At 66.6% G+C, this 57671-nt stretch carries 50 protein-coding genes and 2 pseudogenes (2 of these 52 only partly in view); 39 read left to right on the top strand and 13 right to left on the bottom strand.

Annotation, left to right across the window (positions count from 1 at the left end):
- Positions 1–92, bottom strand: partial view of a bifunctional isocitrate dehydrogenase kinase/phosphatase gene (gene aceK / locus OEJ36_RS15335; protein ID WP_263402215.1) — the 5' end (the start) only. The gene continues 1639 nt to the left of window position 1, outside the view; the window shows 92 of its 1731 coding nt (coding positions 1–92); the start codon lies at positions 90–92; the stop codon falls past the left edge of the window.
- A gap of 114 nt (positions 93–206) precedes the next feature.
- Positions 207–1121: a LysR family transcriptional regulator gene (locus OEJ36_RS15340; RefSeq protein ID WP_263402216.1), complete on the bottom strand. Its 915-nt coding sequence runs from the start codon at positions 1119–1121 to the stop codon at positions 207–209.
- 106 nt (positions 1122–1227) lie between these two features.
- On the opposite strand from OEJ36_RS15340, the gene OEJ36_RS15345 reads away from it, so the two are divergent.
- A complete protein-coding gene (locus tag OEJ36_RS15345; protein ID WP_263402217.1) occupies positions 1228–2970 on the top strand; it encodes an amidohydrolase in 1743 nt (580 codons plus the stop codon).
- A gap of 102 nt (positions 2971–3072) precedes the next feature.
- Complete coding sequence (locus OEJ36_RS15350) at positions 3073–3816, top strand: TorF family putative porin (RefSeq protein ID WP_263402218.1); 744 nt, start codon at positions 3073–3075, stop codon at positions 3814–3816.
- A 216-nt stretch (positions 3817–4032) separates the two neighbouring features.
- Here OEJ36_RS15350 and OEJ36_RS15355 read toward each other — a convergent pair.
- Positions 4033–4948 (bottom strand): annotated as a pseudogene (locus OEJ36_RS15355) (LysR family transcriptional regulator).
- A 107-nt stretch (positions 4949–5055) separates the two neighbouring features.
- Here OEJ36_RS15355 and OEJ36_RS15360 point away from each other — a divergent pair.
- Together OEJ36_RS15360 and OEJ36_RS15365 are read left to right on the top strand one after the other, a co-directional pair.
- Entirely contained in the window at positions 5056–6798 is a 1743-nt protein-coding gene (locus OEJ36_RS15360; protein ID WP_263402219.1) for an amidohydrolase, read from the top strand.
- Between the two features lie 249 nt (positions 6799–7047).
- Entirely contained in the window at positions 7048–7956 is a 909-nt protein-coding gene (locus OEJ36_RS15365) for a DMT family transporter (protein ID WP_184488996.1), read from the top strand.
- Between the two features lie 732 nt (positions 7957–8688).
- Here OEJ36_RS15365 and OEJ36_RS15370 read toward each other — a convergent pair.
- Positions 8689–9774, bottom strand: coding sequence for a polyamine ABC transporter substrate-binding protein (locus tag OEJ36_RS15370; RefSeq protein ID WP_263402220.1), 1086 nt, complete (start codon positions 9772–9774; stop codon positions 8689–8691).
- Positions 9775–10021: 247 nt separating this feature from the next.
- Here OEJ36_RS15370 and OEJ36_RS15375 point away from each other — a divergent pair, with 247 nt between their 5' ends.
- Entirely contained in the window at positions 10022–11686 is a 1665-nt protein-coding gene (locus OEJ36_RS15375) for an MFS transporter (RefSeq protein WP_263402221.1), read from the top strand.
- Positions 11687–11801: 115 nt separating this feature from the next.
- On the opposite strand, the gene cysK is transcribed toward OEJ36_RS15375, so the two are convergent.
- Positions 11802–12776, bottom strand: coding sequence for a cysteine synthase A (cysK, locus tag OEJ36_RS15380; RefSeq protein ID WP_263402222.1), 975 nt, complete (start codon positions 12774–12776; stop codon positions 11802–11804).
- Between the two features lie 130 nt (positions 12777–12906).
- Here cysK and OEJ36_RS15385 point away from each other — a divergent pair, with 130 nt between their 5' ends.
- The 6 genes from OEJ36_RS15385 to OEJ36_RS15410 all read left to right on the top strand — a co-directional run bounded on the left by OEJ36_RS15385 (position 12907) and on the right by OEJ36_RS15410 (position 17961).
- Entirely contained in the window at positions 12907–13986 is a 1080-nt protein-coding gene (locus tag OEJ36_RS15385) for a DUF748 domain-containing protein (protein WP_263402223.1), read from the top strand.
- Positions 13987–14271: 285 nt separating this feature from the next.
- Positions 14272–15117, top strand: a complete 846-nt coding sequence (locus tag OEJ36_RS15390) for an AAA family ATPase (protein WP_021220273.1) — start codon at positions 14272–14274, stop codon at positions 15115–15117.
- A gap of 7 nt (positions 15118–15124) precedes the next feature.
- Positions 15125–15559, top strand: coding sequence for a hypothetical protein (locus OEJ36_RS15395; protein ID WP_263402224.1), 435 nt, complete (start codon positions 15125–15127; stop codon positions 15557–15559).
- The gene (locus tag OEJ36_RS15400) at positions 15552–15947 is read left to right on the top strand and encodes a GFA family protein (RefSeq protein WP_021220274.1); all 396 of its coding nucleotides are present in this window, start codon (positions 15552–15554) and stop codon (positions 15945–15947) included. Before OEJ36_RS15395 ends, OEJ36_RS15400 begins: the two co-directional genes overlap by 8 nt.
- A 25-nt stretch (positions 15948–15972) precedes the next feature.
- Positions 15973–17151 carry a vWA domain-containing protein gene (locus OEJ36_RS15405; protein ID WP_263402225.1) on the top strand — a complete coding sequence of 393 codons (1179 nt, stop codon included), beginning with the start codon at positions 15973–15975 and terminating at the stop codon, positions 17149–17151.
- Positions 17152–17487: 336 nt separating this feature from the next.
- Entirely contained in the window at positions 17488–17961 is a 474-nt protein-coding gene (locus tag OEJ36_RS15410; RefSeq protein WP_263402226.1) for a hypothetical protein, read from the top strand.
- 77 nt (positions 17962–18038) lie between these two features.
- On the opposite strand, the gene OEJ36_RS15415 is transcribed toward OEJ36_RS15410, so the two are convergent.
- Positions 18039–18395 carry a hypothetical protein gene (locus tag OEJ36_RS15415; RefSeq protein ID WP_263402227.1) on the bottom strand — a complete coding sequence of 119 codons (357 nt, stop codon included), beginning with the start codon at positions 18393–18395 and terminating at the stop codon, positions 18039–18041.
- 242 nt (positions 18396–18637) lie between these two features.
- On the opposite strand from OEJ36_RS15415, the gene OEJ36_RS15420 reads away from it, so the two are divergent.
- From OEJ36_RS15420 to OEJ36_RS15430, 3 genes are all read left to right on the top strand, one after another.
- Entirely contained in the window at positions 18638–19579 is a 942-nt protein-coding gene (locus OEJ36_RS15420) for a hypothetical protein (RefSeq protein ID WP_263402228.1), read from the top strand.
- Between the two features lie 316 nt (positions 19580–19895).
- The gene (locus OEJ36_RS15425) at positions 19896–20405 is read left to right on the top strand and encodes a Bro-N domain-containing protein (protein ID WP_263402229.1); all 510 of its coding nucleotides are present in this window, start codon (positions 19896–19898) and stop codon (positions 20403–20405) included.
- Positions 20406–20654: 249 nt separating this feature from the next.
- On the top strand, positions 20655–21257 hold the full coding sequence (locus OEJ36_RS15430; RefSeq protein WP_263402230.1) for a hypothetical protein: 603 nt from the start codon (positions 20655–20657) through the stop codon (positions 21255–21257).
- Between the two features lie 84 nt (positions 21258–21341).
- Here OEJ36_RS15430 and OEJ36_RS15435 read toward each other — a convergent pair whose 3' ends face one another.
- Positions 21342–22247: a LysR substrate-binding domain-containing protein gene (locus tag OEJ36_RS15435; protein WP_263402231.1), complete on the bottom strand. Its 906-nt coding sequence runs from the start codon at positions 22245–22247 to the stop codon at positions 21342–21344.
- A 155-nt stretch (positions 22248–22402) separates the two neighbouring features.
- Between OEJ36_RS15435 and ycaC the strand changes: the two genes are divergently transcribed.
- The 4 genes from ycaC (at position 22403) to OEJ36_RS15455 (ending at position 25718) form a co-directional block, all read left to right on the top strand.
- Complete coding sequence (gene ycaC, locus OEJ36_RS15440) at positions 22403–23032, top strand: isochorismate family cysteine hydrolase YcaC (RefSeq protein ID WP_263401530.1); 630 nt, start codon at positions 22403–22405, stop codon at positions 23030–23032.
- A 177-nt stretch (positions 23033–23209) separates the two neighbouring features.
- Positions 23210–23947: a substrate-binding periplasmic protein gene (locus OEJ36_RS15445; protein ID WP_263402232.1), complete on the top strand. Its 738-nt coding sequence runs from the start codon at positions 23210–23212 to the stop codon at positions 23945–23947.
- 59 nt (positions 23948–24006) lie between these two features.
- A complete protein-coding gene (locus tag OEJ36_RS15450; RefSeq protein ID WP_263402233.1) occupies positions 24007–24510 on the top strand; it encodes a GNAT family N-acetyltransferase in 504 nt (167 codons plus the stop codon).
- Positions 24511–25049: 539 nt separating this feature from the next.
- A complete protein-coding gene (locus OEJ36_RS15455; protein WP_263402234.1) occupies positions 25050–25718 on the top strand; it encodes a TIGR04211 family SH3 domain-containing protein in 669 nt (222 codons plus the stop codon).
- A gap of 36 nt (positions 25719–25754) precedes the next feature.
- Here OEJ36_RS15455 and bchE read toward each other — a convergent pair whose 3' ends face one another.
- The 3 genes from bchE to OEJ36_RS15470 form a co-directional block, all read right to left on the bottom strand.
- Complete coding sequence (gene bchE, locus OEJ36_RS15460) at positions 25755–27290, bottom strand: magnesium-protoporphyrin IX monomethyl ester anaerobic oxidative cyclase (protein ID WP_263402235.1); 1536 nt, start codon at positions 27288–27290, stop codon at positions 25755–25757.
- 154 nt (positions 27291–27444) lie between these two features.
- The gene (gene cysS, locus OEJ36_RS15465; RefSeq protein ID WP_263402236.1) at positions 27445–28830 is read right to left on the bottom strand and encodes a cysteine--tRNA ligase; all 1386 of its coding nucleotides are present in this window, start codon (positions 28828–28830) and stop codon (positions 27445–27447) included.
- A complete protein-coding gene (locus tag OEJ36_RS15470) occupies positions 28830–30497 on the bottom strand; it encodes a glutamine--tRNA ligase/YqeY domain fusion protein (protein WP_263402237.1) in 1668 nt (555 codons plus the stop codon). The genes cysS and OEJ36_RS15470 overlap by 1 nt, the downstream gene beginning before the upstream one ends.
- 121 nt (positions 30498–30618) lie before the next feature.
- On the opposite strand from OEJ36_RS15470, the gene OEJ36_RS15475 reads away from it, so the two are divergent.
- The 3 genes from OEJ36_RS15475 to OEJ36_RS15485 all read left to right on the top strand — a co-directional run bounded on the left by OEJ36_RS15475 (position 30619) and on the right by OEJ36_RS15485 (position 33273).
- Complete coding sequence (locus tag OEJ36_RS15475; protein WP_263402238.1) at positions 30619–31113, top strand: peptidylprolyl isomerase; 495 nt, start codon at positions 30619–30621, stop codon at positions 31111–31113.
- Positions 31110–31832, top strand: coding sequence for a UDP-2,3-diacylglucosamine diphosphatase (gene lpxH / locus OEJ36_RS15480; protein WP_263402239.1), 723 nt, complete (start codon positions 31110–31112; stop codon positions 31830–31832). The genes OEJ36_RS15475 and lpxH overlap by 4 nt, the downstream gene beginning before the upstream one ends.
- A 103-nt stretch (positions 31833–31935) precedes the next feature.
- Complete coding sequence (locus OEJ36_RS15485) at positions 31936–33273, top strand: SPFH domain-containing protein (protein ID WP_263402240.1); 1338 nt, start codon at positions 31936–31938, stop codon at positions 33271–33273.
- Between the two features lie 62 nt (positions 33274–33335).
- Here OEJ36_RS15485 and OEJ36_RS15490 read toward each other — a convergent pair whose 3' ends face one another.
- Positions 33336–33944 carry a tRNA-(ms[2]io[6]A)-hydroxylase gene (locus OEJ36_RS15490; RefSeq protein ID WP_263402241.1) on the bottom strand — a complete coding sequence of 203 codons (609 nt, stop codon included), beginning with the start codon at positions 33942–33944 and terminating at the stop codon, positions 33336–33338.
- A 216-nt stretch (positions 33945–34160) separates the two neighbouring features.
- On the opposite strand from OEJ36_RS15490, the gene OEJ36_RS15495 reads away from it, so the two are divergent.
- Entirely contained in the window at positions 34161–35024 is an 864-nt protein-coding gene (locus OEJ36_RS15495) for a universal stress protein (protein ID WP_263402242.1), read from the top strand.
- Positions 35025–35097: 73 nt separating this feature from the next.
- On the opposite strand, the gene OEJ36_RS15500 is transcribed toward OEJ36_RS15495, so the two are convergent.
- The gene (locus OEJ36_RS15500) at positions 35098–35574 is read right to left on the bottom strand and encodes a DUF1289 domain-containing protein (protein WP_043246700.1); all 477 of its coding nucleotides are present in this window, start codon (positions 35572–35574) and stop codon (positions 35098–35100) included.
- Between the two features lie 400 nt (positions 35575–35974).
- On the opposite strand from OEJ36_RS15500, the gene acnB reads away from it, so the two are divergent.
- From acnB to cobA, 17 genes and pseudogenes are all read left to right on the top strand, one after another.
- Positions 35975–38575: a bifunctional aconitate hydratase 2/2-methylisocitrate dehydratase gene (gene acnB / locus OEJ36_RS15505; protein ID WP_263402243.1), complete on the top strand. Its 2601-nt coding sequence runs from the start codon at positions 35975–35977 to the stop codon at positions 38573–38575.
- 206 nt (positions 38576–38781) lie between these two features.
- Positions 38782–38994, top strand: a complete 213-nt coding sequence (locus OEJ36_RS15510) for a YgdI/YgdR family lipoprotein (RefSeq protein ID WP_263402244.1) — start codon at positions 38782–38784, stop codon at positions 38992–38994.
- 192 nt (positions 38995–39186) lie between these two features.
- Positions 39187–40401, top strand: a complete 1215-nt coding sequence (locus OEJ36_RS15515; RefSeq protein ID WP_263402245.1) for a CmpA/NrtA family ABC transporter substrate-binding protein — start codon at positions 39187–39189, stop codon at positions 40399–40401.
- Positions 40402–40416: 15 nt separating this feature from the next.
- Entirely contained in the window at positions 40417–40995 is a 579-nt protein-coding gene (locus OEJ36_RS15520) for an ANTAR domain-containing response regulator (RefSeq protein WP_043247199.1), read from the top strand.
- Between the two features lie 152 nt (positions 40996–41147).
- Positions 41148–42503, top strand: coding sequence for a pyridoxal phosphate-dependent decarboxylase family protein (locus tag OEJ36_RS15525; RefSeq protein ID WP_263402246.1), 1356 nt, complete (start codon positions 41148–41150; stop codon positions 42501–42503).
- 193 nt (positions 42504–42696) lie between these two features.
- Positions 42697–43800, top strand: coding sequence for a polysaccharide lyase family 7 protein (locus OEJ36_RS15530; protein WP_263402247.1), 1104 nt, complete (start codon positions 42697–42699; stop codon positions 43798–43800).
- A 270-nt stretch (positions 43801–44070) separates the two neighbouring features.
- Positions 44071–45300 carry an alanine transaminase gene (gene alaC / locus OEJ36_RS15535; protein WP_263402248.1) on the top strand — a complete coding sequence of 410 codons (1230 nt, stop codon included), beginning with the start codon at positions 44071–44073 and terminating at the stop codon, positions 45298–45300.
- A gap of 84 nt (positions 45301–45384) precedes the next feature.
- Positions 45385–46275, top strand: coding sequence for an alpha/beta hydrolase (locus tag OEJ36_RS15540; protein ID WP_263402249.1), 891 nt, complete (start codon positions 45385–45387; stop codon positions 46273–46275).
- 13 nt (positions 46276–46288) lie between these two features.
- Positions 46289–46978, top strand: a complete 690-nt coding sequence (locus OEJ36_RS15545; protein WP_263402250.1) for a helix-turn-helix transcriptional regulator — start codon at positions 46289–46291, stop codon at positions 46976–46978.
- 87 nt (positions 46979–47065) lie between these two features.
- Positions 47066–47434 (top strand): VOC family protein, encoded by a 369-nt coding sequence (locus OEJ36_RS15550; RefSeq protein ID WP_263402251.1) that lies wholly within the window; start codon positions 47066–47068, stop codon positions 47432–47434.
- A gap of 190 nt (positions 47435–47624) precedes the next feature.
- Positions 47625–48311 carry a polysaccharide lyase family 7 protein gene (locus OEJ36_RS15555; protein ID WP_263402252.1) on the top strand — a complete coding sequence of 229 codons (687 nt, stop codon included), beginning with the start codon at positions 47625–47627 and terminating at the stop codon, positions 48309–48311.
- A 105-nt stretch (positions 48312–48416) separates the two neighbouring features.
- Positions 48417–48860, top strand: a complete 444-nt coding sequence (locus OEJ36_RS15560) for a thioesterase family protein (RefSeq protein ID WP_021220305.1) — start codon at positions 48417–48419, stop codon at positions 48858–48860.
- Between the two features lie 473 nt (positions 48861–49333).
- Entirely contained in the window at positions 49334–50545 is a 1212-nt protein-coding gene (locus OEJ36_RS15565; protein ID WP_184489315.1) for an MFS transporter, read from the top strand.
- Between the two features lie 5 nt (positions 50546–50550).
- Positions 50551–52221 carry a bifunctional protein-serine/threonine kinase/phosphatase gene (locus OEJ36_RS15570; RefSeq protein ID WP_263402253.1) on the top strand — a complete coding sequence of 557 codons (1671 nt, stop codon included), beginning with the start codon at positions 50551–50553 and terminating at the stop codon, positions 52219–52221.
- 263 nt (positions 52222–52484) lie between these two features.
- Positions 52485–53684 (top strand): annotated as a pseudogene (locus OEJ36_RS15575) (NAD(P)/FAD-dependent oxidoreductase); the annotation flags it as partial.
- A gap of 113 nt (positions 53685–53797) precedes the next feature.
- On the top strand, positions 53798–56512 hold the full coding sequence (locus OEJ36_RS15580) for a nitrate reductase (protein ID WP_263402254.1): 2715 nt from the start codon (positions 53798–53800) through the stop codon (positions 56510–56512).
- Positions 56513–56522: 10 nt separating this feature from the next.
- The gene (gene cobA, locus OEJ36_RS15585; RefSeq protein ID WP_263402255.1) at positions 56523–57260 is read left to right on the top strand and encodes a uroporphyrinogen-III C-methyltransferase; all 738 of its coding nucleotides are present in this window, start codon (positions 56523–56525) and stop codon (positions 57258–57260) included.
- 182 nt (positions 57261–57442) lie between these two features.
- Here cobA and OEJ36_RS15590 read toward each other — a convergent pair whose 3' ends face one another.
- Positions 57443–57671 carry the 3' end of an OmpA family protein gene (locus tag OEJ36_RS15590; protein ID WP_184489310.1) on the bottom strand. 818 nt of this gene lie beyond the right edge of the window, so 229 of the gene's 1047 nt are visible here — the last part of the coding sequence; the start codon falls outside the window, past its right edge; the stop codon is at positions 57443–57445.

Here is a 57671-nt window from a genome sequence, read left to right on the forward strand (position 1 = left end):
CCGTCGGTGATCTGACGGAAATGTTCACGGTAGTCGTCGAAACCATCGAGGATCAGTCGCGCGATATCTGCGGCCGGCCATTGCTGCGCCATGGGGAACACTCAGCTGGGAATTCGGAAGACGGAGCTTAGCCACAGCCCGCGCCGAAAAAAAGCTCCCGCTGCATCGGCCCCGGCCGGACCGCTTGCGACCGGCTGGTCATGGGCTCAGGCCAGGCCCCGTGTAGCGAGGAACGCCGCCAGGTAATCGATGAACGCCAGCACCTTGCCGGTAGCCCGGCGATGGCTGGGGTAGACGGCGAGTATCTGGTCGCCGAAGGCGTCCGGGTCGATCTCGTGGTCGGGCAGCAGGCGCACCAGGCGGCCGTCGGCGATGTAGGGGGCCGCGCTCCACAACGGGGTGTGCAGCACGCCGACACCGGCCAGGGCATTGGCCAGCAGCAGGTCGTAGTTGTCGCTCTCCAGCCGCGGCGCGGCGGGCTGGGCCAGGCGCGTGCGCTGGCCGTCGCACTCCACCCACCAGTACTGCCGACTCAGCGCCGGGTGGCGGTAGGCCAGCCAGTCGTGGCGCTCGAGATCATCGAGCGTCGGCATGCCCTTGCGTGCCAGGTAGGCGGGGCTGGCGCAGAGGGCCAGGCGGTTGCGCCCGACCACCCGGGCGATGAGCCCCGGCAGGTCGCTTTGCCCTTCGCGCAGGGCCAGGTCGTAGCCGGCCTCCACCAGGTCGACGAAGGCGTCGCAGAGGTCCACCCGCAGGCTGATCTGCGGGTAGGCCTCGAGGAAGCCGGCGCAGACGTCATCGAGAAAGGCGCGGCTGAAGGCCAGGGGCGCGGTCATCCGCAGGCTGCCCTGCAGGCCGTGCTGCAGCTGGCCGATTTCTTCGCCGACGTCGTGCAGGCGCTGCAGCAGCTGGCGCGCGGTGTCCAGGTAGAGGCGCCCTGCTTCGGTGAGGACGATGCGCCGGGTGCTGCGCTCGAACAGGCGTGCGCCCAGCTCGGCCTCCAGGTGGCTGACGGCCTTGGTCAGGGCCGAGGGGGTCTTGCCCAGTTGCTCGGCGGCACGGCTGAAGCTGCCCTGTTCGGCGGTGGCGACGAACATGGCGATGGCACCGAGCTTGTCCATGGTTTTTCCATTCAGGCAAAAGGGTTTTGCACGCTGCCGGCGTTCTGCCAGCCCAGGGGAGCCGCTAGTCTCGCTGGCAGACCGATAAAAACAAAGGGGGGAGCCCGTGAAAAACTTCGTTCCACGACTACTGGCCGCTGCGGTGGCTTTTTCCTCGATGGAAGCCATGGCCGGCGCCGATATGGTGCTGTTCAACGGCAAGGTGTTCACCGCCGACAAGGCCCGGCCCATGGTGCAGGCCATCGCCGTTGAGAACGGCAAGGTGCTGGCGGTGGGCAGCGATGCCGAGATCCAGGCCCTGGCGGACGCCTCCACCCAACGCATCGACCTGGCCGGCAAGGCGCTGATGCCGGGCCTGATCGACACCCACTCCCACGCCATCTTCGGCGGCCTGGAGATGTCCACCGCCAACATGGGCGATGAGCAGGTGAGCCTGGAAGAACTGGAAAAACGCCTGCGCGGCTGGCGCGACGACGGCACCGCGCGCCACGGCGACACCCTCTACGTGGGCGGCATGACCTCCGCCTACTGGGCCCAGGCCGACGCCATGGGCCAGCGCTTCGACCAGGGCGAATGGGCCGGCGTGCCCATCGTCTTCGTCGGCAGCGACCACCACACCGCCTGGGCCAACGCCGCCATGCGCAAGCGCGCCGGCATCGACGCCAAGCTGGTCGCCGCCCTGCCCGAGGCCGAGCGCGACACCATCGGCCTGGGCAAGGACGGCGCGCCCAACGGCTTCCTGGTGGACGCCGGCTGGGACCGCGTCGCCGCCGTGCTGCCGCCCATCGACCCGGCCCTGCTGCTGCGCGCCGGCAAGAATGCGGTGCGCACCAACAACAGCCTGGGCATCACCGCCTGGATGGACCCGGCCGCCAATGGCGCCCCCGGCGAACCGCTGTTCAACCTCAAGCCCACGGAGAAGTCCGTCGGCGTGCTGCCGGTGTACAAGGCGCTGGCCGAGAAGGGCAAGCTGACCGCCCACGTCGCCGCGCTGCTGGTGGCCCACCCGAAGAGCCGCCCCGCCGACCTGGACACCCTGGAGAAGGTGCGCCAGCAGTTCCAGGGCATCGACAACCTGAGCCTGCCGGGGATCAAGATCTTCGCCGACGGCGTGCTGGAGTACCCGGCGCAGAGCGCAGCGCTGATCGACCCGTATAGCAACAGCCACAAGCAGGGCGAGCTGCTGATCGACCCGGCGCACTTCGGCGAGCTGGTCAGCGCGGCGGACGCCCGTGGCTGGCTGGTGCACATCCACGCCATCGGTGACCGCGCGGTGCGCGAGGCACTCAACGGCATCGAGCAGGCGCGCAAGGACCGGCAGAGCGGCGTGGTGCATTCCATCACCCACCTGCAGCTGGTCAACCCCAAGGAGTTCGCGCGCTTCAAGCCGCTCAACGTGATCGCCTCCATGCAGCTGCTGTGGGCCGCCGGCGACGACTACACGCTGGACATGGTCAAGCCCTACGTCAGCGCCTTCGCCTTCCGCTACCAGTACCCGGCGCATTCGCTGCTGCAACAGGGCGCGACCATCGCCGGCGCCAGCGACTGGCCGGTGTCCTCGCCCAACCCCTGGGCGGCCATGGCCCAGGCGGTGACCCGCGAGGGCGAGAAAGGCGTGCTCAACGCCGAGGAGCGCCTGGACCGCGAGACCATGTTCTACGCCTACACCCTCAACGCCGCCCGGACCATCGGCCAGGAGAAGAGCATCGGCTCGCTGGCCGCCGGCAAGCAGGCCGACTTCATCGTCCTCGACCGCGACGTGTTCAAGGTGGACGCCAAGGCCCTGGCCGAAACCCAGGTGCTCAAGACCTACTTCGGCGGCCGCGAGATCTACGCCCCCGCCCCATAACAACAACTGCACCACCGGTGATGCCTGGCCCCCGCTGCATGGGGGTCGGGCGGAGCCTTGCCCTTCATCTGCCCATAACAACCACAAGATCGGGAATCCACCATGAAGCGTTCCACCACCCTCCTCCTCGCCGGCCTCGCGCTGACCCCGCTGTGCAGCCAGGCCGCGCTGCCGATCACCGACGACTTCGCCGTGCAGATCGACCTCAACCTGGCCAGCGACTACCGCACCCGCGGCATCTCCCAGACCCAGGGCGACCCCGCCGCCCAGGCCGGCGCCACGCTGCTGCACTCCAGCGGCCTGTATGCGGGGGCCTGGACCTCCAACGTCGACTTCGGCTTCGGCCTCAAGACCCGGCAGGAAGTGGACTACTACGCCGGCTGGTACTGGCAGGCCACGGACGATGTGAGCCTGGACCTGGGCGTGATCAAGTACGCCTACCCGAAGGAGAGCCAGTTCAACCAGAGCGAGGTGTACGCCATCCTCAGCGCCTACGGCTTCAAGGCCGCGGCCTATTACTCGGACGACGCGCCGAACATCATCGGCGAGGACCAGGACACCCTCTACACCTGGGTCGGCTACGAGACCCAGCTGCCCCTGGAGGTGGGCCTGGAGTTGCGCTACGGGCGCATGGACTTCAAGGACCCGCTGTTCTGGTCGCGCAGCGGCACCGGCAGCGAGTCGTACCGCGAGTGGGAAGCCAAGCTGACCCGTGACTTCCTCGGCGTCACCTGGGGCCTCGCCTACGTCGACACCAACCTCTCGGAAAGCCAGTGCGCCAGCAACTACGGCTTCACCGACACCTGCAGCGCGACGGTGGTGGCGAGCGTCAGCAAGTCGTTCTGATGGCCCGGTGCGTTGCCCCCAGGCAACGCACACCGGTCCGCCTGTAGGGGCGAATTCATTCGCCCAAGGCGCGCGCAGCGTGCCCGCGATAGACCGCATGGGTTTCGCTGCGCTCTACCCATCCTACGAGGCAGCCCCACCACCCGGAGCGCACGCCACACACCTCGTGGGAGCGAATTCATTCGCGATGGATCGACACCGATCCACCACCCGCCCTCAGCCGATGCCCCGCTCCTGCATATAGCCTTCGAGCATGTCGATGAACGCCCGGACCTTGCGCGTACGCCGGCGGTGGGAGAGGTAGAGCACGTGCACCCAGGGGCCGAAGACATCGGGCTCCAGCAGGTATTCGGGCATCACCCGCAGCAGTTGGCCGCTGGCCAGATAAGGCTTGGCGCTCCAGCGCGGGAGCGGCTGCAGGCCGTGGCCGCGCAGCAGGCAGGCGAGCAGGAAGTCGTAGTTGTCGCTGGCCAGGTGCGCCACCGGGTGGGCCAGGCGGATGCGCTCCTCGCCCAGGCGCAGCCACCAGAAGTGCCGGTTGAGCATGGGGTGCTGGAAGATCAGCCAGTCGTGCTGCTGGAAGTTCTCCAGGGTCACCCCCCATGCCCTTGCGCTCCAGGTAGGCCGGGGTGCAGCACAGGTAGACGCTGTTATCGGCCAGGGGCCTGGCGATCAACCCCGGCAGGTCGGTGGGGCCGTCGCGCAGGGCCAGGTCATAGCCGCCGTCGATGAGGTCGACGAAGGCGTCGTTGAGGTCCACCTCCAGACGCACCTGGGGATGGGCGTCCATGTAGCGGCAGCAGACCTCATTGAGAAAGGCCGGGCCGAAGGACGGCGGCGCGGTGAGGCGCAGGGTGCCGCGCAACTCGTGCTGCAGCTGGTCCACTTCCTCGCCGGCCAGTTGCAGTTGCATCAGTGCCTGGCGCGCACCTTCCAGGTAGATGTGCCCGGCTTCGGTCAGCGCCATGCGCCGGGTGGTGCGTTCGAACAGGCGCACCCCCAACTCGGATTCCAGGTGGCCCACCGCCTTGGTCAGCGCCGAGGGCGTCTTGCCCAGTTGCTCGGCCGCGCGGCTGAAGCTGCCGTGCTCGGCGGTGGCGATAAACATCGAGAGGGCACTGAGCTTGTCCATCGACCTGTTCCGATCCGGCATAGAAGTTGTGCGCGAACATAGCATTCTGCCGCCGCCCCGGCTTGGTTAGGCTCAGCGCCATACCAACAAAAACCGGAACCCAGCCGATGAAGCGCCTCGCCCCCACCCTCCTCGCCACCGCCCTGATCTGTGCCTCCATGGAAAGCATGGCGGCGGTGGACCTGATCCTGCACAACGCCAAGGTCTACACCGCCGAGCCCGGCCAGCCCCTGCAGCAGGCCGTGGCCGTGGAGGACGGCAAGATCCGCGCGGTGGGCAGCGACGCCGACATGCTGCGGCTGAAGGAAGCCGGCACCCGCGTGGTCGACCTGGGCGGCAAGGTGCTGATGCCCGGCTTCGTCGACTCCCACTCCCATGCGGTCATGGGCGGCCTGGAGCTGGCGTCGGCTACCGTCGACACCCAGCTCCTGCCCATGGACGAGCTGGAGCGGCGCCTGCGCCAGTGGCGCGACGACGGCAAGGCACGCCAGGGCGATATCCTCAGCGTCGGCGGCCTGCCCTCGGCCTACTGGAGCCAGGTGGCGGAGTTCGAGCGGCGCTTCAACCAGGGCGAATGGAAGGACGTGCCCATCGCCTTCATCGGCTGGGACCAGCACACCGGCTGGGTCAACCAGGCCATGCTGAAACGCGCCGGCATCGACGCCAATACCGTGAAAGCCCTCAAGGGCGAGCAGCTGGCCACCGTCGGCCACCACGAAGACAAGCGCCCCAACGGCTTCCTCGCCGACGCCGGCCTCGACCCGGTGCTGGCGCAATACCCGACGGCGACCCCCGAGCAATTGCTGGAGGCCGGCCGCGCGGCCCTGCGCTACAACCTCAGCCTGGGCATCACCGCCTGGATGGACCCGGCGGCCAACGCAGCCCCCGGCGAGCCGCTGTTCGACTTCAAGCCCACCGCCCAGACCCTCGGCATCCTGCCGGTGTACAAGGCCATGGCCGAGAAAGGCGAACTGACCGCTCACGTCGCCGCGCTGCTGGTGGCCCATCCGAAGAGCCGCCCCGCCGACCTGGACACCCTCGACCAGGTGCGCCGGCAGTTCCAGGGCGTGCCCAACCTGAGCCTGCCGGGCATCAAGATCTTCGCCGACGGCGTACCCGAATACCCGGCGCAGACCGCCGCCCTGCTGGAGCCCTACAAGAACTCCAGGAAGTACGGCGAGCTGCTGATCGACCCGGCGCACTTCGGCGAGCTGGTCAGCGCGGCGGATGCCCGGGGCTGGCTGGTGCACGTGCACGCCATCGGTGACCGCGCGGTGCGCGAGTCCCTCAACGGCATCGAGCAGGCACGCAAGGACCGGCACAGCGGCATCCCCCACTCCATCACCCACCTGCAGATGGTCAACCCCAAGGAGTTCGCCCGCTTCAAGCCGCTCGACGTGATCGCCTCCATGCAGCTCTACTGGGCCAGCGCCGACGACGCCACCCTGGACCTGGTGCAGCCCTACATCAGCGCCATGGCATTCCAGTACCAGTACCCGGCCCGCTCGCTGCTGAAGAACGGCGCCACCATCGCCGGCGCCAGCGACTGGCCGGTGACCACGCCGCAACCCTGGAAGGCGATCTACCAGGCCGTCAGCCGCAAGGGGCCCAAGGGCGTGCTCAACCCGAGCGAGGAGATCGACCGGGAAACCATGTTCCAGGCCTACACCCTCAACGCGGCGCGCACCATCGGCCTGGACCGGCAGATCGGCTCGCTGGCCCCCGGCAAGCAGGCCGACCTGATCCTGCTGGACCGCGACGTGTTCCAGGTGGAGCCCGAGGCCCTGCGCGACACTCAGGTGCTGAAGACCTGGTTCGGCGGCAAGGAAGTCTTCGAAGCCGCCCTGTAACGGCCCCGCCCCGACGCCCTTGTGGGAGCGGAGTCATCCGCGATGCCCCGCCCCACAACGCCGGGTTTCACCCGACCTACAACCGCCCCGCCCTTCGGGGCGAATTCATTCGCCCAACGAACCACCCTCCCCGCACAACGCCCAGCCCAGACGCCTTGCCAAACTGTGCCGCCGATTTGATCGCAAGTTGTCGATTGCACCGCTACCGGGGCGGCGTAAGCTGTGCCGCTCCTGCCTCGGAGCCACTCAATGAAACCCGCCGATCTCGTCCGCCTGCTGAGCCTCGCCGCCATCTGGGGCGCCAGCTTCCTGTTCATGCGCGTGCTGGTGCCGGTGATCGGCGCGCTGCCGACGGCGTTCTTCCGCGTGGCCATTTCGGCCATCGGCCTGGTGGCGATCCTGGCGCTGCTGCGGGTGACCTGGGACTTCCGCGGCAAGCTGGGCAAGATCCTGCTGATAGGCGTGGTCAGCTCGGGCATCCCCGCGGCCATGTACGCCCTGGCCGCCGAGGTGCTGCCGGCCGGCTACTCGGCCATCTTCAACGCCACCACGCCGCTGATGGGCGTGCTGATCGGCGGGCTGTTCTTCGGCGAGAAGCTGACCCTGCCCAAGGCCGCCGGCGTGCTGCTGGGCCTGGCCGGCGTGGCGGTGCTGACCGGTGCCGGGCCGGTGGCCTTCGACGCCGACCTGCTGCGCGGGGCCCTGGCCTGCCTGATGGCGACCACCTGCTACGGCTTCGCCGGCTTCTTCACCCAACGCTGGATCAACGATGCCGGCGGGCTCGACAGCGGCCTCTCGGCCTTCGGCGCCCAGGCCGGCGCCACCCTGTGCCTGTTGCCGATCTTCCTCGCCAGCAGCCACGCCATGCCCCTGGCGCCCCTCGCCGAACCCGGCATCTGGCTGGCCCTGGCCGGGCTGGGGCTGCTGTGCACCTCGTTCGCCTACGTCATCTACTTCCGCCTGATCGCCAACGTCGGCCCGGTGAAGACCATGACGGTGACCTTCCTCATCCCGCTGTTCGGGGTGTTCTGGGGGGCGCTGCTGCTGGACGAGTCGTTGTCCTGGGCGCACCTGCAGGGCGGCGTGCTGATCGCCCTGGCGCTTTGGCTGGTGCTGCGCCCGGCGGTGGCGGCGGTGAAGGTGGAGCAGGCGTCGTAGGTGGGTGCGGATTGGGGCGCCGTTGGCGAATACATTCGCTCTGTCTGCGTTAGCTGTTGTGGTTTTAAAGCAGGCTCTCAGGCACGTTGCGTTCCGGGCGCCCAAGAGCCTCTGCCACCTCCACTGCCTCCTCCACCGCATGGGTTTCGCTCCGCTCTACCCATCCTACGAAAGTCCGTGCGCACCACGTGGTGATGCGCTGGACGAAGAAAGTTGGAGCAGCCACCAACGCCCCTCCAGGAGGCCGAACGCAGTCGTTGCGCCGGGGGACGAGCGGCATGGATGCCGCGAGAGGCGCGCCAGGCCATGGATGGCCCATCGCGCCGGCCCCCAGACGCCGCTTGCGGCGAACGCACTTCAGTGCGGCCCGAAGGGCGAGCGTAGCGAGTAACGGCGATGGAGTGAGGGAACCCGACGCAGTCGGGCCGGATGATGGGGCAAGCCCTTTTGGTTCCTTTTAAGGCGATTGTTAAAAGGGACTTGCCCGGGAGGGCGAAACCAGAAGCATCACCAGAACTCGGCAATCAGCTGGGCTCAGATCCTCGAGCAACACTTAGCCAATCAATTCGCCCCTACGCGGGTTGCACCCGCCCTACGCGTTGCCAGCCCTGTAGGTCGGGTGAAACCCTGCGTTGCGGTGTTGGGCCATCGCGGATGAATCCGCTCCCACAAGAACAATGCCCCCAAGAAAAACGCCCCGGCAAGCCGGGGCGTTTTCGTTTCAGCGAGGGGTCATTTGCCGGTCTTGACGGTGTTCCAGGTGCGGGTACGCACGCGGTCGATCTTCTGCGGCATGGATTCCAGGGCGAACAGCTTGGCCATGACGTCGGCCGGCGGGTAGATCGCCGGATCGGCCTTGATGTCGGCTTCCACCAGCGGTTCGGCGGCGTTGTTGCCGTTGGCGTAGTGCACGTAGTTGCTGACGCCGGCGATCACCTCGGGGCGCAGCAGGTAGTTCATGAAGGCGTAGCCGGCCTTCTCGTCGGGGGCGTCCACCGGCATGGCGACCATGTCGAACCACATCGGCGAGCCTTCCTTGGGCGTGGAGTACTTGATCTCGACGCCGTTGCCGGCCTCCTTGGCGCGGGTGGCGGCCTGGAGGATGTCGCCGGAGAAGCCGACCGCCACGCAGATTTCGCCGTTGGCCAGGTCACCCACGTATTTGGACGAGTGGAAGTAGCGCACGTAGGGGCGGACCTTGAGCAGCGCGGCCTCGGCGGTCTTGTAGTCTTCCGGCTTCTTGGTGTGGTGCGGCAGGCCCAGGTAGTTGAGGGTGATGGGCAGCAGCTCGGGGCCGTTGTCGAGGATGGCGACGCCGCACTTGGCGAGCTTCTCCATGTTCTCGGGCTTGAAGATCAGGTCCCAGGAATCCAGCGGGGCGTTGTCGCCGAGCACTTCCTTGACCTTGGCCGGGTTGTAGCCGATGCCGGTGCTGCCCCAGAGGTAGGGGAAGCCGTGCTCGTTGCCCGGGTCGTTGACTTCCAGGGCCTTGAGCAGCGCCGGGTTGAGGTTCTTCCAGTTGGGCAGCTGGCTCTTGTCGAGCTTCTTCAGCGCGCCGGCCTCGATCTGCTTGGCCATGTAGTGGTTGGACGGGACGACGATGTCGTAGCCGGATTTGCCGGTCATCAACTTGCCGTCGAGGGTTTCGTTGCTGTCGTAGACGTCGTAGGTCGCCTGGATCCCGGTCTCCTTGCTGAACGTGGCGACGGTGTCCGGCGCGATGTAGTCGGTCCAGTTGTAGATCTTCACCGTTTCGGCGGCCTGTGCGGCACCGGACACGGCGAGGGTCAGGAGCAGAGGCGCGAAGGAACTTCTCATTGTCTTTGTTTCCTGGCTGCGGATTGGAGTCGGGGCTCGGCAAGCGTAGTCGATACTGCCGTTGCGCCAGCTTTACCCCGGTGGCCAGGCGAGACAATTGCACAAAAGTCCCAGCGGACCCGCGAGGAAGAATGCCACTGGCGAAAACCGCCGATCCGGCCTTTTTCCGCCGGGACGCTGACTACACTTGCGCGGTAACCAGGGACCGGCGCCCATGGCCCGGTCCGGCCTCGCAAGGAACCACCCCATGCTCCAGTCCGTATCGCCGAAGAACGACCTGCCGCGCACACCCGAATCCGAGGAAGCCCCCAAGAGCGGCCTGTTCAGCCCCTTCACCATCACCGCGTTCCGCATCATCTGGATCGCCAACCTGTTCGCCAACCTGGGTACCTGGGCGCAATCGGTGGCCGCCGCCTGGGTGGTGACCGAAGCCCACGCCAGCCCGCCGACGGTGGCGATGATCCAGGTCGCCGCCGCGCTGCCGCTGGTGCTGCTGTCGATCATGTCGGGCGTGCTGGCCGACAACCACGACCGGCGCAAGATCATGATGGCGGGCCTGGCCTTCGAGATGAGCGGGGCGACCTTCCTCACCGCCATGGCCTTCTTCGGCTACCTGGACCCACTGCTGCTGATCGTCTCCATCCTGTGGATCTCCATCGGGGGCTCCATCACCATCCCGGCCTGGCAGGCGGCGGTGAACGAGCAGGTGCCGGCGAAGATGGTGGGCGATGCGGTGCTGCTCAACAGCGTCAACTACAACGTCGCCCGTGCCGCCGGCCCGGCCATCGGCGGGCTGATGCTCAGCGCGGTGGGACCGGCCTGGGTCTTCCTGTTCAACTGCCTGTGCTACCTGGGGCTGATCTGGGCGATCTGGCGTTGGCGCCGCGTGCTGCCGGTGCGCACCCTGCCGCCGGAGCGGCTGATGGAGGGCGTGGTCGCCGCCCTGCGCTTCACCCAGTACTCCAGCGTCACCCGCCTGGTGATGCTGCGCTCCTTCTCCTTCGGTATCTCGGCCAGCGCCGTGTGGGCCTTGCTGCCGCTGCTCGCGCACCGCAACCCGGACGGCGACGCGGCGGTGTACGGCTACATGCTCGGCGCCCTGGGCGTGGGGGCCATCCTCGGCAGCCTGGGGGTGAACCTGGCGCGACGGCGCATCGGCACCAGCCGCCTGATCAGCTTCGGCGGCCTGCTGCTGGGCCTGGTGCTGCTGGCGCTGGGCTCGCTGGACAGCCTGTGGGTGATCTTCCCGGCGCTGATCCTGGGCGGCGGTTGCTGGATCGCCGCGGTGGCCAGCTACAACTCGGCGGTGCAGATACTGGTGCCGGACTGGGTCAAGGCGCGCGCCCTGGCGCTGTACCAGACGGCGCTCTACGGCGGCCTGGCGCTGGGTTCGTTCCTCTGGGGCCACCTGGCGGAAACCATGGGGGTGAAGGGCGCACTGTTCGCCGCCGGCTGCCTGATGATCGCCTGCGCCTTCCTGCTCTATCAGTCGCGCCTGCCGGAGCTGGACGCCACCAGCATCGCCCACGCGGTGACCACCCTGCCCGGCCAGCCGACCTTCGTCTTCAACCCCGGCCGTGGCTCGGTGCTGGTGACCATCGAATACCGCATCCCGGTGGAACGCACCCGCGACTTCGTCCGCGCCATGCAGATACTCCGCCGCCTGCGCCTGCGCAACGGCGCCGACCGCTGGGCGCTGTACCGCGACACCAGCGACCAGGAGAACTGGCAGGAAATCCTCCTGGTGGACAACTGGCTGCAACACCTGCGCATGCTCGACCGGCTGACCATCGCCGACAAGGCGATCATCGACAACGTGACCATGCTCCACGAAGGCGAAGAGCCGCCACGGGTGAGGCATGGGGTCAGTTATGAGTCGGGGAGTTATGAAGCGAAGGCAGCTGGAAGCTAGAAGCGGGAAGCCTGTAGGTCGGGTGAAACCCGGCGCATCGGTGCCGGGATTTCGCGAATGAATTCGCTCCCACAAGGACGCATGCCCCCGTGTGCCGGGGGCATGCCGATAGGCCTTACTGCTGCAGTTCCTGCTCGGTGAACAGGCCGTCGAAGAGCATGGTGGAGAGGTAGCGCTCGCCGGAGTCGGGGAGGATGACGACGAGGGTCTTGCCCTGCATCTCCGGCTTCTCGGCCAGGCGAACGGCGACGGCCATGGCGGCACCGCCGGAGATGCCGCAGAGGATGCCTTCCTCGCGCATCAGGCGCAGGGCCATGGTCTTGGATTCGTCGTCGGTGGTGAGTTCGACGCGGTCGACGATGGAGAGGTCGAGGTTCTTCGGCACGAAGCCGGCGCCGATGCCCTGGATCTTGTGCGGGCTGGGCTTGACCTCTTCACCGGCCAGGGTCTGGGTGATCACCGGCGAGGTGATCGGCTCCACGGCCACCGAGAGGATCGGCTTGTTGCACTGCTGCTTGATGTAGCGCGACACGCCGGTGATGGTGCCGCCGGTGCCGACGCCAGCCACCAGCACATCCACCGCGCCGTCGGTGTCGTTCCAGATTTCCGGGCCGGTGGTCTTCTCGTGGATGGCCGGGTTGGCCGGGTTCTCGAACTGTTGCAGCAGCAGGTACTGCTCGGGGTTGCCGGCGGCGATCTCGGTGGCCTTCTCGATGGCGCCCTTCATACCCTTGGCCGGCTCGGTGAGCACCAGCTCGGCGCCCAGGGCCTTGAGCACCTTGCGGCGCTCCAGGCTCATGGAGGACGGCATGGTGAGGATCAGCTTGTAGCCACGGGCGGCGGCGACGAAGGCCAGGCCGATGCCGGTGTTGCCGGAGGTGGGCTCGACCAGGGTCATGCCCGGGCGCAGGCGGCCTTGTTCCTCGGCGTCCCAGATCATGTTCGCGCCGATGCGGCACTTCACCGAATAGGCCGGGTTGCGCCCCTCGACCTTGGCGAGGATGGTCACGCCCTTGGGGCCGAGCCGGTTGATCATCACCAGCGGGGTGTTGCCGATGGCCTTGGAGTTGTCTGCGTAGATGCGGGTCATGGTCCTGTCCTTAGAGGTAGCGGGCAGATGGAAGGCGAACAGCCTATGCCCGTGTGCCGGTGCAGTCCAGCCGAACTCATTGCGGTGGATGGCAGTCCATGAAAGAGAATCGCCCCCGGCGGATGCCCCCATGAAACGACGCTACAGCCTGCCCCTCGGGGCCCTCCTCGCCCTCGTCCTGCTGCTGGTGGTGGCGCATTTCGCGCTGCCCTGGCTGATCCGCGACTACCTCAACGACAAGCTCGCCGACATGGGCGAGTACCGCGGCCACATCAACGATGTCGACCTGGCCTGGTGGCGCGGCGCGTACCGCATCAACGGCCTGTCCATCGTCAAGGCCGATGGCGATATCCCGGTGCCGCTGCTGGATGCCCCCGGCATCGACCTGGCGGTGAGCTGGCATTCGCTCTGGTACGAGCACGGCGTGGTGGCGCGGGTGATCTTCGAGGCGCCGGAGGTGAACTTCGTCGACGGCGGCAAGAACAAGCAGGACTCCCAGACCGGTGCCGGCACCGACTGGCGCGACCAGTTGAACAAGCTGCTGCCCATCACCCTCGACGAGGTGCGCGTGGTCAACGGCCGCATCGCCTTCCACAACTTCAGCTCCACGCCCAAGGTGGACATCGATGCCAGCGAGGTGAACGCCAGCCTCTACAACCTGACCAACGTCGCCGACGACAGCGGCGAGCGGGTGGCGCGCTTCGAGGGCCGGGCACAGTTGCTCGGCCACGCGCCGCTGGAGGTGGAGGCGCGCTTCGACCCGTTCAAGAACTTCGAGGACTTCGAGCTGCGCCTGCGTGCCCGCGACGTCGACCTGCCCCGGCTCAACGACTTCTCCCGCGCCTACGGCCGCTTCGACTTCAAGGCCGGCAGCGGCGACCTGGTGATCGAGGCCCGTGCCGACAACGCCCAGCTCAGCGGCTACATCAAGCCGCTGCTGCGCAACGTCGACGTGTTCGACTGGGAGCAGGACGTGGAGAACGACGACAAGGGCTTCCTCCGCTCCCTGTGGGAGGCCCTGGTGGGCGGCAGCGAGACGGTGCTGAAGAACCAGCAGCGCGACCAGTTCGCCACCCGCGTGGAGCTCAGCGGCAACGTGCACCGCCAGGACGTGAGCGCCTTCCAGGCCTTTCTGTCGATCCTGCGCAACGCCTTCATCGAGGCCTTCACCACCCGCTTCGAACGGCCGCCGCCGGAGAAGAACGACTGACCGTCGACGCCCATCGCGGACGAATCCGCCCCCGCAGGGCGTGGCCCCCTGTAGCCGAAGGTGACAGTCGAAGCCCTGGCAGGCCCGTGCTTGAGCCTTCACCCATCGCAGGTCGGGGTACGCCGCGCAAAGGGAATGGCTAGGCTGGAGGGAGAGTGACCGCCCATTCAGTGACTGAATGCCCCGTCTGCGTTCACAGTGCGCCGGGCCGCGCGTTATAGTCGGCCTTTCCGTAAATACCGAAGGCCCCGGCCGAGCCGGGCGTTACCGTTCGAGGATTCCCTGATGAAGTTCGAAGGCACCCAGTCCTACGTCGCCACCGACGACCTCAAGCTCGCGGTCAACGCCGCCATCACCCTGCAACGTCCGCTGCTGGTCAAGGGCGAGCCGGGCACCGGCAAGACCATGCTCGCCGAGCAACTGGCCGAGTCCTTCGGTGCCCGCCTGATCACCTGGCACATCAAGTCCACCACCAAGGCGCACCAGGGCCTGTACGAATACGACGCGGTGAGCCGCCTGCGTGATTCGCAGCTGAACTCCGAGAAGGTCCAGGACGTTCGCAACTACATCAAGAAAGGCAAGCTGTGGGAGGCGTTCGAGTCCGAAGAGCGCGTGATCCTGCTGATCGACGAGATCGACAAGGCCGACATCGAGTTCCCCAACGACCTGCTGCAAGAACTCGACAAGATGGAGTTCTACGTTTACGAGACCGACGAGACCATCAAGGCCAAGCAGCGCCCGATCATCATCATCACCTCCAACAACGAGAAGGAACTGCCGGACGCCTTCCTGCGCCGCTGCTTCTTCCACTACATCGCCTTCCCGGATCGCGAGACCCTGCAGAAGATCGTCGATGTGCACTACCCCAACATCAAGAAGGACCTGGTGGCCGAGGCGCTGGACGTGTTCTTCGACGTGCGCAAGGTGCCGGGCCTGAAGAAGAAGCCCTCCACCAGCGAACTGGTCGACTGGCTGAAGCTGCTGATGGCCGACAACATCGGCGAAGCCGTGCTGCGCGAGCGTGACCCCACCAAGGCCATCCCGCCCCTGGCCGGCGCCCTGGTGAAGAACGAGCAGGACGTGCAGCTGCTGGAACGCCTGGCGTTCATGAGCCGCCGCGCCAGCCGCTGAGGCTGCGATGGACATCGAGCGGATCAGACGCAAGCGCCAGAAGAACGTTCAGGAGCAGTCCCTGCTCCGGCGTGAAGGGCTGCGACTGACCGCCGAGTACTACCGCAACCAGCCAGACGAATTGCCTCGCGTGCTCCTGCACCACCCGCAGGCACTGGGGATCGACTGGAGCCGCACCATCATGGTCGACCTGCATATAGAGCAATACGGCAGTCATTCAGTCAGCGGCCTGCTGCTGACCCAGGACTGCCGGTTCATTGAGTTCGACCTCGATACCAATGAGGACTACTCCAAGCTGGATGCCAAAGGCCGCAACCTTTGGCATGACGTGACAGAGCAGACCTCGACCTCCCGCCATAACCGCGGGACGGGTGTCAGCGACGGTGCCTGGGCCCTGGAAGTCCAACGCCAGCTCAACGGAGAGGCCAGCGACAATGCATAACGGCAGCTGCCTGTGCGGCGCGGTGAAGTACCAGATCGACGCCCCCATCGAATCCGCCACTCATTGCCATTGCAGCCAGTGCCGCAAGGGCCACGGTGCCGCGTTCGCCACCTATGGCAACGTGCGCTGGAGCGACTTCCGCTGGACCGCGGGCGAAGACTTCGTGACCCACTATCACTCCAGCCCCGGCGTCACCCGCAGCTTCTGCCGGCAGTGCGGCGCCACCCTGCAGTGGTACAGCGACAACGCCCACCCGAACTGGGTGTCGATCGCCCTGGGCACGCTGGATTCGCCCCTGGGCGAGATCCCGCAGAAACACATCTACCCCGAATCCAAGGCCGACTGGTACGCCATAGCCGACGGCCTGCCCCAGGAACCCCGTTCCTGAGGCCAACCAGCAAGAGGGCGCAGCCATGCTGCTCAACCTGTTCAACGAAATGCGCGCGGCCAAGGTGCCGGTCTCGGTCCGCGAGCTGCTGGACCTGATCAACGCGCTGAAGCACAACGTGGTGTTCGCCGACATGGACGAGTTCTACTTCCTGTCGCGCACCATCCTGGTCAAGGACGAGCGCCATTTCGACAAGTTCGACCGGGCCTTCGGCGCCTACTTCAAGGGCCTGGAAAACCTCAACCAGCACATCGAGGCGCTGATCCCCGATGAATGGCTGCGCAAGGAATTCGAGCGCATGCTGACCGACGAGGAGCGCGCGCAGATCCAGTCCCTCGGCGGCCTGGACAAGCTCATCGAAGAGTTCAAGAAACGCCTGGAAGAGCAGAAGGAACGCCACGCCGGCGGCAACAAGTGGATCGGCACCGGCGGCACCAGCCCCTTCGGCTCCGGCGGCTTCAACCCCGAGGGCATCCGCGTTGGCGACGCCGGCAAGCGCCAGGGCAAGGCCGCCAAGGTGTGGGACCAGCGCGAGTACAAGAACCTCGACGACCAGGTGGAACTGGGCACCCGCAACATCAAGGTCGCCCTGCGCCGCCTGCGCAAGTTCGCCCGCCAGGGCGCCCAGGACGAACTCGACCTGGACGGCACCATCGACCACACCGCCCGCGACGCCGGCCTGCTCAACATCCAGATGCGCCCCGAGCGCCGCAACAGCGTGAAGCTCCTGCTGCTGCTGGATATCGGCGGCTCCATGGACGCCCACGTGAAGGTCTGCGAAGAACTCTTCTCCGCCTGCAAGACCGAGTTCAAGCACCTGGAGTACTTCTACTTCCACAACTGCATCTACGAATCGGTGTGGAAGAACAACCTGCGCCGCACCTCCGAACGCACCTCCACCCTGGACCTGCTGCACAAGTACGGCGCGGACTACAAGGTGGTGTTCGTCGGCGACGCCGCCATGGCCCCCTACGAAATCACCCAGGCCGGCGGCAGCGTCGAACACTGGAACGAAGAGCCGGGCTACGTGTGGATCAAGCGCTTCATGGAGAAGTACAAGAAGCTCATCTGGATCAACCCCTACCCCAAGGACACCTGGAACTACACCGCCTCGACCAATATCGTGCGCGAGCTGATCGAGGACCAGATGTACCCGCTGACGCTGAGCGGACTGGAAGACGGGATGAAGTTCCTGTCGAAGTGACAAGAAAACGGGCCCGGCAGGGCCCGTTTCTTTGTCTACCTCCTCAAAAGCCTGCTTGATGGGTAAAGGGTCGCATCCGCTCTACCGCCTCACAGGCCTGGCTCCAGTGCTCAAAACGCTCAGGACCCCTGTGGTAATCTCGCCGCCGCGTTGAGTCGCCTGCCGACTTGGCGTGCAGTCGCCTCCATCAACTGCCTTCATAACGGCGGTTACCAACGCTACCCGCACAGGGTAGATGGGCAAGGCGCTTGCCACTCTCTCCAGCGCCCCATTCGACGGCGCTTTTTCAATTCTTTCAATCCAATAGCGTTTGCATACTCAGGACGAGTCAATCAGATGTTGATGAAACTGGCGCCCAAAAAGCACAACCCGCGTAACTTCTATCTAAGTGTTGCGGCGGCGATCCTTGTCCTTTGTGTCGGACGCTATTTCGCGATTGAGTCCGAGCGGGAAAAAGGAACTCAACTGGCGCTGCTGGCCCAGCAACTCTCCCAGCTGAACGCCACCCTGCCAAAGAAGGTCGACGGATTGACCACGCTTGAATACGTGGGCCTCTCCTACTCCGACACGATCTTCTACCGCTACCAGGTCAACATGAAGGCAAGCACCTTGTCCGAGGAGGAAAGGGTCAACATGGAAGCAGGATTGCGTAGTGGACTGGAGCGATTGGCCTGCAAGGAAACGAAGTTCTTGGCAGCGATGCGCAAGTACAACACTCATATGGAGCATTTCTACCGGGCCAAAGATGGCGAGCTCTTTACCATCGAGATTCACGCCGATCAGTTGAACTGCCCCGAGCCCAAAAGTTAAGTGCTCCGCCACAGTCGACCGAGAAAGCGCACGCCCAAACGGTTCGAAACGCCGGGGTTTGGTGAAAGGCCAGTTCCTTAACTCTTCGGTCCGTCCTCGTAGATGACCTCGATCTCGCCGACGATATTGTCGTTGAGGGCCTCGAGGTCCTCGGCCGGGATCCACCACTCGGTATGGCGGCTGCCGCCGACCTGCTCGATCCGATACTTTTCGACGAACTCGCGCCGCACCCTGAAGCGGGTCACGTAACCCTTCTTGACGTCCGTGACGTTCCACTTGTTGATCTCGATGGCGTAGGCCTCGTTGGTCACCGGGTAGAAGATCGGCTGCCCCGGCAGCCTGGGCGGCCAGCGCTTGAACCCGCTGGCGGCAACCAGGGCAAGCTCCTTCTCGCCGCAGGGGCGGTACATCGTGATCAGGTCATCCGTGGTCATTTTTTATCCTTCCTTGAACTATGAATCGCCATTGAGGCGCGGCAGATTCTGGGGCTTTTGCTCGCCTGATGCGCCTTCATTTGGGTTGGTTGCGTAGTTTTCGACAGCTAGTATCAGAGCGCTTCAGCAAGCTTCCAACCTGCCCCGGGCTGAAGCCCGGGCTACGAGCCAAGATCATATAGTTTTAGCCAAACCAGAATCGCATGTAACTACTGATGCTAGTTAGGTATCTGGAGAACGGAATGACGGACACATCTGATGACGTCCCTTGCCGCGAGGCCAGGAAAGCTATGCGTGAGCTTTATGAATCCGCTCACTCCATGTTTATGGACAAGCTGGAAGTCTTCATAGACAAAATTGAGTTTCCTTTGTCATACGACCTCACAGACGAAATTCGAGAGGTCTCGTGGGGCTCCTCAATGATGTCATTCGCGGTAGCAACAGAGCTCAAGGAAACAATAAACCAACTTCATTGTTGGTATGGATATCTAGTAGACCTTTCACTTTGGACTGAAGTCCTTGATGCCTTTGAAGGTAACGATCGCTGGTATATCCGCCAGCAGTACGTTGAACAACTCGCCTACTACTGCATGCTTCAGCCTAGCGCTACGCGCGAGCGATTTGGGATGATCGCAACCACTGCGCTACATCAAGCAAATCTACAGCTACGCGAGGACTACAACGACCACTTGGACCAAGACGGCAAAAAATACATCACCCGACGATTTCGCGAAGAACAACTTCCAATTCTTGGGCATGACTACCGGTGCTTTCAACGCTTTTTACAAGCGCTTAGAAATCTAGACAACAAGTCATTTGAAACTGCCAGTCGGAATTTCAGAAACTTGGCCAGTCATGGTATAGCGCCCCGCTTCGAGCAGGGAGAAACAAGTTTCGTAAATCGGTCGGTTGAGCCTTGGAGCGACTTGGTTAAACAACCATGCGGCGGCTACCTACCCGTTAGTCACCCAACGAAAAAAGCCATATGGTATGGATTTGGTGGAACTCAGCCTCTAACTCTGCAGCAAGTTTTTAATGCGTCATGGAATGAATACCTTAAAGCAATAAAGCTATTCCACTCCTATCAATCATTACTCAGAGAAATTCTGACCACCATTAGGTCTCGCCCCTCAGAACTGGCAACCGCTACTTCTGAAACCTCACAACCCACGCCAGCCCCTTAAGCTCAGCCAATTGATAACGGCTTGCCGTCCTATTCCCTCCCCCCTATCCTCCCCCCGCCACGGTCAATCCCGTGGCCGGGTTTGGCGACCCGAGAGTTAGTAGGCGCGATGGCGCCGAGGTGCTTGCGAGAACGGCGAATGTTCTTGCAGGCCCCCGCACGCATGCAGTCATGCTCTGCTCTGCGTTATGGCAGATCGCGCGGGGAGACCTCCGGGTCTGCCGGTGCCTACTAGCCGGTTCGCCAACCCCGCGTGGTCTGCCACCCTCGTTTGGCGACGTGGGTGGCAGCTCTTCCGACCTAGTAGGAGCTCCGCCATGCACGACGCATCCACCCCCATCGTTTTCCAACGCCACAACCACCAGCTGCGCACCGTGATGGTCGACAACCAGCCCTGGTTCGTAGCCCACGATTTCGCTCGCCTGATCGGCGCTCTGCGCCCCTACCGCATGACCCGCCTGGTGGACCCGCACCAGCGCCGTGTCGTGGTGCTTCGCCACGCCAGCGGTGGCAGCGAGGAGGTGCTGGCCATCAGCGAGGCCGGCGCCTATCGGCTGCTGTACCGCTTCGATCACCCGGAACACAGATGCATCAGCCAATGGCTTAGCGAGGTGGTGGTGCCAACGCTATATGACCGCCACAGCAGCCCCGAAGCGGCACCCCGGCGAGCCGCAATGAGCTGGGCCAATCAGCGGATCGGCATTCTGAAATGGCAGGGGGATATCTGGATCGCCCGGCAGGATTTGCCGGTCTTCCTCGCCAGCCGGGATGACCCGGCCCTGAGCGATGAACCGAGCTGGAGGCACATGCCTTTCGGCGATTGGTGATACAGGCCGGATACCTGTAGGGGCGAATTCATTCGCCCAGGGAGCGCGGAGCGACCCCCTGTTGCAGCATGGGTTTCGTTTCGCTCTTCCCATCCTACGAAGCTGGGTAGCCCGGGCTTCAGCCCGGGGGGCTTGCTCCCGACCAGCGGATCATGCAAACGCGCACTGGTTTCACAATGCCTTCAAGGCGTTCGGCTAAGGTGCGTGCCATCCGCCCCACGGGGCTTAGCCAGCACACCGGAGGACAGCATGGACACCATCCGCGACGGTATCGATGCCTATAACCAGACCTACCTCGAGATCAACGGGGAAGACGACGAGCTCTTTACCGAAGGCCCTGCGTCGGAGGAGGAAATCGAGCAGTTGGCGTCCATCACCGGCCCGTTGCCGGCGGAGCTGCAAGGCTTCTACCGCAGCCTCGGCGCGCTGAAGAACCAGACCGAATCCGACTCCCACTGCTTCTGGATTCCCGCCCCCGCCGAGCTGGCGGACTGGCTGCAGGAGCAGGACGGTTCGGCCGGGATCATCGACGTGATCCGCGCCCATTGGGGCGGTGATCGCCCGGAGTTCGACGCGGGTCGCCACTTCAGCGCGGAGGAGATCGCGGCGCTGAATGAACGCTTCATCGGCTACGGCTGGTACAGGGTGGCGGACATCCTCGAAGGCGCCTATTTCCTGTTCTTCGACCGTGAGGGCCGCTTCGGCAGCCTCTACTACCACCAGGACGATTTCGCCGGCGCCAAGCAGGCGCTGAAGGAGATGCTGCGCGACGGCATCAAGGGCCAGCCGCTGGAGCAACTGCTGGGCGAGGCCCTGGAAGAAGTGCGCGCCAGCATGGAGGAGTTCGGCTGACGCCGACGCCCCTCCCCGCGCCCGCACCTTAGGGTGGGCCGTGCGGCGCTCCGCTTCAGCCCACCGCCCTCACCCTGCACCGCATCACGCCATGTCGCTGCCGGCGAACTCTTCGCCGAGGAAGTCGATCAGCGAGCGCACCGAGGGCAGCAGCCCGCGCCGCGAAGGGAAGATGGCGTGGACGATGCCGCACTTGGGCGAGAAGCCCGGCAGCATCTCCACCAGCGTGCCGTTGGCCAGGTCTTCACGCACCGCTACCCGTGGCAGGTGGGCGATGCCGACCCCGCCCAGCACGCCGTTGCGCAGCGCCAGCAGGTCATCGGTGACCATGCGCGGGCGATGCGGGATGGTCAGCCGCGCCCCGTCCGGGCCGAACAGTTCCCACTGGTAGTCCCGCTGCGCGCCGCCCCAGTGCAGGCTCGGCAGGCGGCCCAGTTCCTCCGGCGCGAAGCCTGCCGGCAACCGGGTGAGGAAGTCCGGCCGGCCCACCAGGCACTGGGTGCTGTCGGCCAGCACCTTCATCACCATGTCGGTGTTTTCCAGCGGCGGGAAGCGCACCCGCAGGGCGATGTCGAAACCTTCGTGGAGCAGGTCCACCCGGCGGTTGGTGCTCTCGATGAAGAGCTCCACCAGCGGGTACTTGAGCATGTAGCGGGTGAGCATCGGCCCGACCCAGGAGTTGAGCAGCGTGGTCGGGCAGGCGATGCGCACCAGGCCGCGCGGCTCGCTGCGGTTGCGCTCGATCACCTCCGCCGCCCCTTCCGCTTCCACCCGCATGGCCACGCAACGCTGGTAGTACTCCTGGCCGATCTCGGTGAGCGAGCAATGTCGGCTGGTGCGGTGGATGAGGCGTACGCCGAGGCGCTCTTCGAGCTGGGCGATGCGCCGGCTGAGCTTGGACTTGGGCATGTCCAGCGCGCGGCCGGCCGGGGCGAAGCCGCCGTGCTCCACCACTTGGGTGAAGTAGTAGAGGGTGTTGAGGTCTTCCACGCTCGTTCTCCAAATAGAACGCTAGAGGTAATTTTCGCAGTCTAGCGGATCAAGGGTGCCGAATTTAATCTTTCTCACATGCAGACAACGCCTGCAGCGAGAAGCAGAACCCAACGCCGAACCGGCACCCAGAATCGAAAAGCGAGGAACGCACCATGACCAACTTCACCTACAACCGTCTCGACAAAGACAACGCCGCCGTCCTGCTGGTGGACCACCAGGCTGGCCTGCTCTCCCTGGTTCGCGACATCGAGCCGGACAAGTTCAAGAACAACGTCCTGGCCCTGGCTGACCTCGCCAAGTTCTTCAAGCTGCCGACCATCCTCACCACCAGCTTCGAAACCGGCCCCAACGGCCCGCTGGTCCCTGAGCTGAAAGAGCTGTTCCCGGACGCGCCCTACATCGCCCGCCCCGGCCAGATCAACGCCTGGGACAACGAAGACTTCGTCAAGGCGATCAAAACCACCGGCAAGAAGCAGCTGATCATCGCCGGCGTGGTAACCGAGGTCTGCGTGGCCTTCCCGGCCCTCTCCGCCCTGGAGGAAGGCTTCGAGGTGTTCGTGGTGACCGACGCCTCCGGCACCTTCAACGAGATGACCCGCAACGCGGCGTGGAACCGCATGAGCCAGGCCGGTGCGCAGCTGATGAACTGGTTCGGCGTGGCCTGCGAACTGCACCGCGACTGGCGCAACGACGTGGAAGGCCTGGCCGCCCTGTGCTCCAACCACATCCCCGACTACCGCAACCTGATGACCAGCTACGCGGCGCTGACCGGCAACAAGTAACGCACCGGGCGCAAGCCTGAAACGAAAACGGGAGCCTCGACGGGGCTCCCGTTTTCGTGTGCGCCGAAACCGTTCGTGAAGCGCGTCATGCCCGCATCACTGGCGAACGCTACGCTTTGCGCACGGGTCATAGACATCAGGTAGGGCAACCGGCCAGCCTGGTCAGACGGGGGTCGCTTGAGGTCGATACTGTTCATCTTCTGGCTGTGCTGCTGCACCACGCTGCAGGCCGCGCAGCAGGAAATCCTGCTCTACAGCTACCAGCAGAAGCCGCCCTATGTGGTGGATGCCGGGCATCGCCAGGGGCTTTACTTCGACCTGACCGAACGCCTCGAGGCGCAGATGCCCGACTACCGCTTCGTGGTGCAGGAGATCCCGCGCCGACGCCTGGACCTGCTGCTGGAGCAAGGCCAGCTCGACGGGCTGGTGGTGGGCGCGAACCCGGACTGGTTCGCCGATGCCTCCCGCTACCAGTGGAGCCACCCCTTCATCGAGGACGGCAACCTGCTGCTGTCGCGCAGCGATGGGCAGGCGAGCCGGCTGGGCATCGGCGACCTCGAAGGCAAGCGCCTGGGGCTGGTGGGCGGGCATTCCTATCCCGAGCTGCAGGCGTTGCTGGAGAGCGGCAAGGTGGAACGGCAGAACGCCAACAGCGAGCTGGCCAACCTGGAGCGGCTGCTGCGCGGCTGGATCGACGCCACGGTGGTGGGCATCCGCACGCTGGAGCGCCACCTGAGCCAGCACCCCGAGCAGCGGGCACGCATCCACGTCGCCGAGCCGGTGCTCCACCGCTACCCGCGCCAGCTGCTGGTGCCGCCCCGCTACGAGAAGCTGCTGCCGGCGCTGGACAAGGCCATCGACGCCCTGCCGGAGGACCCGGTGTGGCAGAAGCGGCAGAAACGCTACTTCCCCTAGGCGCAGTGCGCGGCGCCTTGGGTAGAATGCCGCGCCCTCTTCCATCACGAACCGCAACCATGAGCGACGTCACCCTCGAACTGCTGCAGACCGGCCCCGAACAGGCCGAGCTGATCCGCAACCTGTACCAGTTCTACTCCTACGAGTCCTCGGATTGGGAGGAGGAAGACGTGGAGGCGGACGGACGCTTCTACATCCACGAGGAGCACCTGGCGCGCTACTGGCAGGAGCCGCAATGGAGCGCCAACCTGGTGCTGGTGGATGGCTTCATCGCCGGCTTCCTGCTGATCGAGCGCAGCGAGCTGCCGGGCATGGATGCGCTGGAACTGGCGGACCTGTTCATCCTCAAGCGCTACCGCCGGCAAGGCATCGGCCGCACCCTGGCGACCCAGGTGCTGAAGGAGGGCGACCACGACTGGCTGGTGCGCTTCTACCGCCAGGACGAAGCCGCCCAGGCCTTCTGGCACGCGGTGCTGGACGACCTGCCCAAGCCGGTGCACACCATCGACCCGGGCGACGACCCGCAGCTGCTGACCTACCTGGTGACCCGAGCGCTGCATTGAGGCCTGTCTTCCCGGGCTGAAGCCCGGGCTACGGGGTGCCCTGGGTTGGTAACGCGGCCCGGCTCGGCATCGCCGGTGGATGAAAAGAGCGTCATCCACCCTACACATCGATCAGCTCCGTAGGGCGGGTGAAACCCGCGTGGTTCATGCATCGACGATGTCGGGTTGCACCCGACCTACCTGCACCGCGCCGTAGGTTGGCGCCGAGCGCAGCGAAGCCCAACGGTGCGATGTTCGGCTTGCTGCGAAACCCATGCGGTGCAGCTACACGGGGTGCCCGGTGGGGCGTGGTCCACCCTTGTCTCGACTAACTACCCTCCTTTTTCGCTCGACCACCCGTCTCGCTTGCGGGGCCATGAGTGAACTACGCGGGGTCGCGGATTGTCAGTTCGCTGTCGGCTCGAACCGGGTGGATGGCGTGGCCATTCGCCACCCGGGCGCTGCGCAGCCATCGCCCTTTCTGAATGCGATGCTCGCCTGGCCGGCGCTTATCACGCCCGCGCTTCGGGTTCCGTTCCATAGCCAGTGAAGATTGCCCCATGCCCCTGACCCGTCATCTGCTCGCCCGTGCTCCTTCGTTCTCCTCCCGCGCCATCGGCGCCTGCCTGCTGGGTGGCCTGCTGCTGGCCGGCATGCCCGCGCAGGCCGATGAGAAAGCCGACAACACGCGCTGGGTGAGCGACAGCCTGAGCACCTATGTGCGCAGCGGCCCCACCGATGGCTACCGCATCGTCGGCACCCTGGTTTCCGGGCAGAAAGTCGAGCTGCTGAGCACCCAGGGCGACTACAGCCAGGTGCGCGGCGAGAACGGCAGCGCCGTGTGGATCCCCACCCGCGACCTGCAACCGGTGCCCGGCCAGGCCGAGCGCCTGCCGCAGCTGGAACAGAAGGTGACCGAGCTGAGCACCGAACTGGGCGGTATCGACGAGACCTGGAAAACCCGCGTGCAAGGCATGCAGGAGACCATGGACTCGCGCAAGGCGCTGATCGACGAAGCCCAGGCCGCCCGCGCGGCCCTGGACAGCGAGCTGAGCCAGGCCCGCTCCGAGCTGCGCGAAGTGCAGGCGCAACTGGGCGACGAGAACAAGCAGGTGCTGATGCGCTACATGGTCTACGGCGGCAGCATCGCCGGTGCAGGCCTGCTGCTCGGGCTGATCCTGCCGACCATGCTGCGGGTGAAACGCAAGCGCAGCGACCAGTGGGTCTGACCCGCTGAGCGACCGGGGAGCGCGCGGCTCCCCCATTCAGTTCGCAGCCCGCGCAATCACCTCCACCGCCGCCCTGCCCTTGCGCTTGTCCAGCAGGTATTCACGCCCTGCCAGCGAGGCGCCAAGGAACTCGCGAAGCGTCGGCCCCGCCTTGAGCAGCCGCGTGGCGAAGAGGAACTCCGCCAGCTCGTGGAACCACACGCGACGACCGATGCGGGTGTACCAGGCCATGGCGTGGCGGAAGTCCGCATCCGGATGCAACAGCAGGCGGCCGAGGGCCCTGGGGCGGGCCTGCATGCAGACCTCGATCGTCTTGAACCAGAGGAACACCCGCCACGCCGGCACGCGCTGCACCGCCAGCACCTGGTGCTTGTAGTCCCAGCGACGGGTGTCGGTCTGGATCACCCGGCGCTGCTCGGCCGTTTCGTAGAAGGGCGTCCAGCGGTGCGGGGTGACGTAGAGCAGCTGGATCTGGTCCGGGTCGTAGCGCAGCAGGTGGCGCAGGGAGCGCCAGTAGTCGGCGTCGGTTTCCTCCTGGAAGCCGATCACGTAGGTGGCCATGGAAACGATGCCGTGCTGGCGCAATAGACGGATCGCTTCCTGGTCCTCACGGGTGGTACCGCCCTTGCGAATCGCCTCCAGGGTGCCCTCGTCATAGCTCTCGATGCCCAGCAGGAAGCGGATCACCCCGGCCTTGCGGTACAGGTGGAGGATGTCGGCATCGCGGACGATGTCCCCGGCGCGGGTGGAGCCCACCAGCAGCAGCGGTACGTCTTCCGCGATCAAGGCTTCGAGGAAGGCCTTCCACATCTTGCGTGAGCCGGTGGGCAGCTCGTCGGCGAAGTTGATCAGCTCCACGCCCTGTTCCCGGTGCAGGCGTGCCAGCTCCCGGGCCAGGCGCACCGGGTCGCGGTGCCGCCAGCGGGTCCAGAACCCGCGCTGCCCGCAGTAGTTGCACAGGTAGGGACACCCCCGGGAGAACTGCACCACCACCGCCCGCTTGCCACCCCAGTAGGAATAGTGGGCGTGGTCGATCAGCTCCCAGCCCACGCGGTAGTCGTCGAGGTTGCGCAGCATGGCGGCGGCAGGCGTGGCGTAGGGTTCGCCCAGGTAGCGCAGGGCGATGCCGTGGACGTCCAGTGGCGGGTGCCCCTGCGCCAGGGCCTGCATCAGCGAGAGCGCGGTCTGCTCGCCCTCCCCGCGCACGATGAAGTCGACTTCCGCCACCTCCTGGAGGATTTCGTCCCAGTGGTAGCTGGGGTGCACGCCGCCGTAGACGATGACCAGCCCGGGCAGCACGCCCTTGAGGGCACGGCAGATGTCCACCACCGTCGGGTGCGCCGAGCTGGAGCCGGAGTGCCCGAGCATCACCACATCCGGCGCCGTCGCCTGGATGCGCGCCACGATCTGCGCCACGCTCAGCCCCTCGCGGTCCGCATCCAGCAGCGAGACGTGGAAGCCCGCGTCCAGCAGCGGCCCGCCGATGGCGAGCAGCCCCAGGGGCGGCAGGTGCTCGCGGGGCATGCGGCTGCCGATGGCGGTGTGGGGCGGGTTGATCAGGGTGATGTCCACGGCGACGTCCTTTTCCTCGGGGCGGGTCGCCTTTATGCACCTGCGCCGTGCTGGCTGCGTGGACCGCAGATGGAGTTGCCGTGGAGTTTCGGTGAAGGTTTCGGCGCCCAAGAAAAAGGCCGCTCGAAAGCGGCCTCGTTCATGGCGCGTACGCCTACTCGGCGAGGCGCCAGGTGGTGCCGCCCTTGCCGTCTTCCAGGACCACGCCCAGGGCGGTGATCTGGTCGCGGATGCGGTCGGACTCGGCCCAGTTCTTGTCCGCGCGCGCTTGCAGGCGCGCCTGGATCAGGGCTTCGACCTCGGCGGCGTCGACCTTGCCGGAGGCACCGGCCTGGAGGAAGGCGTCCGGGTCCAGCTGCAGCAGGCCGAGCAGGCCGCCCAGGGCCTTGAGACGGGCCGCCAGGGCTGCCGCAGCGGCCAGGTCGGTGTCGCGCAGGCGGTTGACCTCGCGGGCCATGTCGAACAGCACGGCGACGGCTTCGGGGGTGTTGAAGTCGTCATCCATGGAGGCATTGAAGCGCTCGACGAAGGCTTCGCCCTCGGCGGCGGGCGCCTCGGGCAGGCCGCGCAGGGCGGTGTAGAAGCGTTCCAGCGCGCCCTTGGCTTCCTTGAGGTTGTCTTCGGAATAGTTGATCGGGCTGCGGTAGTGGCTGGAGACCAGCAGGTAGCGCACCACCTCGGGGTGGTACTTCTCCAGCACCTCGCGGATGGTGAAGAAGTTGCCCAGGGACTTGGACATCTTCTCGCCGTCCACGCGTACCGCGCCGGCGTGCATCCAGGCCTTGGCGTAGAGCTTGCCGGTGGCCGCCTCGCTCTGGGCGATCTCGTTCTCGTGGTGGGGGAACACCAGGTCCGGGCCGCCGCCGTGGATGTCGAAGGTCTCGCCCAGGCAGCAGGTGGACATCACCGAGCACTCGATGTGCCAGCCGGGGCGACCGGGGCCCCAGGGCGATTCCCAGCTCGGCTCGCCGGGCTTGGCGCCCTTCCAGAGCACGAAGTCCAGCGGGTCTTCCTTGGATTCGTCGACCTCGATGCGCGCGCCGATCTTCAGCTCGTCGATGCGACGGCGGGACAGCTTGCCGTAGCCCTCGAACTTGCCCACGCGGTAGTAGACGTCGCCATTGCCGGGGGCATAGGCGAAGCCCTTGTCGATCAGGGTCTGGATCATCGTGTGCATGCCGGCGATGTGGCCGGTGGCGCGGGGCTCGATGTCCGGGCGCAGCACGGCGAGGCGCGCTTCGTCTTCGTGCATGGCGGCGATCATGCGGTCGACCAGGGCTTCGAACGGCTCGCCGTTCTCCTGGGCGCGACGGATGATCTTGTCGTCGATGTCGGTGATGTTGCGCACGTAGGTCACGTCGTAGCCGCGCTCACGCAGCCAGCGGGTGACCACATCGAAGGCGACCATCACGCGGGCGTGGCCGATGTGGCAGAAGTCGTACACGGTCATGCCGCACACGTACATGCGCACGCTGTTGCCTTCCAGGGGCTGGAAGGTTTCCTTGACCTTGCTGAGGGTGTTGTAGATCGACAGCGCCATCATTGCCCCCAGGAATCACGCAGGGTGACGGTGCGGTTGAACACCGGTTTGCCGGGCTGCGAGTCCTTGAGGTCGGCGACGAAGTAGCCTTCACGCTCGAACTGGAAGCGCTCCTCGGGCTGCGCATTGGCCAGGGACGGCTCGGCGCGGCAGCCGGTGAGCACCACCAGCGACTCGGGGTTGATGTTGTCGAGGAAGCTGCCGCCCTCTTCGGATTTCTCCGGGTTCGCCGAACGGAACAGGCGGTCGTACAGGCGCACTTCGCACTCGACGCTGGCCTCGGCCGGCACCCAGTGGATCACGCCCTTGACCTTGCGGCCTTCGGGGTTCTTGCCGAGGGTGTTCTCGTCATAGGAGCAACGCAGCTCGACGACGTTGCCGGCGGCATCCTTGATGGCTTCGTCGGCGCGGATCACGTAGCTGCCGCGCAGGCGCACTTCGCCACCCGGGATCAGGCGCTTGAAGCCGGCCGGCGGGACTTCTTCGAAGTCGCTGGCGTCGATGTAGATCTCGCGGGCGAAGGGCAGCGCGCGAACGCCCATGTCTTCCTTGGGGTGGCGCGGCAGTTCGAGGTTCTCGACCTGGCCTTCCGGGTAGTTGGTGATGACCACCTTGAGCGGTTTGAGCACGCACATGGCGCGGGAAGCGGTGGCGTCCAGGTGGTCACGGATGCTGAACTCCAGCATGCCGATGTCGACCACGCCACTGGCACGGTTGACGCCGACCATCTCGCAGAAGTTGCGGATCGATTCGGGGGTGTAGCCGCGACGGCGGTAGCCGGAGAGCGTCGACATGCGCGGGTCGTCCCAGCCGCTGACGTGCTTCTCGTCCACCAACTGCTTGAGCTTGCGCTTGCTGGTGATGGTGTAGTTCAGGTTCAGGCGCGAGAACTCGTACTGGCGGGGCTGCGCGGGGACCGGCAGGTTGGCCAGGAACCATTCGTAGAGCGGGCGATGGTCCTCGAACTCCAGGGTGCAGATGGAGTGGGTGATGCCTTCGATGGCGTCCGACTGCCCGTGGGTGAAGTCGTAGCTGGGGTAGATGCACCACTTGTCGCCGGTCTGATGGTGATGGGCGTGGCGGATGCGGTAGAGGATCGGGTCGCGCAGGTTGATGTTCGGCGAGGCCATGTCGATCTTGGCGCGCAGGGAGCGGGCGCCATCCGGGAACTCGCCGGCCTTCATGCGGGCGAACAGGTCCAGGTTCTCTTCCACCGAGCGCTCGCGGAACGGGCTGTTCTTGCCCGGCTCATGCAGGCTGCCGCGGTATTCACGCATCTCTTCGGCATTGAGGTCGCAGACGAACGCCTTGCCGGCCTTGATCAGCTCGATGGCCCAGGCGTGCAGCTGGTCGAAATAGTTGGAGGCGTAGCGCACCTCGCCGGACCACTGGAAGCCCAGCCATTTCACGTCGCTTTCGATGGCGTCGATGTATTCCTGGTCTTCCTTGGCCGGGTTGGTGTCGTCGAAACGCAGGTGGCAGTCACCGCCGAATTCCTTGGCCAGGCCGAAGTTCAGGCAGATCGATTTGGCATGGCCGATGTGCAGGTAGCCATTGGGCTCCGGCGGGAAGCGGGTGACGATCTTGGCGTGCGTACCGGCATCCAGGTCGGCCTGGACGATGGGGCGGAGGAAGTTGGCGGCGGCGGGGGTCTCAGGCTTGCTCATGGGATCCTTAGGTCTACGGGTGCGCGGCACAGGGTAGGCCGGTCAAATCAAAGCGCTTATCATAGCCGAAGCTGTCAACCCCCTGACAGGCCTTCGAATTCTCGACAGAGCGAATACCGAAATGATCAAGCTGCACACCAACCATGGCGTCATCACCCTGGAACTCTTCGAAGACAAAGCCCCGGAAACCGTGGCCAACTTCAAGGAGTACGTGAAGGCCGGCCACTACGATGGCACCGTCTTCCACCGCGTGATCTCCAACTTCATGATCCAGGGCGGCGGCTTCGAGCCGGGCATGAAACAGAAGACCACCCGCGCCTCCATCAAGAACGAGGCCAACAACGGCCTGTCGAACAAGGTCGGCACCGTGGCCATGGCCCGCACCATGGAGCCGCACTCGGCGTCCGCGCAGTTCTTCATCAACGTTTCCGACAACAGCTTCCTCAACCACAGCGCGCCGACTGTGCAGGGCTGGGGCTACGCGGTGTTCGGTGAAGTGACCGAAGGCATGGACGTGGTCAACAAGATCAAGGGCGTGGCCACCACCATGAAGTCCGGCCACCAGGACGTACCGGTCGACGACGTGATCATCGAGAAGGCCGAGATCGTCGAGTGATCCTGCTGATCTCCGATCTGCATCTTGAAGAGGAGCGCCCGGATATAACCCGGGCGTTTCTTCGTTTCCTGCAGACCCGCGCCAGCCAGGCCGAAGCGCTCTACATACTGGGTGACTTCTTCGAGGCCTGGATCGGCGACGACGCCATGACCCCCTTCCAACGCTCCATCGCCCAGGCCCTGCGCCAGGTGGCCGATGGCGGCACGCGCATCTTCCTGATGCACGGCAACCGCGACTTCATGATCGGCACGCGCTTCTGCCGCGAAGCCGGCTGCACCCTTCTGGCGGACCCGAGCCGCGTCGAGCTGGCCGGCCACCCGGTGCTGCTGATGCACGGCGACAGCCTGTGCACCCGCGACGAGGCCTACATGCGCATGCGGCGCATCCTGCGCAACCCCGTCGTGCTGTGGATACTGCGCCACCTACCGCTGGCCACCCGCCACAAACTGGCGCGCAAGCTGCGCAGCGAAAGCCGCATGCAGACCCGGCAGAAGGCGGTGGAAATCACCGACGTCACCCCGGAAGAAATCCCGCGCCTGCTGGCCGAACAGGGCGTACCGACGCTGATCCACGGTCATACCCACCGCCCCGCCGTGCACGAACTGCAGGTCGGCGGCCTGCCCGCGCAGCGCATCGTCCTCGGGGATTGGGATCGCCAGGGCTGGGCCCTGGAAGTCGACGAACAGGGCTTCCGCCAGGCACCTTTCGCCCTCGACTGAGCCGCGCAACGCGAACTCCTCCGCAGGCCGCGCCGGCTCTCCTTGACGGGATGGCACGCGGCCAGCAGCATCGCCGCTTTCGATTTCACGTCAAGGAGCGACCATGCCGTTCAGCGATTCCCCCTATATCAAGTACCTGATCGGCGCCGTCGCCGGCCTGGCCGCCGCCTTCGTGCTGTTCAACGGCATCTTCTTCTACAACGAAGCCGGTTTCGCCACCCACGTGCGGACCATCTTCGGCGAGGAGAAAGTGGTGGATGACGTCGGCTACGCCACCAAGTGGTTCGGCCGCGCCACGCCCTGGAAGAAGGCCCTGAGCGTGCAGTCGGTGCTCACCGAAGCGCTCAACCAGATCGACGACACCAGCGACAACGACTCCCTGGGCGCCACCATCGAGGCCTTCCCCATCGTCTTCCTCGGCAACGTCGACGCCAAGGTGGAGTCCTCCGCGCGCTTCCGCCTGCCCAGCGGCGAGCAGTTCCTCAAGATCGCCCAGGAATACCGCAACCCGGAGAACTTCATCCGCACCGCGCTGGTACCGGCGATCAAGGAAACCCTGCAGGCCACCGCCTCGCTGATGACCGCCGACGACTTCTACGCCGGCGCCCGCAGCGAGTTCGCCGCCGAGTTCGAAAACCAGCTCAATGACGGCCTCTACCTGATCAAGCGCAAGGAAGTGCGTGGCCCGCGCGGCCACGTGCCGCAGCAGACCGCCATCCTCCAGGCCGGCACCGAGCAGGGCAGCTTCGGCGATAACAACGCCAGCCAGTTCATCACCGAGAAGGTGATCGACGCCAAGGGCATGCCGGTGCGCAAGCAGCAGCAGTTCCGCAAATACGGCGTGGAAGTGGTGGAGGCGCGCATCACCAATGTCGACCCCAACCCGCAGTACAAGCAGCGCATGGTCAAGGTGCAACAGGCCCTGGCCGAGCTGGCCGTGGCCCGGCAGAACCGCCTGAAGGAAGAGGAAGAGAAGCTCCTGGTCACCGCCCGCGGTGAGAAGGAAGTGGAAGCCCGCCGCCAGGAAACCCTGCGCGACCAGATCGAGCGCACCACCCAGGCCGAGACCGAGAAGCAGCTGGCGCGTATCAACGCCGAGCGCGAAAAGGGCCGTGCCGAGATCGAGAAGCAGACCGCCGAGCTGCTGCGTGACAAGGCCAGCATCACCGCCCAGGCCACCAAGATCACCGCCGACGCCGAAGCCTATGCCCGCGAAGCGGTAATCAAGGCGGACGGCGCGCTGCAACCCAAGCTCGATGCGCTGATCGCCATCAACAAGGTGTGGGCCGAAGCCGCCGCCCAGGCGCCGGTGCCCAGCGTGATGATGGGCGCCGGGCAGAACGGCGCCAGCAGCCGCCAGGACGAGATCGGCCAGCTGATGGGCGTGCTCGCCACCAAGGCGGCCCGTGACCTGGCGCTGGACCTGAAAGTGAAGGACTGAGCCCTCCCCGGCCACAAAAAAGCGCCCCTCGGGGCGCTTTTTTCATGCGGGGTGTCTTCGGCTCACTGGGCGACCGGCACGCCACTGTGGAAGCGGAACTCCTCGTCCGTGCTCTCGATCAGCTCGCGCTCCACGTCCCGGACCTTCTCGATCACCGCATCCACGTCCGCCGCCTCGCCGTACTGGTAGGCCAGCTTCAGGTAGCCCTGGTAGTGACGCGCCTCGCTTTTCAGCAGGCCGAAGTAGAACTTGCCCAGTTCTTCGTCCAGGTGCGGCACCAGCGCCTCGAAACGCTCGCAGGAGCGCGCTTCGATGAAGGCGCCCACCACCAGGGTGTCCACCAGCTTGGCCGGCTCGTGGTTGCGCACCACCTTGCGCAAGCCGGAGGCGTAACGCGCGGCAGATACCGCGCGCAGCGGCACGCGACGCTTCTTCATGATGCGCAGGACCTGCTCGTGGTGGACCAGCTCCTCACGGGCCAGGCGCGACATGAAATTGATCAGGTCCAGGCGCGTGTTGTACTTGGCGATCAGCGCCATGGCGGTGGACGCCGCCTTGTACTCGTTGTTCTTGTGGTCGATCAGCAGGGTTTCCTGGTCCGCCAGCGCGGCCTCCACCCAGGCGGCAGGCGTGCGGCAGCCGAGGAACTCGTGGATTTCCGGGAGGTTCATGGACGGGGCGCTCCCTGGCGGGCGATGACGAGGAAGAACGGAACGGCGGGGATGGCGGACAAGGGCATGGCAATCTGGTCGGGCGGGCAATGGCGGAGCATTATACGGGGGCTGCAGGCCGCAGCCAGCTTGATGCACTGATATATGTCAAGAACGCGAAGCGTCCAGGGCAGCTACAGTGGTTCCAGCTATATGTCTTCCAGGGAGAGCACGACCATGCAAGCCATCCGCAGCATCCTCGTGGTAGTTGATCCGAACCACCCCGATGGCCTGGCGCTCAAGCGCGCCAAACTGATCGCCGGTGTGACCCAGTCGCACCTGCACCTGCTGATCTGCGACCGCAAGACGGATCACGCCGCCTACCTCGCCGACCTGACGGGCGCGCTTACCAGCGAAGGCTACAGCGTGACCAGCCAGCAGGCCTGGAACGAGAACCTGCACCAGACCGTGATCGCCGTGCAGCAGGCCGAAGGCTGCGGCCTGGTGATCAAGCAGCATGTGCCGGACAACCCGCTGAAGCGCTTCCTGCTGACGCCGGACGACTGGAAGCTGCTGCGCTACTGCCCCGGCCCGGTGCTGATGGTGAAGACCGACACGCCCTGGACCGGCGGCATCATTCTCGCGGCCGTGGACGTCGGCAACAGCGACGGCGAGCACCGTACCCTGCACGCCAGCATCATCAGCCACGGCTACGACATCGCCGGGCTGGCCAAGGGCACCCTGCACGTGATCAGCGCCCATCCCTCGCCGATGCTCTCGGCGGCGGACCCGACCTTCCAGCTCAAGGAAAGCATCGAGGCGCGCTACCGCGCCGAATGCCGCAGCTTCCAGGAGGAGTTCGACGTCAGCGACGAGCGCCTGCACGTGGAGGAAGGCCCGGCCGATGTGCTCATCCCCCACGTCGCCCACAAGCTCAAGGCGGCGGTGACGGTGATCGGCACCGTGGCCCGCACCGGTATCTCCGGCGCGCTGATCGGCAATACCGCCGAAGTGGTGCTGGACTCGCTGGAAAGCGACGTGCTGGTGCTGAAGCCGGACGAAATCATCGCCCACCTGGAGGAACTGGTCGCCCAGCGCTGACCCGCCCCATGAAAAAGCCGCCTCGATGGGCGGCTTTTTCGTGCCTGGCGTTTCGCTGCCGTGGATGAAGGGCTCAGACGCGGCTCTCCATCCCCTCCAGCAGGAAGCGCGGCGCGATGTAGCGATCGTAGTGGGCTTCCGACAAAAGGAAGAACTCCCGATCGATGGCCTCGCGCAGCTCCGGCAGCGTCCAGCCGCGGAACTCGGGCATCAGCGCCACGCCGTAGGCATCCAGGCGGTTGATCATGCGCGAGGCACGGGCGATGAGCTGGTAGGCCCAGCAGTAGGCGGACTGCTCCGGCACGAAGCGGACCTGGCGCTGCTCCAGCTGCATGCGCAGGCGATCTTCGTCGAAAACCTCGAGTTTTGCGGTCATCACCTGGACCAGGAGGATTTCCAGACGGCGCCAGACGGCGCGTTTCTCCTCGTCGTTGTAGAGGTTCCAGTTCACCACTTCATGGTGGAAGCGCTTGCAGCCACGGCATACGAGATCCCCGTAGACGGTGGAGCAGAGGCCGACGCAGGGCGTCTTGATGCGCTGATTGGACATGGCGGGAGGGTCTGGGAAAGCACGAACAGGCCGGCATCTTAGCCCTTTGTCTAGGCAGGGTCACCCCAAGAAACCCAGGGCTTTTGTCTTAACTTCGGCTCAGCTTTCCTTTAGAATTGGCCCGCCATTTTAGGCGCCAATGTCCGTTGGAAGCTGTTTTCAAAGCGTCACGAGCACAGTCCACCCGGCAGGAAAATTGGCGTTGGGCACTCCCCAGCGGGTGCCTTGCGCCAGCCCTCATCAGGCCTTCCTTCCGGCGTAAAACTTTGAAAACAGCTTCTGGATGGAACCAACGAAACCCTGGCCAGGCAGCTCACAAAGCTGCGCGGCGCACGTGTTCGCTGGATTCCTGGATGAGCGTCCCGGACAACTCCTTGGGACCACTGATGAGGGTAAAACTGTGCTTGAAGCCTATCGCAAACACGTACAAGAGCGTGCCGCCCAGGGTATCGTGCCCCAGCCGCTGAACGCCGAACAAACCGCAGGCCTGGTAGAGCTGCTGAAGAACCCGCCGGCCGGCGAAGAAGAATTCCTCGTAGACCTGATCACCAACCGCGTTCCGCCGGGCGTGGACGAAGCGGCCTATGTAAAGGCCGGTTTCCTCTCCGCCGTCGCCAAGGGTGAAGCCAAGTCCCCGCTGATCACCAAGCAGCGCGCCACCGAACTCCTCGGCACCATGCAGGGCGGCTACAACATCGCCACCCTGGTCGAGCTGCTGGATGACGCCGAGCTGGCCGCCGCCGCTGCCGAACAGCTCAAGCACACCCTGCTGATGTTCGACGCCTTCCACGACGTGGCCGAGAAAGCCAAGGCTGGCAACGCCCACGCCAAAGCCGTGCTGAAGTCCTGGGCCGCTGGCGAGTGGTTCACCAGCAAACCCGCCATCGCTGACAAGTACAGCCTGAGCGTGTTCAAGGTCACCGGCGAAACCAACACCGACGACCTGTCCCCGGCTCCCGATGCCTGGTCGCGCCCGGACATCCCGCTGCACGCCCTGGCCATGCTGAAAATGGCCCGTGACGGCATCGTCCCCGAGCAGCAAGGCGCCATCGGCCCGCTGAAGCAGATCGAAGAGATCAAGGCCAAGGGCTTCCCGGTCGCCTACGTCGGTGACGTGGTCGGTACCGGTTCCTCGCGTAAATCCGCCACCAACTCGGTGCTGTGGTTCTTCGGCGACGACATCCCCTACGTGCCGAACAAGCGCGCTGGCGGCTTCTGCTTCGGCTCCAAGATCGCCCCAATCTTCTACAACACCATGGAAGACGCCGGCGCCCTGCCGATCGAGTTCGACGTATCGAACATCAACATGGGCGACGTGATCGACGTCTACCCGCACGCCGGCAAGGTGTGCAAGCACGGCACCGACGATGTCATCACCACCTTCGAACTGAAGACCCCGGTGCTGCTCGACGAAGTCCGCGCTGGCGGCCGTATCCCGCTGATCGTCGGCCGTGGCCTGACCGAGAAAGCCCGTGCCGAACTGGGCCTGGGTTCTTCCGACCTGTTCAAGAAGCCGGAACAGCCCGCCGACAGCGGCAAGGGCTTCACCCTGGCGCAGAAGATGGTCGGCAAGGCGTGCGGCGTAGCCGGCGTTCGCCCGGGCACCTACTGCGAGCCGAAGATGACCACCGTCGGTTCCCAGGACACTACTGGCCCGATGACCCGCGACGAGCTGAAAGACCTGGCGTGCCTGGGCTTCTCCGCCGACCTGGTGATGCAGTCCTTCTGCCACACCGCCGCGTACCCGAAACCCATCGACGTCACCACCCACCACACCCTGCCGGACTTCATCCGCACCCGTGGCGGCGTGTCCCTGCGTCCTGGCGACGGCATCATCCACAGCTGGCTGAACCGCATGCTGCTGCCTGACACCGTCGGCACCGGTGGCGACTCCCACACCCGCTTCCCGATCGGCATCTCCTTCCCGGCCGGTTCCGGCCTGGTGGCCTTCGCCGCCGCCACCGGCGTCATGCCGCTGGACATGCCCGAATCCGTTCTGGTGCGTTTCAAAGGCAAGCTGCAGCCCGGTATCACCCTGCGTGACCTGGTCCATGCGATCCCCTACTACGCCATCCAGAAAGGCCTGCTGACCGTCGAGAAGAAGGGCAAGATCAACGCCTTCTCCGGCCGCATCCTGGAAATCGAAGGCCTGGACGACCTGACCGTCGAGCAAGCGTTCGAGCTGTCCGACGCCTCCGCCGAGCGTTCCGCTGCGGGCTGCACCATCAAGCTGCCGGAAAAGGCCATCGCCGAGTACCTGCAGTCCAACATCACCCTGCTGCGCTGGATGATCGGCGAAGGCTACGGCGATGCCCGCACCATGGAACGTCGCGCCCAAGCGATGGAAGCCTGGCTGGCCAACCCGCAGCTGATGGAAGCCGACAAGGACGCCGAATACGCCGAGATCATCGAGATCGACCTGGCCGACGTGAAAGAGCCGGTTCTCTGCGCTCCGAACGACCCGGACGATGCCCGCCTGCTGTCCACCGTTGCCGGCGACAAGATCGACGAAGTGTTCATCGGCTCCTGCATGACCAACATCGGCCACTTCCGCGCTGCCGGTAAGCTGCTGGACAAGGTCAAGGGCTCGATTCCGACCCGCCTGTGGCTGTCGCCGCCGACCAAGATGGACCAGCACCAGCTGACCGAGGAAGGCTACTACGGCATCTACGGCAAGGCCGGCGCGCGCATGGAAATGCCGGGCTGCTCGCTGTGCATGGGTAACCAGGCACGCGTAGCGTCGAACTCCACCGTGGTTTCGACCTCCACCCGTAACTTCCCGAACCGCCTGGGCGATGGTGCCAACGTGTACCTGGCCTCCGCCGAACTGGCGGCTGTCGCGTCCATCCTGGGCAAGCTGCCGACCGTCGAGGAGTACATGGAATACGCGAAGAGCATCGACAGCATGGCTGCCGACGTTTACCGCTACCTGTCCTTCGACCAGATCGCCGAGTACCGCGAAGCCGCTGCGAACGCCAATATCCCGGTCGTTCAAGCCTAAGCCTCACCGGCCATGAAGAAGCCCCGCCCCGTGCGGGGCTTTTTTATGGGCGCCGCTCCCACACCCGGCGTCATCCTGTAGGAGCGAATTCATTCGCGAGCTGTTCACCGCCCCCACGCATTTCCCCTCCCCCACCTTGCCAGCCCAACGCCAGCGGCTATGTTCCAAGGAGAAGCGCCCAACCGCTCATTCCAAGGAGTACCACCATGAAGAAGCACTGGATTCTCATCGCCCTCTGCCTGGTCGGCCTGGCCGGCTGCTCCAGCGAATACCTGATCAACACCACCGACGGCCAGATGCTCACCAGCGACGGCAAGCCGCAGCTGGATGAAGACACCGGCATGCTCGAGTTCGAAGACAGCGAAGGTCGCAAGCAGCAGATCCCGCAGACCCAGGTGAAACAGATCATCGAACGCTGATCCACCCTGCTCCACCCAGCCCCCGCTCCGGCGGGGGCTTTGCTTCCTGCCCCTGGCACATCGCTTGCTTTGCCCAAGGCATCAGGCCCGCTCCAACGGCGGAACGGGCCACCGGACAATGGCGTCGTCATCGGCCATCGCAGCCCGCGATCCGCCGTGGCGACGCCTTTTTGTTGATGGGAAGGCGACAGCATGAGCGACAACCGACTGCACACACGCACCGACAACCTGGCCTGGGTCGCCGGCAGCGACGCACCTGAAAAGAGCACGCTGGACCTCGGCTTCATGGCCCTCACCGACTCCGCCTCGCTGATCGTCGCCGCCACCCAGGGCTTCGCCCAGCCCTATGGGCTCACCCTCAACCTCAAGCGCCAGGCTTCCTGGGCCACCCTGCGCGACAAGCTGCTGTCTGGCGAGCTGGACGCCGCCCAGGCCCTCTACGGCCAGGTCTACGGCATCCACCTGGGCATCGGCGGCACGGCCACCGACATGGCCATCCTCATGGGCCTGTGCCAGAACGGCCAGGCCATCAACCTCTCCGAACCGTTACGGCGCGCCGGCGTGACCACTGCCGAGGCACTGGCCGCCCATGTGCGCCAAGGTGGTGCAAGGCTGACCTTCGCCCAGACCTTCCCCACCGGCACCCACGCCATGTGGCTGGCCTATTGGCTGGCCGCCCAGGGCATCCACCCGCTGCACGACGTCAGCAGCGTGGTGGTGCCGCCTTCGCAGATGGTCGCCCACCTGCAGGCCGCACGCATCGACGGCTTCTGCGCCGGCGGCCCCTGGGGCGCGCTCGCGGTGGACCAGCGCCAGGGCTTCACCCTCGCCACCAGCCAGATGATCTGGCCCGACCACCCGGAGAAGGTCCTCGGCGTCACCGCCGCCTTCGCCGACGCCTACCCGAACACCGCCCGTGCGCTGACCATGGCCGTGCTCGAAGCCAGCCGCTTCATCGAGCAGAGCCTGGAAAACCGCCGCAGCACCGCCCAGTTGATCAGCGGCGCCGAGTACATCGACGCCCCGCTCTCGGCCATCGAGCCACGCTTCCTCGGCCACTACCGCGACGGCCTCGGCAACACCTGGGAAGACGCCCATCCGCTGCGTTTCTTCGACGGCGGCCGGGTCAACCTGCCCTACCTCTCCGACGGCATCTGGTTCATGACCCAATTCCGCCGCTGGGGCCTGCTGCGTGATGACCCGGACTACCTCGGCGTCGCCCGCCAGGTGCAGCGCCTCGACCTCTACCGCCAGGCTGCCGACGCCCTCGGCATCGAAGCGCCCGCTGAAATGCGAAGCGCCACGCTGATGGACGGCATCACCTGGGATGGCAGCGACCCGGCCGGCTATGCACGGGGCTTCCGCCTGCACGCCCTCGCCGGCACGTCTTCCGCCCTCGCCCTGTAACCGGACGGCCACCCTATGCTGCGCATCCTTCTGATCAACGACACCGCAAAGAAAGTCGGCCGCCTACGCGCCGCCCTGGTCGAGGCCGGCTTCGAGGTCATCGACGAATCCGGGCTGACCATCGACCTGCCCGCGCGGGTCGAGGCCGTGCGCCCCGACGTGGTGCTCATCGACACCGAATCCCCCGGCCGTGACGTCATGGAGCAGGTGGTGCTGGTCAGCCGCGACCAGCCCCGCCCCATCGTCATGTTCACCGACGAGCACGACCCGGGCGTGATGCGCCAGGCCATCCAGGCCGGCGTCAGCGCCTACATAGTCGAGGGCATCCACGCCCAGCGCCTGCAGCCCATCCTCGACGTCGCCATGGCCCGCTTCGAAAGCGACCAGGCCCTGCGTGCGCAGCTCAACGCCCGCGAGCAGCAACTGGCCGAGCGCAAGCGCGTGGAACTGGCCAAGGGGCTGCTGATGAAGATGAAGAACTGCAACGAGGAAGACGCCTATACGCTGATGCGCCGCCAGGCCATGAGCCGCCAGCAGAAGCTCATACAGGTCGCCGAGCAGATCATCGCGATGCACGACATGCTCGGGCACTGAGGGGCAACTGTACGGGTGGGAGTTGTAACTGTTCTGCTGTCCGGGGCCCGTCGACCGCGACTGTACGGCCATCGCGGGCGTGGCGTGTATCTGCTGGCACGGCGTGGCGACGGCTAAGGTAAGCCCATCGCAGCCACCGCCCGGACACGCCCATGGACACCGAACGCCAGCTCCTCGAAGACGCCGACCGCCGCGCCCTCGCCTACTTCGACGGCATCCCCGGGCGCCGCGTATTTCCCGATGCCGACGCCATCGCCGCCCTGGCCGGCTTCGACGGCCCCCTGCCCACCCAGGGCCTGCCCGCCCCGCAGGCGCTGCAGTTGCTGGACGAGCTGGGTTCCCCCGCCACCACCGCCTCCAACGGCGGGCGCTACTTCGGTTTCGTCATCGGCGCCACCCTGCCCGCTGCCGCCGCGGCCGAGCGCCTGGTGCTGGCCTGGGACCAGTGCGCCTCGTCCTTCGACAACTCCCCCGCCGCCGACCGCATCGAAAAGGCCGCCGCGCGCTGGGTGCTGGAGAGCCTTCGCCTGCCCGCCGAAAGCGCCGTCGGCTTCGGCACCAGTGCCACCGCCTGCACCCTGGCTTGCCTCAGCGCCGCCCGCCGCGCCCTGCTCGCACGCAAGGGCTGGGACTTCGACGGCGACGGCCTGATGGGCGCGCCCGAGGTGCGCGTGGTGGTCTCCGCCAGCGTGCACATCACGGTGAAGAAGGCCCTGCGCATCCTCGGCTTCGGCATCAACCGCCTGCTGGTGGCACCCGTCGACGAACTGGGCCGCATCGACCCGGCGCAGCTGCCGCCGCTGGACGACATGACGGTGCTCTGCCTGCAGGCCGGCGAAGTGAATGGTGGCGAGTTCGACCCCTTCGCCGAACTCATCCCCCGTGCCCACGCCGCCGGCGCCTGGGTGCACGTGGACGGCGCCTTCGGCCTCTGGGCCCGGGCCAGCTCCGCCGCCACGCTCACCGAGGGGGTCGAGCTGGCCGACAGCTGGACCACCGATGGCCACAAGTGGCTGAACACGCCCTACGACGGCGCCATGGCCATCTGCCGGGACGCCGAGGCCCTGGCCACGGCGATGAACAGCGACGCCGCCTACGCCAACGCCTCCCGCGATGCGCAGAAGAACCTCAACCTGGAGTTCTCCCGCCGCGCCCGGGGCGTGCCCATCTGGGCGGCCCTGGCCAGCCTCGGCCGCGACGGCCTGCGCGAGCTGATCGACCGCCACCTGCGCCAGGCCGGCCACCTTGCCGAACGCCTGCGCGGCGCCGGCTACCAGGTGCTCAACCGCGTGGTGCTCAACCAGGTGCTGGTGCGCGCCGACAACGACGAGCAAACCTTGGCCATCCGCCTCGCCGCCCAGGCCTCGGGCGACGTCTGGTTCGGCCCTACCCTGTGGCAGGGGCGCCCGGCCTTCCGCCTCAGCGTTTCCTCGTGGCGCACCACGGACGCCGATATCGAGCGCCTCGCCGATCTGCTGGTCCGCCTCAAGGCCGAAACCCGCCCTTGAGCCCTGTGCAATGCCCCGGTGCCAGTACGCCACCGGTCGCCGCCGCAACGCAGCGGCAGAACCTTCCTTGAAGGCTACGAGTCTGTGAAAGGCCTGCCACGCGGCAGGCCCTATACAAGCGCAGGGAAGGCACGTACGCGTCGAAGGAAAGCGGTCTCGAGCGGAGTGCGGCCCGACAACGAGGATGCAAGGCATGCACAGGTTCCAATCGCTCCACTCCACATCCCACCGCCATCGCGGTGCCTATTGGCTCGGCCTGTTCGGCTGCCTGCTGCTGGGCGAAGCCCAGGCCGAGCTCTACAAGGGCGTCGCCCCGGGCGGCAACTTCGCCCTGGAGAACTGGAACATCACCGTGCCCCAGGACGCCGAGGGCGGCACCGAGGGCAAGGCCGTCACCGTACGGCCCGACCAGCTCAGCGGGCCCGACGGCTACCAGTCGCGCTGGTTCCGCACCGACGCGGGCGACGGCTCCCTGAGCTTCTGGACGCCGGTCAACGGCGCCACCGCCGGGGGCTCCAGCAGCCCGCGCTCGGAACTGCGCGAGATGCTCGACCCGAGCAACCTCGGGCTGACCTGGAGCGGCGCCGGTGAATCGGTGCAGGACGCCCTGCTCAAGGTCATGCAGGTGCCCAGCGACGGCCTGGTCATCGTCGGCCAGGTGCACGGCTACGGCAGCGCACCGCTGATCCTCCTCTACTACCGCTACGACTTCGCCAAGAAGACCGGCCGCGTCATCGCCAAGCTGCAGGGCTTGCCGGAGCAGGGCCTGCCCTATACCAACCACGTGCTGGCCACCGACATCGCCCTGGGCGAGACCTTCAGCTACCAGATGAGGGTCAGCAACAACGTCGCCATGGCCTCGGCCAACGGCGGTGCCGTGGCGACCATGGCGATGGACCCGGCGTGGAACAGCGAGACCTTCTACTTCAAGGCCGGTGCCTACCTGCACATGCACGGCGACAGCGCCACCGAAGGCGCGCGGGTGAAGTTCTACCGCCTGGCCGCCAGCCACCCCAACGACGGCCTCTTCGTCAACAGCCCCGCCGCCCTGCCCAACGCCCGTGTCGGCCAGGCCTACCAGGCCCAGCTGTACGCCACCGGCGGCCTCGGCGGCGCCACCTGGAAACTGGTCAGCGGCCACCCGCCGGCCGGGCTGACCCTGGCCTCCGACGGCCTGGTCAGCGGCACCCCGGAAGCCGGCACCGCCTCCACCACCGCCCACTGGTTCGTGGCCCAGGTGCGTGACGTCAACGGCAGCACCCACCACAAGAAGTTCTCCATCCTCATCTCGCAATAGCGCCAGGCAATCGTTGCGGTGGAGCCTGCATAGGCCCACCGCAACAGCGCCCGGGCCGGCACCAGGTGCAGGCTGACGCCAGGTGGGAGCGGATTCATCCGCGATGCGCACTGCCCTGTGGCACGCCCATTCACCCTGAAAGAAAACGTCCCGCAACGCCTCGGATTTTTCTCGACAACGCCCCACCGCTGCGCTTATCTTCGCCGCCAGGCCACCCATGTGGCCAACGTCGCTCGGACGGTTCCGGGCGCTTACGTATCCGAGGAAAGCATGGCTGACACGCGTTCTCCGCGCCGTTTCGCGCGCATCGATCGTCTCCCCCCCTACGTCTTCAACATCACCGCCGAACTCAAGATGGCCGCGCGCCGTCGTGGCGAGGACATCATCGACCTGTCCATGGGCAACCCCGATGGGGCCACCCCGCCGCACATCGTCGAGAAGCTGGTGCAGGTCGCCCAGCGCGAAGACACCCACGGATACTCCACCTCCCGCGGTATTCCCCGCCTGCGCCGCGCCATCTCGCGCTGGTACAAGGACCGCTATGACGTGGAGATCGATCCGGAAAGCGAAGCCATCGTCACTATCGGCTCCAAGGAAGGCCTCGCGCACCTGATGCTGGCCACCCTGGACCACGGCGACACGGTGCTGGTGCCCAACCCCAGCTACCCGATCCACATCTACGGCGCGGTGATCGCCGGCGCCCAGGTGCGCTCGGTGCCGCTGGTGCCAGGCGTCGACTTCTTCGCCGAGATGGAGCGCGCCATCCGCGAATCCATCCCCAAGCCGAAGATGATGATCATCGGCTTCCCCTCCAACCCCACCGCGCAGTGCGTGGAGCTGGACTTCTTCGAACGCGTGGTGGCCCTGGCCAAGCAGTACGACGTGCTGGTGATCCACGACCTGGCCTACGCCGACATCGTCTACGACGGCTGGAAGGCCCCGTCGATCATGCAGGTGCCCGGCGCCAAGGACATCGCGGTGGAGTTCTTCACCCTGTCCAAGAGCTACAACATGGCGGGCTGGCGCATCGGCTTCATGGTCGGCAACCCGGAGCTGGTCAGCGCCCTGGCGCGGATCAAGAGCTACCACGACTACGGCACCTTCACCCCGCTGCAGGTGGCCGCGATCGCCGCGCTGGAAGGCGACCAGCAGTGCGTGCGCGACATCGCCGAGCAGTACCGCCAGCGCCGCAACATGCTGGTCAAGGGCCTGCACGAGGCCGGCTGGATGGTCGATAACCCCAAGGCCTCGATGTACATCTGGGCGAAGATCCCCGAGCCCTACGCCCACCTCGGCTCCCTGGAGTTCGCCAAGAAGCTGCTGGCCGAGGCCAAGGTCTGCGTCTCCCCGGGCATCGGCTTCGGCGAGTACGGCGACGACCATGTGCGCTTCGCCCTGATCGAGAACCAGGACCGCATCCGCCAGGCCATCCGTGGCATCAAGGCGATGTTCCGCGCCGACGGGCTGATCCAGCCGGGCAAGGCCCGCAAGGCCGAGTGACACAGGCAACGGCGCCCCACGGGGCGCCGTTTTTCATTCCCGCGCAGGGGATCGTGCCCCGCCCCCTCAGCGAAGGACCCAACGATGAAGCCCAGCCGCCTGCTGTTCCTCTGCGCCGCCCTGCTCGGCACGCTTGCGCTGCAGACCGCCAACGCCGGCCTGCTCCAGGAGCGCCGCGAAGCCCGTCAGCTCGATGAGGCCGGCATCCGTGTGCAACGGGACATCGCCTACGGCAACGATGCGCGCCAGCGCTTCGACGTCTACCTGCCCAAGGTGGCGCCGCGCGTGCCCGCCCCGGTGATCTTCATGGTCCACGGCGGCGGCTGGGCCAACGGTGACAAGGACAACGGCAGCGTCGCCCTGAACAAGGCCCTGCGCTGGGTGCCCCAGGGCGTGGTGCTGGTCTCCAGCAACTACCGCATGCTCCCCGACACCCCGCCGCTGGCCCAGGCCGACGACGTGGCCCGTGCCCTGGCCAAGGCCCAGCAACTGGCCAGCGGCTGGCAGGCCGACCCGGTGCGCTTCGTGCTGATGGGCCATTCCGCCGGCGCCCACCTGGTGGCGCTGATCGACGCCGCGCCGGGGATCGCCACGCAACAGGGCGCGCGCCCGTGGATCGGCACCGTGGCGCTGGACAGCGCCGCCTTCAACGTCGAGACGGTGATGCGCGGCCCGCACCTGAAGCTCTATGACCGCGCCTTCGGCGACGACCCCGCTACCTGGCGCGCTGCCTCCCCCACCCTGCGCCTGGAGCAGACCGGCGCGCCCCTGCTGGCGGTGTGCTCCACCCGCCGCGACGACGCCTGCCCCCAGGCCCGTGGCTTCGCCGCCAAGGGCCGCGACCTGGGCAAGCGCGTGGAGGTGATGGGCGTGGACATGTCGCACCGGCAGATCAACCACGAGCTCGGCCAGGACAACGGCTACACCGCCGACGTCGAGCGCTTCCTGCGCAGCATCGGCCTGCTGCGTCTCTGAGCCGGGTAACGCCATGTCCCGAAGCCAGCGCCTGCTCGACCTGCTGCAGATCCTCCGCCGCCACCGCTACCCCGTCGCCGGGCATGCCCTGGCCAGTGAGCTGGGCATCAGCCTGCGCACCCTTTACCGCGACATCGCCACCCTGCAGCAGCAGGGCGCCAACATCGAAGGGGGCGCCGGGCTGGGCTACGTGCTGCGGCCCGGCTTCGAACTGCCGCCGCTGATGTTTTCCCTGGGCGAGATCGAAGCGCTGGTGCTCGGGATGCGCTGGGTCAGCCGCCGGGGCGACCGCCAGCTGATGGCGGCCGCGCGTGACGTGCTGGCCAAGGTCGGCGCGGTGCTGCCCCCGGCCCTGCGCGAGGAGCTGGAGACCAGCACCCTGCTGATCGGCCCGGCACCGGCCAGCGAAATCCCCGATGCGCTGCTGGAGCAGGTGCGTGAGGTCATCCGCCGGGAACACCGCGTGCAGCTCGCCTACCGCGATGTGGAGGGCCAGGCGTCGCAACGGGTGGTCTGGCCCTTCGCCCTGGGCTACTTCGAGCAGACCCGGGTGCTGGCCGCCTGGTGCGAACTGCGCCAGGCCATGCGCCACTTCCGCCTCGACCGGGTGGACGACCTGCTCGACCTGGGCCAGCGCTACCCGCGTCGACGCCAGGTGCTGCTGCGCGAATGGCGCGAGCTGAACGGTATCGCCGAGCAGTGAGGCTGCTGCCAGAAACTGACAGAGGTGGGGCCTAGCCTGTGCGCATCGAGTGACGACTTCCGCCGCTCAGCACCCGGAGACCCACCCATGATCGCTCCCACCCTGCTCAACCTGTACGTCGACGACACCGAGCGCAGCACCGCCTTCTACCGCCGCCTGCTGGGCCGCGAAACCACGGCCCAGGCCCCGGGCTTCGCCCTGTTCCTCTTCGACAACGGCTTCAAGCTCGGCCTCTGGGCCCGTGATGCCGTGAAGCCGGCCACCCGCGTGGCGGGCGGTGGCGACGAACTGTGCTTCGTGGTCGAGCACGACGACGAAGTGCGTCGCCTGCACCAGCTCTGGCATGAGCAGGGCGTGGAGATCATCCAGGAGCCGGTGAACCTCGACTTCGGCTACACCTTCAGCGGCGTCGACCCGGACGGCCACCGCCTGCGGGTCTACCGCCTGGCGCAGTGAGGGCTGCCGGCCGCCTGCCACGGGGAAGGCGGCCATGGGCCGGACGGCTGCACACCGCCTGGCTGCTGGCACCGTGCCGCTTCACAGGCCCGCGACGATGCAGTTCGTCGCCTAACTGGAACCTCGCTGAACTTCCGGGATCACGCCGGTCCGAACAGGGGCTTATTCCACCCGGCATCAAGGACAGCCCGTGATCGATCTCAGCACCTGGAAACTCGACATCCCCGCCCACGAATCCGCCACGCTCATCACCACCCAGCGCCTCAACAACGGCTATGAAAGCCAGTACTTCCGCCATAACGACGACGGCAGCGTGACCTTCTGGGTGCCCGTCACCGGCAGCACCAGCGAAGACGCCCGCTACCCCCGCAGTGAACTGCGCGAGACCCAGGCCGACGGCACCCTGAGCTACTGGAACTACCAGAGCGCCGACAATTACCTGAGCGCGGTGCTTTCGGTGCAGCAGGTGCCAAGCAAGAACAAGATCATCATCGGGCAGATCCACAGCAAGGACGAAGCCGGCAGCGAGAACGACCCGCTGCTCAAGCTGCAGTACCACTACAAGGACGGCACCGGCCGCCTCGAGGCCCTGCTGCGCAAGCGCCCCGGCGACAAGGAGGTGGAGAACATCCTGCTGGCCGAGAACGTCGACCTCGGCGAGCGCTTCGGCTACGACCTGCGCCTCACCCCCAGCGGGCGCCTGGGCATCACCGTCACCAGCAAGGGCGACGATGGCGGCCTGTTCCGCCAGCTGAGCGGCTACTGGGGCAACCAGCAGCTCTATTTCAAGGCCGGAGCCTATATCCAGGACAACCGCGGCCCGAGCAACGAAGGCGGCCGGGTGACCTTCTACTGGCTCAACGGCCTGCACCGCTAAGCCTCATTCAGTCGGCGAATGGCCACATAGCGGCGGCGGCGCGGGTAGAATCCGCCCGCCGTTGCCACGGCCCCTTCCCTACCGACGTACGAGGTTTGCACCCCGATGGCCCGCCTGACCCTGAACTTCCCCGAAGACCAGTTCTGCTACTCCACCCACCTGACCGTGCGGGTCACCGACATCAATGGCGCCAACCACCTGGGCAACGACTCGATGATCTCGATGATCTCCGAGGCCCGTGCGCGCTTCCTCTTCGACTTCGGCATCACCGAGACCGAGGGTGACGGCACCGGCATCATCGTCACCGACCTGGCCACCACCTACCGCGCCGAAGCCCACGCCCGCGACCAGCTGCTGTTCGAGGTGGGCGTGATGGACTTCAACCGCTACGGCGGCGACATCACCTTCCGCATCACCCGCCCGGCCGACGGCAAGCTGGTGGCCATGGCCAAGTCCGGCTTCGTGTTCTTCGACTACCACGCGTCGAAGGTGGTGGAGATGCCAGAGAAGTTCCGCAGCACCTTCCCCAAGGTCAACTGGCTGGACTGAACCCGCCCCCGCAGCTCCGCCCCGGTGCACGGGCGCGACAGCGCGCCCCCTTTTGCACCGGCGCCAGCCCCCGGCCACGCCGGCCGGCCCACTGCCAAGCGCCTCTCTCGCACCGGCCGAAGCCAGGCAAATCAGGCACTTGCCCCGTCCGGCGGCACCGGCCTCGCTCCTTGGCCCGTCTCTTGCTCCATCCCCTCCACAGGTAGCCAACGGCGGTTGCCCGACTGAACGACAAAGGCGTCGCGTCACTGCGCAGAAATGCAGCCAGTGCGCGGCGCTTTTTTCGTTCCGGCCCCAGCGATGGGGCGGCTGGCGTGCCGTGATCCGGGCGCCCGCATGCGACCCACCCTACCCAGCCACGGCCAAGGCCGTGGCACGAAGCGCCACGAGCGCGACGTGTTCCGGGAGGGTGCGACCGCCGGGGCTGTCCCGCGGCGCGCCCTCCCGGCCCCCTGACGCAGATGAGGTGTTCGATGACTACGAGTTTCTGGAAGGCCGGCCACGCCCCCACCCTGTTCGCCGCATTTCTCTATTTCGACCTCAGCTTCATGGTCTGGTACGTGCTCGGCCCGCTGGGCGTGCAGATCGCCGCCGACCTGCAGCTGACCACCCAACAACGCGCCATGATGGTCGCCACGCCCATCCTCGCCGGTGCCGTGCTGCGCTTCCTGCTGGGCCTGCTGGCCGACCGCACCTCACCGAAATCCGCCGGGCTGTTCGGCCAGGTGGTGGTGATCGCCGCGCTGTTCACCGCCTGGCAACTGGGCATCCACAGCTACGAGCAGGCGCTGCTGCTGGGCCTGTTCCTCGGCTTCGCCGGAGCCTCCTTCGCCGTGGCCCTGCCGCTGGCCTCGCAGTGGTACCCGCCGCAGCACCAGGGCAAGGCGCTGGGCATCGCCGGGGCCGGCAACTCCGGCACCGTGCTGGCGGCGCTGTTCGCCCCGGGGCTGGCCGCGCTGTTCGGCTGGAACAACGTGTTCGGCCTGGCGCTGATCCCGCTGGTGCTGACCCTGGCGATCTTCGCCCTGGCCGCGCGCAACGCCCCCAACCGCCCGGCGCCGAAATCCCTCGCCGACTACATGAAGGCCCTGGGCGACCGCGACAGCTGGTGGTTCATGTTCTTCTACAGCGTCACCTTCGGCGGCTTCCTCGGCCTGGCCAGCACCCTGCCCGGCTACTTCCATGACCAGTACGGCCTGGAGCCGGTGACCGCCGGCTACTACACCGCCGCCTGCGTCTTCGCCGGCAGCCTGATGCGCCCCCTGGGCGGCGCCTTCGCCGACCGCATCGGCGGCATCCGCACCCTGCTGGTGGTCTACACCGTGGCCGCCATCTGCATCGCCGCCGTGGGCTTCCACATCTCAAGCGCCACTGCTGCCCTGGCCCTGTTCGTGGTGGCCATGCTCAGCCTCGGCGCCGGCAATGGCGCGGTGTTCCAGCTGGTGCCGCAGCGCTTCCACAAGGAAATGGGCGTGATGACCGGACTCATCGGCATGGCCGGCGGCATCGGCGGCTTCTGCCTCACCGCGGGCCTGGGCGCCATCAAGCAGCACACCGGCGACTACCAGCTGGGCCTGTGGCTGTTCGCCAGCCTCGGCGTGCTGGCCTGGTTCGGCCTCTACGGCGTGAAGCTGCGCTGGCGCACCACCTGGGGCTCGGCGGCCGTCACCGCGGCGCGCGTCTGAGCGCCATGGGGCTGCAACTGAGCTTCGGCGAGGCCAGCGCCATCGGCCCGCGCAGCGAGAACCAGGACGCCCTGCGGGTGGTGACGCCCGCACCGGCCCTGGCCGCCAGCAAGGGCTACCTGTTCGCCCTGGCCGATGGCGTCAGCCAGTGCGCCGACGGTGGCCTGGCCGCGCGCGCCACCCTGCAGGCGCTGGCGCTGGACTACTACGCCACGCCGGAAACCTGGGCGGTGGCGCAATCCCTCGACCGCCTGCTGCTGGCCCACAACCGCTGGCTGCAGGCCAACGGCGGCGGCCAGCCGCTGCTGACCACCCTCACCGCCCTGGTGCTACGCGGCCGCCGCTTCACCCTCGCCCATGTCGGCGACTGCCGCGCCTACCGGTGGCGCGCCGGGCAGCTCGACCGCCTCAGCGAGGACCACGTCTGGGACCAACCCGGCATGCAGCACGTGCTCAAGCGCGCGCTGGGGCTGGATCAGCACCTGGTGGTGGATTACCTGGATGGCGAGCTGCAGGAGGACGAGCACTTCCTCCTGGTCAGCGATGGCATCTGGGCGGTGCTGGGCGATGCCGGCATCCTGCGCATCCTCCAGGACGAACCCGAGCCCGAGGCGGCCAGCCGCGCCCTGGTCGCTGCCGCGCACCTGGCCGGCGGCCAGGACAATGCCAGCGCGCTGCTGGTGCGGGTGGACGGCCTGCCCCCCAGCGGCCTGGCCGATGCCCTGGCGCAACTGGAGGATTGGCCGCTGCCACCGGAGCTGCGCCCGGGCCAGCTGTTCGAGGGCTGGTGGGTGCAGGGGCTGCTGGCCGAGTCGCGCCAGTCGCTGCTCTACCGCGTACTCGACGACGCCGGCCAGCCCTGGCTGCTAAAGACCCTGCCGCCCGCGCGCCACGATGAGCCCACGGCCGGGCCGGCGCTGCTGCAGGAAGAATGGTTCCTGCGGCGCGTGGCCGGGCGCTACTTCGCCGAGGTGCACCCACTGCCGCAGCGCCAGCACCTGTACTACCTGCAGCGCGAGTACCCGGGGCAGACCCTGGCCGAACGGCTGCGCCAGGCCGGGCCGCTGGCACTGACCGAGTGGCTGGACCTCGCCCCGCGCCTGATCAGGGCCCTGGGCATGCTGCACCGGCGCAACATCCTGCACCGCGACATCAAGCCGGAGAACCTGCTGCTCGGCGAGGACGGCGAGCTGCGCCTGCTGGACTTCGGCCTGGCCTATTGCCCGGGCCTGTCCCAGGACGAGGCCCACAGCCTGCCGGGCACGCCCAGCTACATCGCCCCCGAGGCCTTCGACGGGGCGCAACCGTCCGCGCAGCAGGATATCTACGGGGCGGGCGTCACCCTCTACCAGTTGCTCACCGGGCACTACCCCTTCGGCGAGATCGAGGCCTTCCAGCACCCGCGCTTCGGCACGCCGACGCCCGCCAGCCGCTACCGCCCGGACCTGCCCGCCTGGCTCGACGAGTGCCTCGGCCGCGCCCTGGCCAGCGACCCCGGGCACCGCTTCGAGACGGCGGAGGAATGGTTGCTGGCCCTGGAACAGGGCGAGCGCAAGGCGCTGGCGAGCAAGCCGCGCCCACTGCTGGAGCGCGAGCCGCTGAAGGTCTGGCGCGGTATCGCCCTGCTGTCGTTGCTGGCCAACCTGGCACTGCTGGTGCTCTGCCTGCACGGCTGACGCACCGATGCCGGGCAAGCCGCCCCGAAGCGGTGCAGCAGAGCCTCCGGCGTGCCTCGCGAAGGCCCGCCGGAGCCACGGAAAGCGGGGCCAGGCGGAGTTGGCACAGGCCCTGCAATGGCTCCATCACAATCTACAAAAAGCGCCCACCTCAACGTAGAGATGGCACTTTCCCGATAGAACGGGACTTGGACAAAGGCGTCCTGCTGGCAACAGCGGGACGCCTTTTTTGTTTGCCCGGAATTCATGCAGGAGCCTCGCCCATGAACAGACCCAGGCTGGTGATGATCGGCAACGGCATGGCCGGAGTGCGCACCCTGGAGGAGCTGCTCAAGCTCGCCCCGGATCTCTACGACATCACGGTGTTCGGCGCCGAGCCGCACCCCAACTACAACCGCATCATGCTGTCGCCGGTGCTGGCGGGCGAGCAGGCCTTCGAGGACATCGTCCTCAACGACCTGGAGTGGTACGCCGGGCACGGCATCCGCCTGCTGCTCAACCGCAGCGTGGTGAAGATCGACCGGCACCGCCGCCTGGTGATCGCCGACGACGGCACCGAGGCCGCCTACGATCGCCTGGTGATCGCCACAGGCTCCTCGCCCTTCATCCTGCCGGTACCGGGCAACCGCCTGCAGGGCGTGATCGGCTACCGCGACATCGCCGATACCCGGCAGATGATCGACACCGCCCGCAGCCACAGCCACGCGGTGGTGATCGGCGGCGGCCTGCTCGGTCTGGAGGCGGCCAACGGCCTGCGCCAGCGCGGCATGCAGGTGACCGTGGTGCACCTCGCCGACTGGCTGCTGGACCGCCAGCTGGACCGCACCGCCGGGCAGCTGCTGCAGGAGGCGCTGGAGGCTCGCGGCATCCGCTTCCGCCTGGGCACCCACACCGAGGAGTTGCTGGACAACGGCGAGGGCCGGGTCTGCGCGGTGCAGTTCCAGGGCGGCGAGGTGATCGCCGCCGACCTGGTGGTGATGGCCGCCGGCATCCGCCCCAACGTAGCCCTGGCCGAACGCGCCGGCCTGCCCTGCAACCGCGGCATCCTGGTCAGCGACACCCTGCAGACCAACGACCCGCGCATCTACGCCATCGGCGAATGTGCCAGCCACCGGGGCATCGCCTACGGCCTGGTGGCACCGCTGTTCGACCAGGCCGGCGTCTGCGCCAACCACCTGGCCCAGCTCGGCTTCGCCCGCTACCAGGGCTCGGTGGTCTCCACCAAGCTCAAGGTCACCGGCATCGACCTGTTCTCCGCCGGCGACTTCATGGGCGGCGAAGGCACCGAAAGCATCACCCTCTCCAACCCCCTCGACGGCATCTACAAGAAGCTGGTGATCAAGGACGGCGTGCTGGTGGGGGCCTGCCTGTTCGGCGACACCGCCGACGGCGGCTGGTACTTCCGCCAGGTGCAGGCACGCACCGACATCCGCCACCTGCGTGATCGCCTGATATTCGGCGAGGCCCTGGCAGCCGAGAACACCGAGCCAGCGGCCGAACCGCGTTGCGCCGAGCCGGCGCGCATCCCCGTGCGCCTGCTGCAAAGCGCCTGATCCCCTTCACAGGAACCTTCGTCATGAGCCGGACCACCGCCTCCACCTGCTGCTACTGCGGCGTCGGCTGCGGCGTGCTGATCGAGCACGACGACGCGCGCATCCTCGGTGTCGCCGGTGACCCGGCGCACCCGGCCAACTTCGGCCGCCTGTGCAGCAAGGGCTCCACCCTGCACCTGACCGGCGACCTCCAGGCCCGCGCGCTGTACCCGGAACTGCGCCTGGGCAAAGGCCTGGCACGCGGCCGCACAGACTGGGACAGCGCCCTGGACCACGCCGCCACGCGCTTCGCCGACACCATCGCCGAGCACGGGCCGGACAGCGTGGCCTTCTATGTCTCGGGCCAGTTGCTGACCGAGGACTACTACGCCTTCAACAAGCTGGCCCGCGCCCTGGTGGGCACCCACAACATCGACAGCAATTCGCGGCTGTGCATGTCCTCCGCCGTGGTCGGCTACAAGCGCAGCCTGGGTGCCGACGCGCCGCCCTGCTCCTACGAGGACATCGAGCAGAGCGACTGCGTGCTGATCGCCGGCAGCAACATGGCCTTCGCCCACCCGGTGCTGTTCCGCCGCCTGGAAGAGGCCAAGGCCAAGCGCCCGGACATGCGCCTGATCGTGGTCGACCCGCGCCGCACCGACACCTGCGAGCTGGCCGACCTGCACCTGGCGATCACCCCGGGCAGCGACGTGGCGCTGTTCTACGGCATCCTCCACATCCTGCTCTGGGAGGGCTGGGTGGACCGGCGCTTCATCGAGCGCCACACCGAAGGCTTCGATGCGCTCAAGGAGCGCGTGCGCGATTTCGGCCCGGCGCGGGTGGCCGAGCTGTGCGGCATCGACAGCGCCGACCTGCTGCGCTGCGCCGAGTGGATCGGCCGCACGCCGAGCTTCCTATCGCTCTGGTGCATGGGCCTGAACCAGTCCAGCGCCGGCAGCGCCAAGAACAGCGCACTGATCAACCTGCACCTGGCCACCGGGCAGATCGGCCGCGTCGGTGCCGGGCCCTTCTCCCTCACCGGCCAGCCCAACGCCATGGGCGGCCGCGAAACCGGCAGCCTGTCGAACCTGCTGCCCGGCCATCGCGAGGCGGGCAATGCCGAACACCGCGCCGAGGTGGCGGCCTATTGGGGCGTCGAACACCTGCCGGAAACACCGGGGCTGTCGGCCATCGACCTGTTCGATGCCGTGGGCGACGGGCGCATCAAGGCGCTGTGGATCGTCTGCACCAACCCGGCCCAGTCCCTCCCCGACCAGCAGCGGGTGCACGCGGCACTGGCTGCCTGCCCCTTCGTGGTCGTGCAGGAAGCCTTCTTCACCACCGAGACCTGCCGCCACGCCGACCTGCTGCTGCCCGCTGCCAGCTGGGGCGAGAAGGAAGGCACCGTGACCAACTCCGAGCGGCGCATCAGCCATCTGCGCCCGGCCGTGCCGGCACCGGGCGAAGCGCGCCCCGATTGGGCCATCGCCTGCGACTTCGCCCGACGCCTGGAACACCACCTGCGCCCCGGCCAGCCCAGCCTGTTCGACTTCGACAACCCCGAAGCGCTGTTCGAGGAGTACAAGCCGCTCACCGCCGGCCGCGACCTGGACCTGACCGGCATCGGCTACGGCCTGATCGACACCCAGGGCCCGCAGCAGTGGCCCTACCCCGCCGGCGCCCGGCAAGGCACCGCGCGCCTCTATGGCGACGGCCGCTTCCCCACGCCGAGCGGCCGGGCACAGTTCGTCGCCGACCCTTACCTCGCCCCCCAGGAGCGTCGCGAACTGCGCTACCCATTGACCCTGAACACAGGACGCCTGCGCGACCAGTGGCATGGTATGAGCCGCACCGGCACCGCGGCCCAGTTGTTCGGCCACGTGGAGCAGGCGCAACTGGGGCTGCACCCGGCGGAAATGCGCCGCCGCCAGCTCAAGGACGACCAACTGGTGCGGGTGAAGAGCCGTCGCGGCGAGCTGGTGGTGCCGGTCAAGAGCGATGACTCGCTGCGACCCGGCCAGGCCTTCCTGCCGATGCATTGGGGCGATCGCTTCCTCAAGGGGCTGGGCGTCAACGTGCTGACCACGCCGGCCTACGATCCGCTCTCGAAGCAGCCGGAACTCAAGCATGCGGGCGTGGAGGTGGAACGGGTGGAGCTGCCCTGGCAGCTCTTCGTGCTGGTGGAAGGTGATGTGCAGGCGCGCTTCGAAGCCCTCCGACCGCTGTGCGAGGCCTTCACCTACGCCAACCTGGCCCTGGTCGGGCGTGAGCGCCCTGCCCTGGTGCTGCGCGCGGCCCACGGGCAGGCACCGGATGCAGAGCTACTCACGCATATCGACCGCCTGCTGCAACTGGATCAGGGACCGGTGATGAGTTACGACGACCCGCAGCGCGCGGTGGGCAAGCGCGTGCGTATCGAGCAGGGGCGAATCACTGCGCTGCGCCTGGCGGGCGAAACCGCCGCATGGGGCTGGCTGAAGAGCCTGTGGCAGGAAGGCCGCGTGGACACGGAACTGCGGCGCTGGCTGCTGGCCCCCCTGAGCGCACCACCGGGTGCAAGTGCCACGACCGGCGCCAATCGCACCCTGTGCAACTGCATGAACGTCAGCCTGCAGGCCGTGCAGGCGGGCATCGCCCAGGGACTGGACCTGACCGGATTGAAAGAAGAATTGGGGTGCGGCACGCGTTGCGGCTCCTGCGTACCGGAAATCAAGAGAATGCTGGCGGCGCAACCGATGCCGACCGCAGTGAATGCCTGAGGAGAAGCCCATGAATGGCAAGGTCTGGCTGGTGGGTGCGGGGCCCGGTGACCCGGAGCTGCTGACGCTGAAAGCGGTGCGGGTGCTCAACGGCGCCGAGGTGGTGATGATCGACGACCTGGTCAACCCGGCGGTGCTGGAGCACTGCCCGGGCGCCCGGGTGATCCGAGTCGGCAAACGCGGGGGCTGCCGCTCGACGCCCCAGGCTTTCATCCATCGCCTGATGCTGCGCTACGCACGCCAGGGCAAGCGCGTGGTGCGCCTCAAGGGCGGCGACCCGTGCATCTTCGGCCGAGGTGGCGAGGAGGCGCAGTGGCTGGCCGAGCGTGGCGTGGAGAGCGAGCTGGTCAACGGCATCACCGCCGGGCTGGCGGGTGCCACCCAGTGCGGCATCCCCCTGACCCTGCGCGGCATCAGCCAGGGCGTCACCCTGGTCACCGCCCACACCCAGGACGACAGCGAACCCGAGTGGCAGGCCCTGGCCCGCAGCGGTACCACGCTGGTGGTGTACATGGGCGTGGCGCGCCTGGCGGCGGTCCGTGAAGGCCTGCTGGCCGGTGGCATGGCGGCGGATATGCCGGTGGCGATGATCGAGAACGCCTCCCTGCCCTATCAACGCGAATGCCGCAGCACGCTGGCACAGATGCAGGCCGACGCTGACGACTTCCAGCTGAAGAGCCCGGCGATCCTGGTGATCGGCGAGGTGGCGGGCGAGGCCGTAGCGGTGGCCGTAGCGTTGAGCGCCTGATCCATAGGTGGTGCCGAGCGCGGCGAGGCCCAACAGCGCTCCATCCGGCCTCGCAGTGTTGGGTTTCGTACCTCTACCCAACCTACGGATGCGGCCGGGCCACGACGCGATTCATCTCCTGGCACTTTTCTCCAGGCAAAGAAAAACCCGGCCGAGGCCGGGTTTTTCAGAGCTCAGACCAATTACTTGGCTTGGGCTTCTACTTCAGCTTCTACGCGACGGTTAACAGCGCGGCCAGCGTCGGTAGCGTTGTCAGCAACCGGGCGGGACTCACCGTAACCAACCGAGTTGACGCGCTCGGAACCTACACCGTACTGGTTGACCAGGACTTCACGAACGGCGTTGGCACGACGCTCGGACAGTTTCTGGTTGTAGGCGTCGGTGCCGACGGAGTCGGTGTGGCCTTCAACG

This window comes from Pseudomonas sp. PDM13, assembly GCF_025685765.1.
Classification (GTDB): domain Bacteria; phylum Pseudomonadota; class Gammaproteobacteria; order Pseudomonadales; family Pseudomonadaceae; genus Metapseudomonas; species Metapseudomonas solani.

Bases quoted from the DNA above. Each gene is read 5' to 3' on its own strand.
- OEJ36_RS15490 (WP_263402241.1), bottom strand. From the start codon at position 33,944: ATGAACCTCCCGGAAATCCACGAGTTCCTCGGCTGCCGCACGCCTGCC.
- OEJ36_RS15515 (WP_263402245.1), top strand. From the start codon at position 39,187: ATGAGCGACAACCGACTGCACACACGCACCGACAACCTGGCCTGGGTC.
- OEJ36_RS15365 (WP_184488996.1), top strand. From the start codon at position 7,048: ATGAAACCCGCCGATCTCGTCCGCCTGCTGAGCCTCGCCGCCATCTGG.
- OEJ36_RS15350 (WP_263402218.1), top strand. From the start codon at position 3,073: ATGAAGCGTTCCACCACCCTCCTCCTCGCCGGCCTCGCGCTGACCCCG.
- cysK (WP_263402222.1), bottom strand. From the start codon at position 12,776: ATGACCCGCATCTACGCAGACAACTCCAAGGCCATCGGCAACACCCCG.
- OEJ36_RS15420 (WP_263402228.1), top strand. From the start codon at position 18,638: ATGACGGACACATCTGATGACGTCCCTTGCCGCGAGGCCAGGAAAGCT.
- OEJ36_RS15565 (WP_184489315.1), top strand. From the start codon at position 49,334: ATGACTACGAGTTTCTGGAAGGCCGGCCACGCCCCCACCCTGTTCGCC.
- cysS (WP_263402236.1), bottom strand. From the start codon at position 28,830: ATGGCGCTGTCGATCTACAACACCCTCAGCAAGGTCAAGGAAACCTTC.
- OEJ36_RS15410 (WP_263402226.1), top strand. From the start codon at position 17,488: ATGTTGATGAAACTGGCGCCCAAAAAGCACAACCCGCGTAACTTCTAT.
- OEJ36_RS15400 (WP_021220274.1), top strand. From the start codon at position 15,552: ATGCATAACGGCAGCTGCCTGTGCGGCGCGGTGAAGTACCAGATCGAC.
- OEJ36_RS15560 (WP_021220305.1), top strand. From the start codon at position 48,417: ATGGCCCGCCTGACCCTGAACTTCCCCGAAGACCAGTTCTGCTACTCC.
- OEJ36_RS15455 (WP_263402234.1), top strand. From the start codon at position 25,050: ATGCCCCTGACCCGTCATCTGCTCGCCCGTGCTCCTTCGTTCTCCTCC.
- OEJ36_RS15470 (WP_263402237.1), bottom strand. From the start codon at position 30,497: ATGAGCAAGCCTGAGACCCCCGCCGCCGCCAACTTCCTCCGCCCCATC.
- OEJ36_RS15520 (WP_043247199.1), top strand. From the start codon at position 40,417: ATGCTGCGCATCCTTCTGATCAACGACACCGCAAAGAAAGTCGGCCGC.
- OEJ36_RS15540 (WP_263402249.1), top strand. From the start codon at position 45,385: ATGAAGCCCAGCCGCCTGCTGTTCCTCTGCGCCGCCCTGCTCGGCACG.
- OEJ36_RS15580 (WP_263402254.1), top strand. From the start codon at position 53,798: ATGAGCCGGACCACCGCCTCCACCTGCTGCTACTGCGGCGTCGGCTGC.
- OEJ36_RS15530 (WP_263402247.1), top strand. From the start codon at position 42,697: ATGCACAGGTTCCAATCGCTCCACTCCACATCCCACCGCCATCGCGGT.
- ycaC (WP_263401530.1), top strand. From the start codon at position 22,403: ATGACCAACTTCACCTACAACCGTCTCGACAAAGACAACGCCGCCGTC.
- OEJ36_RS15415 (WP_263402227.1), bottom strand. From the start codon at position 18,395: ATGACCACGGATGACCTGATCACGATGTACCGCCCCTGCGGCGAGAAG.
- OEJ36_RS15485 (WP_263402240.1), top strand. From the start codon at position 31,936: ATGCCGTTCAGCGATTCCCCCTATATCAAGTACCTGATCGGCGCCGTC.
- OEJ36_RS15525 (WP_263402246.1), top strand. From the start codon at position 41,148: ATGGACACCGAACGCCAGCTCCTCGAAGACGCCGACCGCCGCGCCCTC.
- OEJ36_RS15450 (WP_263402233.1), top strand. From the start codon at position 24,007: ATGAGCGACGTCACCCTCGAACTGCTGCAGACCGGCCCCGAACAGGCC.
- OEJ36_RS15550 (WP_263402251.1), top strand. From the start codon at position 47,066: ATGATCGCTCCCACCCTGCTCAACCTGTACGTCGACGACACCGAGCGC.
- OEJ36_RS15430 (WP_263402230.1), top strand. From the start codon at position 20,655: ATGGACACCATCCGCGACGGTATCGATGCCTATAACCAGACCTACCTC.
- cobA (WP_263402255.1), top strand. From the start codon at position 56,523: ATGAATGGCAAGGTCTGGCTGGTGGGTGCGGGGCCCGGTGACCCGGAG.
- OEJ36_RS15510 (WP_263402244.1), top strand. From the start codon at position 38,782: ATGAAGAAGCACTGGATTCTCATCGCCCTCTGCCTGGTCGGCCTGGCC.
- OEJ36_RS15360 (WP_263402219.1), top strand. From the start codon at position 5,056: ATGAAGCGCCTCGCCCCCACCCTCCTCGCCACCGCCCTGATCTGTGCC.
- OEJ36_RS15370 (WP_263402220.1), bottom strand. From the start codon at position 9,774: ATGAGAAGTTCCTTCGCGCCTCTGCTCCTGACCCTCGCCGTGTCCGGT.
- OEJ36_RS15545 (WP_263402250.1), top strand. From the start codon at position 46,289: ATGTCCCGAAGCCAGCGCCTGCTCGACCTGCTGCAGATCCTCCGCCGC.
- OEJ36_RS15385 (WP_263402223.1), top strand. From the start codon at position 12,907: ATGAAACGACGCTACAGCCTGCCCCTCGGGGCCCTCCTCGCCCTCGTC.
- OEJ36_RS15395 (WP_263402224.1), top strand. From the start codon at position 15,125: ATGGACATCGAGCGGATCAGACGCAAGCGCCAGAAGAACGTTCAGGAG.
- OEJ36_RS15570 (WP_263402253.1), top strand. From the start codon at position 50,551: ATGGGGCTGCAACTGAGCTTCGGCGAGGCCAGCGCCATCGGCCCGCGC.
- OEJ36_RS15425 (WP_263402229.1), top strand. From the start codon at position 19,896: ATGCACGACGCATCCACCCCCATCGTTTTCCAACGCCACAACCACCAG.
- OEJ36_RS15495 (WP_263402242.1), top strand. From the start codon at position 34,161: ATGCAAGCCATCCGCAGCATCCTCGTGGTAGTTGATCCGAACCACCCC.
- OEJ36_RS15405 (WP_263402225.1), top strand. From the start codon at position 15,973: ATGCTGCTCAACCTGTTCAACGAAATGCGCGCGGCCAAGGTGCCGGTC.
- OEJ36_RS15340 (WP_263402216.1), bottom strand. From the start codon at position 1,121: ATGGACAAGCTCGGTGCCATCGCCATGTTCGTCGCCACCGCCGAACAG.
- OEJ36_RS15475 (WP_263402238.1), top strand. From the start codon at position 30,619: ATGATCAAGCTGCACACCAACCATGGCGTCATCACCCTGGAACTCTTC.
- OEJ36_RS15375 (WP_263402221.1), top strand. From the start codon at position 10,022: ATGCTCCAGTCCGTATCGCCGAAGAACGACCTGCCGCGCACACCCGAA.
- alaC (WP_263402248.1), top strand. From the start codon at position 44,071: ATGGCTGACACGCGTTCTCCGCGCCGTTTCGCGCGCATCGATCGTCTC.
- OEJ36_RS15500 (WP_043246700.1), bottom strand. From the start codon at position 35,574: ATGTCCAATCAGCGCATCAAGACGCCCTGCGTCGGCCTCTGCTCCACC.
- OEJ36_RS15390 (WP_021220273.1), top strand. From the start codon at position 14,272: ATGAAGTTCGAAGGCACCCAGTCCTACGTCGCCACCGACGACCTCAAG.